Source organism: Lichenihabitans psoromatis, from assembly GCF_004323635.1.
GTDB lineage: Bacteria > Pseudomonadota > Alphaproteobacteria > Rhizobiales > Beijerinckiaceae > Lichenihabitans > Lichenihabitans psoromatis.
Window position 1 is genome coordinate 3873976 of sequence record NZ_CP036515.1, and the last position, 57671, is coordinate 3931646.

The window sequence follows — 57671 nt, forward strand, 5'->3', positions numbered from 1 at the left end:
CGCGTTCCCGATCGTTTATCGCGACCTTGCGGTCTATGGTGTGCTGGTCGCCACCCTGATCTGGCGCCCTGGTGGATTTCTCGGTTTCCCGACCCTCGTGCCGCGTCGCGTGTAGCGCCCATGTTGCGCGCTCGATGCCCGCTTCCGCCGATCCTCATCAAAGGCGGCCCTTGTTGCGAGACGGACGACCCTCCACATCTGCATCGCCACGAGACATGAGCGACCCGCGACCTTGTGGCACGCGTGATGTGCCGTACCAGGAGCCGATCGATGAACTCGACCCAATGGACACCGTTTCAGCCCGTCAGCGCCTCGATCACGCGCGGTGGCTTGCCGGTCGGCGCCCTGAATGGCGTTCGCTCGCGTCGCATCGTTGCGGTTTGCCTCGACCTGATCCTGGTCTCGATTCTGTCGCTTGTTCTTTGGACGGGGCTACTCGTGCTGACGTTCGGCTTGTCGCTCCTGCTGCTGCCGCCCCTCTTTCCGTTCGTGGCCTTCTTCTACAATGGCTTGTCAGTGTCGGGGCCGCGCATGGCGACGTTCGGCATGCGTGCGGCCGACCTTGAGATGCGGTTGGAGGGCAGCGGCGGACGAGTCCCGTTCATCAACGCCGCCGTTCATGCGGTCTTGTTCTACGTGAGTTGGATGTTTCCGCCTGTCTTCCTCCTGTCGCTCGTCACTGCCGACAAAAGATGCTTGCACGACATCCTTTCAGGCGTGATCTTCGTCCGACGGATCTAGCCGCACCGCGCGGCCAGTCGAACGGGCGTGAGGGTGAACGATCTTGACGCGTGAGCCGCGCGACGCGCCGCAGTTCTACCTGACCGCACCCTCGCCATGCCCTTATTTACCGGGGCGCGAGGAACGGAAGGTTTTTACCCATCTGATCGGGCGTCGAGCCGGCGCGCTCAACGACACCTTGAGCCAATCCGGCTTCCGCCGCTCTCAAACCATCGCCTATCGACCCGCTTGCGAGATGTGCCGAGCTTGCGTCTCGGTTCGCGTCAAGGTCGACGAATTTGCACCGAGTCAGAGCTTCAGGCGCGTTCTCGCGGCCAATACGGATCTGATCGGCACACTCATCCCAAACCGGCCCACCTCCGAGCAATATTCTCTGTTTCGCGCTTATCTCGACGCGCGACACGGTGAAGGCGGAATGGCCGACATGAGCATTCTCGACTACGCCACCATGATCGAGGACAGCCATGTTGACACGAGGCTGATCGAATATCGCAGACGCGGGCCCGATACGGCCATCACGGGTCAAGGCACCGGCGATCTCATCGCGGTCTGCCTCACCGACATCCTCGCCGACGGATTGTCGATGGTCTATTCCTTCTACGATCCGGAGATCATGAACCGGTCTCTCGGCACGTTCATGATCCTCGATCATATCGCCCAAGCGCGATCCCTCGCGCTCTCGCATCTCTATCTTGGCTACTGGGTCGCCGGGTCCCGCAAGATGGATTACAAGGCGCGCTATCTGCCCCAGGAGAGGCTTGGCCTCAACGGATGGGAGCGAGTGGAGCGATCCCGACCCGGATCAGCTTGAAGGCTCGACCATCACGGCCGTTTGGCGAGGCCGCCATTGAGCGCCCGCGCCATCATGTCCTGAAATTGCTCAGGTGTTTGCGGATAGAGCGATAGCCAGGTCTTAAGGATCGCGTCGGGCGAAAACCGCTCCATCTCGGCCAGCATCTTTTTTTCGATTTCGCTCATCATGCGCTCTTGCAGCGGCGTCACATCTGGCAGGCCAAAGAACTGCCGCGCCTCGAGCGGGGTGCATTCGATTTCGACCGTGCATTTCATTCGGACACCCGCTTTCGAACACGCTTCCGGCGCGCGATCGTTCAGCGTGCTGGAGCGGGCGCCGGGACGCAAGAGCCGCGGGGAGTGTTGTTCTAACTTCCGAACATGTTGTTCTTCGGGAAACCTTTCGGCGGCAATCGTCCGGCCTCGGCCCGATTAGCCGACCAATCCCGCAGCTCGGCGGCCGCCACGGTCCAGGTGCGGCCGGACGTATCGCGCCACGTTAATCCTTGCGCGAGATGAAACACCTTGGCGTCGGACAGGCCGCCATCTTTATAGCGCTGCAGCCGCATGCCCTTGCCGCGCGCCATATGGGCCATCTGGTCGATCGGGAAGACGAGCAGCTTGCGGTTTTGACCGATCACCGCGACATGGTCGCCATTCGCCGGAAGCACCAGCGCAAGACGCGCCTCGCCATCCAGCGTCATCAGCGCCTTGCCCTTGCGGGTGCCCCCGACGAGATCGTCCTGCGAGGCCGAGAAACCGCGCCCATCAGAGGCGATCACCAGCAGCCGCTCGCCAACCCGATACGGCAGCATGGCCGCAACGTCGCCGCCCTCGTCCATGTCGACCATGATGCGGAGCGGCTCGCCGACGCCACGTCCACCGGGAAGTTTGGAGGCTTCGATCGTGAAGACCTTGCCGGTCGTGGCAAAAATCAAAAGCTTGGCCGTGCTTTCGGTCAGGATCGACAGTCGCAGCTTATCGTCACCCTTGAACACGAGCGTTTCAAGCGCCGTGACATGGCCTTTTAGGGCGCGGATCCAGCCCTTATCGGACAGCACGACCGTCACCGGCTCGCGCTCCACCATCGCCTCGGTCAGCGCCGATTCGTGAATCTCCGGCATGCTTTCGAAACTGGTGCGGCGACGGCCGATGACCGTATCGGCCCCATATTTGCGTTTGACGTCGCGGATCTGCGCCGTAATGGCTTTCCACTGCGCGCCTTCGTCATCGAGCAGCTTCTGCAGCGCATCGCGCTCTTTCGACAGCGCGTCGTAATCGCTGCGGAGCTGCATTTCCTCCAAACGCCGCAAGCTGCGGAGGCGGGTGTCGAGGATGTAATTAGCCTGAACGTCGGTGAGCTCGAACTTGGCTTTCAGTTCATCCTTCGGCTCGTCTTCCTCGCGGATGATGCGGATCACCTCGTCGAGATTGAGGAAGGCGATCAACATGCCGCTCAGCACCTCGAGCCGATGCTCGATCTCGGCCCGGCGATGCAGCGAGCGGCGCTGCAGCACCACGCGGCGGTGGTCGAGCCACTGGCGCAAAGCCTCCGGCAGCCCGATCACGCGCGGCACGACGCCATCGACCAGCACGTTCATGTTGAGCGGAACGCGCGCCTCGAATTCGGTCAGCCGAAACAAGCTTTCCATCATCAAAGCGGGCTGGACGGCTTTCGAGCGCGGCTCGATCACGACCCGAACATCCTCGGTCGATTCGTCGCGCACGTCGCCGACGAGCGGAAGCTTCTTCTCGTTGATGAGTTCGGCGAGCTTTTCGATGAGACGCGACTTCTGCACGCCATACGGGATCTCGGTGATGACGACGGCCCAGCTGCGACCGATATCCTCTTGCGACCAACGCGCCCGCACCCGGAAGCTGCCCCGCCCGGTGCGGTAGGCTTCGACGATCGAGGATTGCGAGTCGACGATGATGCCGCCGGTCGGAAAATCCGGCCCCGGCACGAAGGTGATGAGTTGCGCGGCCCCTGCCTCGGGATGGGCGATCAGATACAGCGCGGCGTCGCAGAGTTCGGCGAGATTATGCGGCGGGATCGAGGTCGCCATGCCGACCGCGATTCCCTGCGAGCCGTTGGCTAAGAGGTTCGGATAGGCGGCCGGCAGAACGATGGGCTCTTGCTTGTCGCCCGAGTAATTGTCGCGGAAGTCGACACAATCCTCGTCGATCCCTTCCAGCAGCAGCTTGGCGATCGGCGTCAGCCGCGCCTCCGTATAGCGGTAGGCTGCGGCGGGATCGCCATCGATATTGCCGAAATTGCCTTGCCCGTCGACCAGCGGATAGCGCGACGAGAAATCCTGCGCCAAGCGGACCAGAGCGTCATAGATCGCTTGATCGCCATGCGGATGGAAATCACCCATGACGTCGCCGACAATTTTCGCGCATTTCTTGAACGCGGTCGCCGGGTCCAGCCGCAGCACCTGCATGCCATAGAGAATACGCCGATGCACCGGCTTCAACCCGTCGCGGGCATCCGGCAAGGCGCGACCCATGATGGTCGATAGCGCGTAAGCGAGATAGCGCTCCTCCAACGCATCGCGCAGATTGACCACGATGGGCTCTGACGGTGCGGAGGGTGGAGCGAGAGCTTTTGCCATGGGCGAGACTTACCGGACGTCGCGAAGCTGCACTAGGCTTAAACGCAATCAGGCGCCCTCGCCAAAGCTGCCGCAGACAGTCGCTCGGCCTGAACGAGGTCGACGAAGGCGCGCAGCGGGGACGGCATGAAGCGGTCGGAAAAATAAAGGTGCGGCCCCTCGAATCGGGTCCACCAATCGACCAGGACAGGTCGCAGTGCCCCGGAGTCCAGCGAGGGTCTAAGCCAGTTCTCGAAGGTCGCGATGACGCCAAGTCCGCGACAGGCCAGCCCGATCGCGGCGTCCGCCGCATCGACGCCGATGATGAGCCGGCCCGGTGGGTCGACCGTGACGGTCTCCTCACCCCGCTCGAATGTCCAAGGCACCAGCGCCCCACTCGAAAACCGCAAGCGGATGCTCTCATGGTCCAACAAATCGCGCGGGTGGCCCGGCACGCCGCGTGTGTCGAGATAGGACGGGGCGGCCGCAACCGCGAGATATTGGAACGGCGGTCCGATCGGCACGGCGATCATATCTTGCGCGAGATGCTCGCCATATCGGATGCCGGCATCGCAGCCGGCCGCCGCGATATCAACGAGCCGATCCTCGACCACGAGTTCGACCCGAATGCCGGGATGGTCATGAAGAAATCGGTCGAGCAGCGGTGGCAGAATATCGACCATCACGGCGCCGGTCACGTTCAGGCGTAGCAGCCCCCTCACGTCCCGGTGTGAACTCGCGGCGTCCTGCAGGGCCGCTCGAGTTTCGGCAAAGACTGGCAGCAGACGATTCGCCAGAACGTGACCCGCTTCTGTCGGCACCACGCTGCGCGTCGTTCGGATGAGAAGCGGCACGCCGAGCCGCTTTTCCAACTGCACGATCCTGTCGCTCGCCGTCGACGGCGAGAGGCCGAGCCGCTTTGCCGCCGCCCGAAACCCCCGCATCTCACAGACGCTGAGGAACACGGCCAGATCGTCGAGAGATCCCACGTCATCATTGTTTGCCATAGCGATCAGACTGTCTGCTTTTCAATGGATTATAAGATTAGGCCGAACGGCCATACCTCTTCAACTCGCCGACTGCATCGAAGCAGGTCTGCGTATGGAGATGCAAATGACCATCAAGACCGCTCTGATAACGGGTGCCAACAAGAGCATCGGCTTCGAGACCGCCCGCCAGCTTGGCCGGCTGGACTATCGAATCTGGCTCGGATGCCGCGACGAAGCGCGGGGCGCAGCGGCCGCGCAGCTGCTGAGCCAAGATGGCATCGAGGTCACGCCTCTTTCGATCGACGTGACGAGCGAGGTCAGCATTCGTGCGGCGGCGGCTGTCGTACAAGAGCAGGATGGAAAGCTCGACGTCCTCATCAACAACGCCGGAATCTCGAACGTCTCGTTCGTGCCGCCGTCACAGCAGACGATTGATGACGTCCGGACCGTCTATGACACGAACGTCTTCGGTCCGATTCGCGTGACACAGGCTTTCCTGCCGTTGCTGAAAGCAGCCGGCAGCGCCACCGTCGTGATGGTCAGCAGCGGGTTGGGATCGCTCGCCTGGCTGTCAGACCCGACGCATCCGTTCTATGGCGTCAATCTACTCGGCTACAACAGTTCCAAGACAGCGCTGAATGCCGTTACCCTGGCGTTCGCCAAAGAGCTGTCGTCTTTCAACATCAGGGTCGATGCGGCGGACCCAGGCTATACGGCCACCGATTTCAACAATCATTCCGGCTACCGAACGGTGGAGCAAGCGGCCGCCGGCATCGTCTGGTTGGTCGAACGCGACGGCGGGGGACCGACTGGGCGGTTCTACTTCGAGACGGAACAAGCCCCGTGGTGAGCCTGTCGAGACCACCGATTTCCTGAAGGCCACGCGTTCGGTAAGGGGACGCTTAACCAAGGGTGTGTCTACTCAGCACTAGTGACGACGGATCGAGGCGCTTACTGATCCCGACAGAACTCGGGTTTGGCGGTTGGCCAGCTCGGCCCATCGGCTTGTGTGACGCTCTCTTGCGATGTTCCCGGCCATCAATCATCTAGGATCACGATGCAAAATAAAGCGCTTTTCGGCTTGTTCTCCGGCGTTCTCCTTGTCGTCGTGACCTTGATCGGGGTCGCGGCTCTCAACATGCCATCCGCCGAAAGCGCTGTCGCGTCTTGCGCTTCAGCCCATGTCCCGGCCGAAGGCGGCTACGGCCTCACCACGCACAAAGACTGCGCCGCCAAGTAAGTCTCGGCAGGTTTAGGCCGCCCCGCCCTCGTCTGTGGCGTCGAGGCTTCGGAGATAGGCGTGCCGCGCCGTTTGCATGGCGAGGCCACGCGGCACGAAGACGTCTCGCATGAGAAAATATTCCGCGAGACGAAACGCGGCGACAAGATCGCCCGGCGAGATTTCGGCCGTCTCGTCGATGAGAAAAGCCGGCAGCACCAACATCCGATCGGCATAGGGCTCTCCCGCACTGCGAGACACGGCTGTGCCCGATTTTGGCGACACGAAGGCCAGATCGTCGTTGCGGCCCGTCGCGACACAAGCGCTGAGATCGAGTCCAAAGCCGAGTTCGGTCAATAAATCGAGTTCGAAAAATACGATCGCGAGCGGCGTCACGGCCCTATCGTCAACGGCTTCGAGGATCATTTCGAGCCGGTCGTGCAGCCGTGGATGCGGTTCCCGCTCCGGCAGAAGGCGCGCCAAGCCGCATAGATGGTTGAGTGCGTGAAGTCCGTGCGCGGTTTCCATCGCGCGTGAGGCGCGCATGCGGCGCGGCTCGATCGTGTAGGTGCCGAGGTCATGCTCGACGCGCGATCGCCAGACCGCCTCGACGCCGTTGCCGGGCTGGAGGCTGGGACGCAGACGGCGGGAGCGCCCGCCATGCACAAAGCCGAGGTGCCGCCCATGCTGGCGCGTCACGAGATCGAGGATGACACTTGTCTCGCCGTGGCGGCGGATACCCACGACGATCCCGTCGTCACGCCACTCCATCGCGGCGACCTTCGCGCTTTGTCGACCCCGCCAGAATGGGCCGAACAATCGGACGCCCTATCGCTTGGTCTGCCATCAGGACCTGCCGGCCAGGATCGAGAAACTCAGTTGCGAGGGTAGTCGAGACCCATCTCGCGGTATCGTTCGGGATCGTCTCCCCAATTTTCCCGCACCTTCACGAAAAGGAACAGATGAACCTTCTTTTCGGCCGCCTCGGTGATTTCGAGACGGGCCGCCGTTCCAATGGACTTGATGGTTTTGCCACCATCGCCGATCACGATCTTCTTGTGACCATCGCGCGTGACATAAATGGTCTGCTCGATGCGGGCCGATCCGTCCGGCATGTCTTTCCACAGATCGGTTTCGACCGTGGTCTGGTACGGCAACTCGTCGTGCAGCCGTTCGAACATCTTCTCCCGCGTGATCTCGGCAGCGAAAGAGCGCATGGGCGCATCCGAAATCTGGTCCTCCGGATAAAGCCACGGGCCGGCGGGCATGAAGCCAGCGAGCTTTTCGCGCAGCTTCGGCAGGCCGTGTTTCCGCAGCGCCGAAATCATGAACGTCTCGTCGAAGGCGAGCTTGGCATTCACGTCCGCCGTCAAAGCCAATAATTCCGTCGTCTCGATCGTATCGATCTTGTTGAGCACCAGGATCTTGCGGCGCCCGACGTCGGCGAGCCTTTCGAGGATCGACAGATTCTCGTCGTCGAGGCCTTTCTTGGCGTCGATCAGCAGCGCAATCGCATCCGCATCCCCTGCACCGCCCCAGGCGGCCGTCACCATCGCGCGATCAAGACGACGCTTCGGCGCGAAGATCCCCGGCGTATCGACGAAGATGATCTGCGCCGCTCCCTCGAGCACGATGCCGCGCACGAGGTTGCGAGTCGTCTGCACCTTGCGGGACACGATCGACACCTTGGTGCCAACCAACGCATTGATGAGCGTCGATTTGCCGGCATTGGGTGCCCCGATCAGCGCCACAAAGCCGCATCGGGTCTGTTGTTCGTCGGTCAAATCCGTCTCAATCCTGGTTGCCAGCCGTCAATATACCCTCTCGCGTCAAAAAGTCTTGGGCCGCGGTTTGTTCGGCCGCACGCTTCGACGTGCCGACGCCGGTCGCGGCAACAAATCCCTCGAGTTCGACCGAAACCGTGAAGTTGGGCGCATGGGCCGGCCCTTGTCGCTTGACCTCCCGATAGACCGGAGCGGGTCGACCCAAGCCTTGCGCCCATTCCTGAAGCGCCGTTTTTGGATCGCGGAGCGGCCGGGTCGGCGTCAACATGCGGGGACGCCAGACCGCCGTGATAGCGGCTTCGGCGACCGCATAGCCACCATCGAGATAAAGCGCCCCGATGATGGCTTCGCACACGTCGCCCATGATGGCCGGCTTGGCATGGCCGCCGCTCTGCGCCTCGTTATCGCCGAGCCGGATATGCGGCGACACATCCCATTCGGCCGCGACGTCGGCGCAGGTTTCCTTCCGCACCAGACCGGCGAGCCGCCGCGACAGTTCGCCTTCCTCAGCCTCCGGAAAGGCCTCGAACAGCATCGCCGAAACCGCCATCCCGAGCACTCGATCGCCGAGAAATTCGAGACGTTGATAAGAGGACCCCTTCCGGTCGGTCGGAGCGTGGCTGATGTGGGTCAGAGCGCGATGCAGAAACTCGGGCGATGCAAAGGTGTGGCCGATCCGGGTTTCGAGCGCGGTCGTGGACAGGCTTGGCTTCGGCGCCTTCATCGGACCGGCTTGAGCAGGCGATCCCAGCGAATGCTGGTCGGCCAACGCCAGAACTCCCAGACCGGCGCGGTATCGTCGATCGAGAAGAAGATCAGTTCCGCACGGCCGACGAAATTCTCGAACGGCACGTAGCCCACACCATCCTGATCCGGCGACACGCGCGAATCGGTGGAATTATCGCGGTTATCCCCCATCATGAAGTAATTGCCGGGCGGCACCGTGTAGACGGGCGTGTTCGAGTAAAAACCGTTGTCGCCGTTGATCTGGATGATCTGATGCGTCACGCCGCCAGGGAGCGTCTCGAGATAGGTCGGCACTTCGACATCATGCCCAAACTGATCGCGCGTCATCACTTTCGTGGTCGGTTCGCGAGCCACCATCTGACCATTGATGATCAAGCGGCTCTCGACGAGTTGGATCTTGTCGCCAGGCAGGCCGATCACGCGCTTGATGTAATCCTTCGACGTATCCTTCGGGAACTTGAACACGGCGACATCGCCACGCTTCGGCGTCGAGGCCAGAATACGACCGGAAAACACGTCTGGGCTGAACGGAAAGGAATACCGCGAATAGCCGTAGGAATATTTGGAGACGAAAAGGTAATCGCCGATATCCAAGGTCGGGATCAGAGATCCTGAGGGGATGTTGAAGGGTTGGAACAGGAAGGTTCGCACCACCAGCGCGATCAACAACGCCTGAACCACAACCTTCAGAACCTCGCCGAAACCGCCCTCTTGCGATTTCTTGGAGGTCGTAACCACCTTTCCGTCTTTCAGGCTCATCGGCTCCGTCATCGCTTCTCTCAAATGTCTTCGGCCGTCGGCTGACGGTGGCGTTGTCGATCGGTCGACGTCGGGCGCCTTGATGGGTCGATATAACTGTCGGTGTTCATAACGCCAAGAGCATGGCAAGCGGGAGGCAGCAGCCGCAGGCTCACGGCTTTGGCGCGGGGCGACCCTCGATCAGCACATGGGCTTGAGCCAGCGGATATTCATCGGTCAATGTCAGGTGAATGACCGCCTCATACCCACTCGGTGTCAGATCGGCGAGGCGCTCAGCGGCTCCACCGGTCAAACGCAACGTGGGTTGGCCTGAACTCAGGTTCACCACGCCCATGTCACGCCAGAACACGCCCTGGCTCAAGCCGGTTCCGAGCGCTTTGGCGCAGGCCTCTTTGGCGGCAAAACGCTTGGCATAGGACGAGGCGCGATTGGCCCGGCGCTCGCTCTTGGCGCGCTCCACGGGCGTGAAGCATCGTTCGACGAACCGCTCGCCAAAATTCTCCAAGGTCTTTTCAACACGACGAATGTCGCAAAGATCGGTCCCCATGCCGATGATCATGCGCTCGCCTCACGGCTTGAACCACGACCCTGGCGCATCGCCGCCAACATGGTCTGCACGGCCGCCGTCAACCCGACCGAGATCGCATCCCCAATGATAAAGTGGCCGATGTTCAATTCGACGATCTGCGGGATGGCCGCGATGATCCGCGCGGTCTCGTAATTTAAACCATGTCCAGCGTGGCATTCGATCCCGAGCGCCTGGGCCCGTTCGGCAGCGCGCCACAGCCGTTCGTATTCTTCATCCGCGATCGCCGACGCGCCGTGATCGATCGCCTCACACCAGCGGCCCGTATGGAGTTCGACGACCGGCGCGCGCAAGGCCGATGCCGCCTCGATCGCCGCGATCGACGGTTCGATGAACAAGGACACGCGGATGCCGGCCTCACTCAGTTCCGCAACGATCGGGCGTAAATCCGAGATAGCGTCGACGACGTTCAAGCCGCCCTCGGTCGTCCGTTCCTCCCGCTTTTCCGGAACGAGGCAGGCCGCATGCGGCAGTGTCGCGAGGGCGATCTGCATCATGGCCGGCGTTGCGGCCATTTCGAAATTGAGCGGTTTTGTCAGGCCGCGCTTGAGACGTGCAATATCCTCGTCGCGGATATGGCGTCGATCCTCCCGCAGATGCGCCGTGATGCCGTCGCAACCGGCCGCCACACCGAGGAGCGCCGCCGCGACGGGATCGGGGTCACGGCCACCACGCGCATTTCGGACAGTCGCGACATGGTCGATGTTGAGGCCGAGGCGAAGAGGCGGAGGCGACATCGGTTATCCAAGGTTCAAAGAGTGAGATTACGGCTGCCGGGCTTGACGGGCGGGATCGCGGCGAGCTCCGGCGGAAGCGCATCGGCCGCATAGGATGGAACGTCGAGGGTCGCGAGCGCGACCCGATCGATGCCGATTTCGGCGCGTCCGCCCGAGCGATCGATGAGGCAGGCGGCACCGACGAGCGTGCCTGGATGATCGGCGATGGCGGCGAGACATTCGCGCGACGACAGGCCGGTCGTGATGATGTCCTCGACCATCAGAACGCGGGCGCCCTTTGGAATCGAGAAACCCCGGCGCAGTTTGAACATGCCGTCCTCGCGCTCGACATAGATGGCCAGAGCGCCGAGATGGCGTGCCACTTCGTAGCCTGGGATGATGCCGCCGACGGCGGGCGACACCACGATATCGACTTCGCCAAAGTGCGCCCTGACCTTCTCGGCCAGCGCCGCACAGAGCCGCGCCGTGCGTGCCGGGTCTTGAAAGATGAACACCTTCTGCAGGAAAACCGGGCTCCGCAGACCGGACGACAGAATGAAATGCCCTTCCAGCAAGGCCCCTGCGGCACGAAATTCGTCGAGCACATCGTCTTCGGTCATTTGTATCAAACTCGGTCGAGGCGCGAAGGCCCTTGTGGTGCCACACGACAGGGCCGCGCGTCTGCACTCACCCGTTCACCCGTTGTACGTTTGACACTACGGGCTGGGCGCGCAGATGCGACATGATCGCGTTCAACTGCTTCAGATCCCAAACTTCGACATCGATCAACATTTTCCGGAAGTCAGGCGAACGAACCACGAAGCGTAGGTCTTCGATATTGGCCCCATTGTCGCCGATCGTGGCCGTGATCGTGGCCAGACAACCGGGTTCGTTGATGGCCGTGACCTCGATCTGCGCCGGAAACAACTCCTTGCGCGCCATGTCGATATCCCACCGCACGTCGAGCCAATAGTCTGGGTTGTCGTCGAACGCCATGAGGGCGGGCGACTGGATCGGGTAGATCGTAATGCCCTCACCCGGCGTCAGGATGCCGACGATGCGATCGCCCGGCACGGCGCCGCCATTCGGCGCGAAACGCACCGGAAGATCACCCCCGAGGCCACGAATCGGAATGGAACCCGAGGGCTCTGGAAATTTGAAGCGTAGATTCTCGGCCTTGCTCAACCCGAACCAGCCGGCATCTCCCTTATCGGGCCCTGCCCCGGCCTTCCGCTCCTCCTTGAAGTCGGGATGGACCGCCTTCACGATATCGCCCGAATACATCTCGCCTCGTCCGACGGCGGCGAACACATCGTCGACCGACAAGCGAGCGAGGCGCGGCAGCGCGCTTTTCAGTTTCTCATCGACCAAGGTGTGGCCTGCCCGCTCAAAGGCACGCAGCACGATCTGCCGACCGAGCCCCGCATATTGCGTTCGCACGGCACTGCGGGTCGCGCGGCGGATGGCAGCCCGCGCCTTGCCGGTCACGACGACACTTTCCCACGCGGCGGGTGGGACCTGCCCATCGGCGCAGGCAATCTCGACCTCGTCGCCATTCTTCAGCTCGGACAAAAGCGGCGCCACGCGGCCGTCGATTTTGGCGCCAACCGCCGAATTGCCCACGTCCGTATGAACCGCATAAGCGAAATCGATCGCGGTCGCGCCACGCGGGAGCGCAATCAAACGGCCCTTCGGGGTGAAGCAGAAGACCTGATCGTGGAAGAGTTCGAGTTTGGTATGTTCGAGAAATTCTTCCGAACTATCGCCCTCTGCCAGCAATTCGATGGTGCGACGCAGCCAATCATAGGCCCGGCTTTCGTTGGCCAGCACCTGCAAATCGAGCGCCACGCCGTCCTTATAGAGCGCGTGTCCCGCGATGCCGTTTTCGGCGACGTTGTTCATCTCGCGTGTGCGCACCTGCAATTCGACGCGCTGCCGACCCGGACCCACAACCGTCGTATGAAGCGATCGATAATCGTTCTGCTTCGGGGTCGAGATATAATCCTTGAAGCGGCCTGGAACGCTCGGCCATGTCGTGTGAATGACGCCGATGGCGCGATAGCAATCCTCGACATTGTCGACGATGACCCGAAAGCCGAAGATGTCGGAGAGTTGCTCGAAGGCGAGCGACTTCTGCTCCATCTTCCGCCAAATTGAGTAAGGCTCCTTCTGGCGTCCCTTCACGTCGACCCGAATGCCCCGGGCGCTCAGGCGCTCGGACAATTCATGTTCGATCGTGCCGATCAACTTGCCGCTGCTGGCGCGCATCTCATCCAGCCGCGCCGTGATGGTCGCATAGGCATCGGGCATCAGTTGCGCGAAAGCCAAGTCCTCGAACTCGCTCCGCATGCTCTGCATGCCCATGCGACCCGCGAGCGGCGCGTAGATATCGAGCGTTTCCTCCGCCACGCGGGTGCGCTTCTCGGGCGGGACGAAATGCAGCGTCCGCATGTTGTGAAGGCGGTCCGCGAGCTTGACCAAGAGGACCCGAACATCATCCGCAACCGCGAGCAGCAGCTTGCGGAAATTCTCCGCCTGTTGAGCACGCTTCGACACCAGATCCAGCTTTTTGATCTTGGTGAGACCCTCGACCAGCGCCCCGATTTCCGGGCCGAACAGCGTGTCGATCTCTTCTCGCGTGGAGGCTGTATCCTCGATCGTATCGTGCAGCACGGCCGCCACGATGGTGGCGTCGTCGAGCTTGAGATCCGTCAAGATGGCGGCGACTTCAAGCGGATGCGTGAAATAGGGGTCGCCGGAAGCGCGCTTCTGCGCGCCATGAGCCTTCATGGCATAGACATAAGCCCGGTTGAGAAGCTCCTCATCCGCGTCCGGATTGTAGCTCCGCACACGGTCGACGAGCTCGTACTGCCGCATCATCTTGGCGGCGCCCGGACGCTTCGGCGCGGTCACAGCAATGGTCATGCTGTATTATTGGCGTCGCGACCCCGGGAAGCAAGGCGCGAGGCGCAAGCGTCGCCGATTGTCCGACGCTGCTCTCGTCCGCTCGGCGCGTAAATTACTCGCCTTCTTCCTCGGTTTCAGCCGGGGGCACCAGGCCTTCGAGACCACGGAGCAGGTCTTCCTCGGTCATGCGGTCGAACTGAACCTCGCTGGCCGTATCGCTCATCACACGCGAAGGTGCGGACAAGCTCGGCACAACTTCCGCTTCCGGCTCGTCGACCTCGACGTGCTTTTGAAGCGAGTGAATGAGGTCTTCCTTCATATCCTCGGGAGTGAGACGCGAGTCGGCGATCTCTCGCAGCGCGACGACAGGATTTTTATCATTGTCACGGTCGATCGTGATTGCTGCACCGGCCGAAATCATGCGCGCACGATGGCTGGCTAGAAGAACGAGGTCGAAGCGGTTTTCGACCTTGTCGACGCAGTCTTCAACGGTTACACGCGCCATGAAGACGGTTCCTTATATTCGGCGGATCAAGATTAGCCGCATCGTCTAGCACCGATCGCTACGAATCCGCAAGGCGGGGCTGTACCGCAAGGGTCCGCCATACTGGCGCCATTGTAAGCGATAGACTCAGGCGTTCGTTAAACTCATTCTAATGTTATGTTATCACGCTTGTGGTGTAACCCCGAAGATGCGAAATGAAAACACTGGCATTCACGTCGCCTCGCTGGGACATCGCTTACGACCTGTGACCATGAGCTATAAATAAAATGAATGAGTCGGAACGAATTGCGCTATTTATCGACGGTGCCAACTTGTACGCAACCGCCAAATCGGTGGGTTTTGACATCGACTACCGTCGGTTGTTGCGGGAGTACCAGACGCACGGACGCCTTGTCCGAGCTTTTTACTATACCGCCATGGTGGATGATCAGGAATATTCGTCGATCCGTCCTCTGATCGACTGGCTGGATTACAATGGCTATGCCGTGGTGACCAAGCCGGCCAAGGAGTTTGTGGACTCGACGGGTCGTCGCAAGATCAAGGGCAACATGGACATCGAGCTCGCGGTCGACGCGATGGAGATGGCCGAACATGTCGACCACATTGTCTTATTCTCTGGCGACGGTGATTTTCGCTCTCTCGTCGAAGCGGTGCAACGCAAGGGTGTCCGCGTTTCGGTTGTTTCGACCGTCATGACGCAGCCGCCGATGATCGCGGACGAATTACGCCGGCAGGCCGATGACTTTATTGATCTGGCCCATATGGCCGGCAAGATCGGGCGCGATGTCGGAGAGCGATCGGATCGTCCGATCCGCCATGTCGACCGGCGGACCAGCACTCATACGAATGCGCCCTCGCACGAGCCCGAAGAGATCGACGACTGACGGCGTTGCGCGATCCCGCTCCGGATTGTCCGCTCTGTCCTCGTCTCGTCGCCTTTCGGCGCGACGCTGCGAACAAGCATCCGGACTGGCACAATGCGCCAGTCCCATCGTTTGGGCCGGATGACGCGCGTCTGTTGATCGTTGGGCTGGCGCCGGGCCTCCAGGGCGCCAATCGGACGGGACGGCCGTTCACGGGCGATTGGGCCGGCGATCTCCTCTACGAAACGCTCGATCGTTTCGGCTTTTCGGTCGGCGCCTACGACGAGCGCCCCAACGACGGTCTGCGGCTCATCGATTGTGTGATCGTCAATGCGGTGCGGTGTGTCCCTCCGGCCAATAAGCCGCTGCCGATCGAGATTAAAACCTGCAACGGCTTTCTGGCCGCAACCCAGGCGGCCCTCCCTCGCTTGGCCGCCATCGTGGCTTTGGGTCGCATCGGACATGAGAGCCTGCTGCGCTCACGCAATCTCCGGCTCTCGGCTCATCCGTTCGGCCACGGGCGCCACCACGATCTCGGAGACGCGACGCTCTTCGACAGCTATCACTGCTCTCGCTACAACACGAACACGGGCGTGCTGACGACCGAGATGTTCCATGCGGTCTTCGCGCAAGTGCGCCGGTGGCTCGACGCCGCGCCGCCTCCAGACCGCGCCGTTTAGTTTCTGTCGCGCAACAGCCGCGACTTCTCCCGGTTCCAATCCCGCAGCTTCTCGGTCTCGCGCTTGTCGTGCAGCTTTTTGCCCTTGGCGATCGCGATCTCGATCTTGGCCATGCCGCGCTCGTTGAAATAGACTTTCAGCGGAACGATCGACATGCCCTCGCGCTCGACCCCGATCGCGAGTTTAGCGATCTGCCGTGCCTTCATCAGCAGTTTGCGCGGGCGACGTGGCTCGTGATTGAAGCGATTGGCCTGCAGGTATTCTGGAATATTCGCATTGATGAGGAACAGTTCGCCCTTTTCGGCGGATGCATAACTCTCCGCAATCGTGGCCTTCCCAAGCCTTAGCGATTTGACTTCCGTTCCGGTCAGCACCAATCCGGCCTCGAACACTTCGCCGATCTCATAATTGTAGCGAGCGCGTCGATTATCGGCCACCACCTTGAAGTTCTTTGCCTTGATGTTCTCCGCCACGTCAGGTCACCACCACCAAACTCGTGTCAATCATGCAAAATACCAGCATGACGCATCGCGGCACGGATCTGCCCGCGCGCCGCTTCGGACACCGTCACCATCGGGAGACGCACGTCTTCGGTCCCGAGGCCGAGCAGCGACAGCGCATATTTGGGGCCGGCCGGGTTTGGCTCGATGAACAAGGCCGTATGCAGCGGCACCAAACGATCCTGAATCGCCAAGGCTGTCGCGAAGTCGCCGCGCAAACAGGCGCTCATCATGTCGGCACAGAGCTTCGGCGCAACATTGGACGTTACCGAAATCACGCCGGATGAGCCCGCCGCCATACAGGCCAGCGCTGTCATGTCCTCGCCCGAGAGCTGGACGAAATCCGGCCCCAGCGCCTGACGCTGCAGCGACACGCGCGCCACATTGCCGGTCGCGTCCTTCACGCCGACGATGTTCGGAAGCTCGAACAACCGCTTCATCGTGTCGACCGACATATCGACCACGGAGCGCGGCGGGATGTTGTAGATCACGATCGGGATGCCGATCGCGTCGTTGACAGCCTTGAAGTGGCGATAGAGCCCCTCTTGGCTCGGCTTATTGTAATAGGGCGTGACGACCAAGACGCCGTTGGCGCCGGCCTGCTCGGCGTGGCGCGCGAGATCGATGGCCTCGACCGTGTTGTTCGATCCGGCACCCGCGATGACCGGGACACGGCCCCTCGTCTCGTTGACGCAGATGTCGACGACCCGCTTATGTTCCTCGTGGCTCAGCGTCGGTCCTTCGCCGGTCGTGCCGACCGGCACGAGACCATGCGTACCACTCTCGATTTGAACATCAATCTGAGCCCGCAGCGCGGCTTCGTCGACCGCCCCATTCCTGAACGGGGTCACCAAAGCGGTCAGCGAGCCCTTCAAACGTGTTGTGGACATGTCCCATCCCGTTATTTGACCGCAAGGACCCAGAGTCGTCACACGCCCTACAGGCGCCGCAATTTCCAGGCTCCGTCAAAGGGTCGTGATGTAGACCTTGCAAGACCGTAAGGGAAGGGGCGTGACGCCGGCCCGCGGTCGATCGCGGGAATATCGCACGGCGGCGACCGATCGAGCCGGGTAGTTAACGATCCGTTATAGGAAACGAGCACAGCATGGCATCGGCGGCTTCGGGCGCGAGCGCGCCTCTGTCGACCTTTGTTACGTCGCGAGATCCAGAGGACACGCATGTCGAAGTCGCGCACCATTGCTTATGGGTCTGTCGGGGCCATCGTGGTCGCCGGCGCGATCCTGGCGGTGCCGGCCAGCCGTCATGCGATCCGCCATGAGATTGCCAAGCACCGCCACTTCAACTTCAGCAACACAACCGCGACCTCCGTCGTGCCGGTCGCACAGGCACCCGCCACGATCCTGGCGAGCGAGGCAGACCCTCGGTTTCTCGCCCGTTCCTCGGCCGAGGTCCCTGCCCCGCATCTCGGAACGGTGACGCTCGACGCCAGCGCCTTCGCGCCGCCGACCGTCACGTCGCTGGCCAAGAGCGCAACCGGAACGGACGTTCAGCCGCTTGACAAGGGTGCCGCCTCACCCGTGATCCGATCATCGAGCGATCAGGACGGCGGCGTGGGGATTGATCTCGCAGGAGCCCGCCAGGCGCTGCGGCTCTATCGGCAAGGCGATCTGGCGGCAGCCGACGATTTCGCTCGTCTCACCAGCGGCCCGCTGCGGACACTGCTCGATTGGACCGCGATTCGTCTCGCCTCCCGACAGGCGGGCCTGCCCCGTCTCGAAGCCTTCAAAGCCGCGCATCCCGACTGGCCGACGATGACGTGGATCAACCGGCGCATCGAAGAAGCCAAAGTCGCGACACGCGATCCTGCCGCGACACTGGCGCTGTTTGCCAGTTCGGCGCCGGAGACCCTGTTTGGGCGACTGGCACTCGCGCGTGCCAGAATTGCGACCGGCGACCTCGACGGAGGCGCGGGAATCATTCGATCGGCTTGGCGGAACGATGATCTGACGGCTGGGGAAGAAGCCCTGATCCTGAAGGATTTCGGCACGCTACTCAGGCGCGAGGATCATAAATTTCGGGCCGACCGCTTACTCTACAAGGAAAACCTGCCGGCCGCGATGCGAGCGACCGCTCTCGCGGGCCCGGATGTCGCGCTGCTCGAGAAGGCGCGCATCGCGGTGATCGGGTCCATGCCGTCGGATGCCGCGATCGCGGCGGTTCCGAAAGCCTTGCAAAGCGACCCCGGCCTGCTCTTCGCCAAAATCCAGAAGGCGCGCCGCGCCAATAAGATCGCCGACGCCGCCACGATGATGTTGTCGGCCCCCTCCGACCCCACCCTGCTGGTGGATGGCGACGAATGGTGGACCGAGCGTCGCCTTGTCGCCCGCAAACTGCTCGACGCGGGCGACGCCAAGACAGCGTTCCGCATCTGCGCCACACATGGCGCATCGTCCAACGCGTCGCGCATCGAAGCCGAGTTTCATGCCGGCTGGATCGCATTGCGTTTTTTGAACGATCCTGTTCTGGCAGCGCCGCATTTCGCCAATGCCGCGACTCTGGCCGAAAGCCCCATCTCGACGTCTCGGGCGGCTTATTGGCAGGGCCGGGCCGCTGCAGCGGCTGGTGATGCGCCGGCCGCAGCCCGGTTTTACGACACGGCCGCGCAGCAACCCACGACATTCTATGGCCAAATCGCCAACGCTGCTCTCGGGCGCCCGCCCGCCGTGCTGCGGCAACCGATCGCTGTCGCGTCCGGTCCCGATCGCCGGGAGGCGATCCAGGGCGTTGGCCTTTTGTTCGATCTCGGTGAACGGGATCTGGCGCTCGGGCTGGCCCTGACGATTGCCAAGACCGAGCCGGATCCGAGCCAGGTCGCAGCGCTCGCCAGCGTCGTCGCCGCCACCAAGGATGCGCGAGCCACCCTGTCGGTCGGCAAGGCCGCCGGCCAACGCGGCATCGCGCTCGACGATGCCGCCTTCCCGACATTCGGGATCCCGGCCTACCAACCGCTCACCAATTCGGCCGACCGCTCGACCGTCTATGCGATCGCGCGACAAGAGAGCGAGTTCGACCCCCGGTCGGTATCCTCCGCTGGCGCAAAAGGCTTGATGCAGTTGATCGGCTCGACGGCACGTCAAACCGCCGTAAAGGCCGGGATCGATTTCGATGAAACGCGGCTCTTGCTCGACGCCGGTTTTAACGCGCAGATCGGTGCCGCGCATCTCGGCAAGCTTCTGGCTGACGAGAACGGTTCTTACATCCTGACTTTCGCGGCCTATAACGCCGGCGCCCGCAAGGTGCAGGACTGGATCGGGATCTATGGCGACCCGCGCAAGCCGGGCGTCGATCCGATCGACTGGATCGAGCGAATTCCCTATTCGGAGACGCGAAACTACGTCCAGCGGGTGTTCGAGAACATGCAGATGTATCGCGCTCGTTTCGGCGTGCCGACCGCGTCCCTGTCAGACCCTCAGCCGACCGTGACCGGCAAGGGAACCTGATCCCAGGGCCGTGAGCCACGCCCCCGCTCCTCCGCCAGATCATCACGAAAGGTCGCCCGTGCCTGGTTTCATCAGTCGGTTCGTCTCGGCCCCAGACGCTCTTCGCCTCCACGCCCGAGACTATCAGCAGGCGGATGGCGGCACGACAGGTGGGCTCACCGTCGTCTGCCTGCCAGGACTGGCTCGGACCTCGGCCGATTTCCATGTCTTGGCCACGGCTCTGCTGGAGAGCGGCGTCGCGGCGCGCGTGCTCGTGATCGACTATCGCGGGCGGGGCCTGTCGGCGCGCGACCCGAACCCCGATCGCTACGATCTGCCAATCGAGTCAGCGGATCTGCTGGCCGTTCTTGCGGCGCTCGAGATCGGTGCCGCCGTTTTCGTCGGAACCTCGCGCGGCGGTCTTCATACCTTGATGCTGGGCGCCGTGCGCCCGACGATCCTCCAAGGCGTCGTTTTGAACGATATTGGTCCGGTCATCGAACCGCGCGGCCTTGCGCGCATTCGCGGCTATATCGGTAAATTGCCCGAACCGAAATCGTGGCCGGACGCGATCGACCTGCTTAAGCACCTCGCCAGCGCGCATTTCACCGCACTCGAGGAGCAAGACTGGGAGACCTTTGCCCGCACCACGTTCGAGGAACGCGACGGCCGGTTTGTCCCGCTCTACGATCCTGCCCTGATGCACAATCTCGCGAAGCTCGACCTCGATGCGGTACCGGTGCTCTGGCCGCAATTTGAGGGCCTGCGACATGTCCCGGTTCTGGTCGTGCGCGGCGAAAACTCCGATCTGCTCTCCGCCGCGACTGTCACCGAGATGACCAAACGACATCCCGACTGCGCGGCCGTCACGGTGCCGGGCCAAGGTCATGCACCGTTGCTGATCGACACCCCGACGACGCGTCGCATCTGCCAATTTGTCGAACGATGCGGATTCAATCTACACTCAACAGCGGCGGCCCAACGCGGCTTATCCTTGCTGTTGTAAGACAATGAGGCGGACGACGGCTGCTTCGTCGCAGCATTACACACTATAAAATAGATGACGTTACGTCATTTTTATAATCTCGACTGTTGCCGGTTGGCCGCCGAGAAAAACTTGTGCCCTCGAGTCAATTGCGACTTGATCAATAGCCGTCACCTGTCATGTTGAACGAGCTTGATAACAAACTGAATTTTCGCTGCCGACTTATATTATCGTCTCGGTCGATTGCCCTCTATGGCCATGCGTTCAGCTATGGCGAGACCCGAATGCGAATGGATCAAACGATACAGGACAACAGGCGTGCCCGACAGAAGTCGAGCCCAATCGCGTGGTGGCATGCAGGGCGTTCACGCGCCCGATCGGACGCCGCCGATATGCTGTTGGACTATGGAAGTCATGCCTATGAGGTGGCGACCCGCTTGGCGCGAGCAGAACGTCGTTACCGCATCATCGACATTTCTCTGCCACCCGGCCACTGGGAACGGGTGAGGCGCAACATCAAGCGGCGGCTCGTCTTGAAAGACTAGGCCGACTCGCTGCAACAGTCAGCGACGACACAGCCTTCGGCTGAAGCCAGCAGCGATGGAGAACGGCTGCCCCGAGCACGACCATCGCAAAAGCCTGATGTGCGAGGGCCGCATCGAGCGGGACCGCCCACACGAGTGTGGTGATGCCGATCACCGCCTGACACGCGATCAGGAGCGCCAGTGCAAGTGCGGTGCGCGATGCGGGTTGACCCGGCAATGTGCGCGCGCAATCGACGGCGTGACCCACGGCCGCGATCAAGAGAAGGTAGGCCATGAGGCGATGATCGAATTGTGCCGTGGTCGCGTTCTCGAAGATGTTCCGCCAGAGCGGCGACTGAAACCATAATTCGCTCGAGGGCGGAACGAGGTGGTCGCCCATTAATGGCCAGCTATTATAGATTTTCCCAGCCCGCAGGCCCGCAACGAGGGCGCCGAGACCAATCTGCACGAAAACGAGCCCGATCAGGACAGTCGCGCTGCGACGAATCCGATCCGGCACGAGGCTCGACGAGGACGACGTCCGCAAGCTTTCCGCGAACCAGACCGAGAGCGCCAAAGTGACGGACGCGACGAGAAGGTGCAGCGCCAAGAGATATTGAGAGACCTCGGTTCGATCGACGAGGCCGGATTTGACCATCAACCAGCCAATGACGCCTTGCATGCCACCAAGCGCCAACAAGCCGACGAGCTTGATCTTGAGGTTGCGGGTCAGAGCGCCCGTGAGCCAGAAATAAGCCAGCGGCAAAGCCACGGCAAAGCCAATGATCCGGCCGAGCAACCGATGCGACCATTCCCAATAGAAGATCGACTTGAAGCCCTCGACATCCATGTCGGGAAACACGCGGGCATATTGCGGGATCGTCTTGTAGCGCTCGAACTCCGCTTGCCACGCGTCGGCCGTGAGCGGCGGAATGATGCCGCTGATCGGCTTCCACTCGGTGATCGAAAGCCCAGATTCGGTCAGCCGGGTGGCTCCTCCGACCACGACCATCAGCAAGATCAAAAGCGCGACGAACCACAGCCAGGCGCGCACCTGACCGAGGCGGCCGGATTGCGAGACGGACCTGATGGCCTGATGTCCGTCTGCCGGACGACCAAGCGAGGCACCATCAAGAGTCGTACGTGTAGACATTCGGCCAAACACCTGTTTTGTCACGCTGCGCGAGAACAAGAAACGTCTAGGCTGACGTGCATCGCCGGTCCAGACGCGACCCTGTCGCATCGAGCAAAGCACAAACAACCGCCGAGGACTGGATATGAGGAGACGCACTCGAAAATTCATCGGCGCCGGCGTCATGCTCGCATTTGTCGCGATCTATGCGGTCGTCGCGATGCTGGTTGCGCAGTCCGAGCCAGTCCATCGAGCCCCTGGGTGGGCGCAGGGGATCTTCTATGCCATTGTCGGGCTTGCATGGATCCTGCCGTTGATGCCGTTGATCCGCTGGATGGAACGCCCGGATCCCGACGAGGTCGTTTCCGCCTTGTGACGCTAAGTCACGTGACGTCGATTCGTCGGCCACGGTTCCAAACCGCAAATGCGACACCCGACAGCAGAATGTCGAGGCACGCACCGCTCTGGTATCGACCATCGATCGAGACCCGAGGGAGCGCCATCGGATGCTTGGCATGGCCGGAATAGAGCAGCCCGGGCCGCGTCGTGACGCCACTGACATAGCCTGCTTGCGCCGCGAGTGCGAAGTCGCGCGGCCCGGCTGAGGTGGGATCGCCGACCGGATAGGCGACATGCCGAACCGGCCGTCCCGTGTGCTCCTCGAGCATCTGCTTGGCTTGTCGCAATTCCTCGAGAACCTTGGCTTCGGCATGTTTAGCCAACATCGGATGCGTGACCGTATGGGACCCGATGGTGATCAGCGGATGCCGGGACAGTGCTTCGATTGCGGGCCAATCGAGGCATTCCCGCTCCACAAGCGTTCGCCCGTCCACGCCCGCGCGTCCGCATAGCTCGGCGATCGTCGATAATAATTGGTCCTCCGGCCCGCGCCGAAGCCGCCGAGAGATTGCCGCGAAGGCCTCCCGCTTCTCTGCCGTTCCGACGGCTGGTAGCTCGACGCGATCCCCCCCGATGTCGACCTCGACACGATCGAGATGGCGGATCGCTTCTTCAAGTTCGAGCCACCAGAGCCGCGCGGTTCGGTCGGCAAAGCCGGTCGTCACATAAACGGTGGCGGGCGCCTGATGACGGTCCAGGACCGGCAGAGCCCACTCGACATTGTCACGATAACCGTCGTCGAAAGTCAGAACCGCGACGGGTGGGCCGTCGCTCCGCTCGCGCAGAACCGCGATGGCCTCATCCATGGTGACGATGCGATAACCGGACTGCCGAAGCCGCAGGATCGTCGCCTCGAGAAAGGCGGGCGTGATCTCGAGCGCCTCGTTGGGCGCGAAGGTCTCCGGCCCGGTCGGTCGCACATGATGGAACATCACAATCGCGCCGACGCCGCGCGCCAGCGGCGCGGCGATGCGATGCAGGCCCAGCGCCGCGATCACATCGAAACCGCTACTGATCAAACGATGGCGCAGGCTCATCCGACTTTCCGGCGCGAGAGGATGCCGCGACACACGGGACCATAGGCGTGAGCTCACGCCATCCGCACTCTACGCAAGAGGATATTGAGGTTTGATTGCTAAGGATGCGAGAGGGCTTCCGGAGCACCGATGCAAAGCGAGCGCGACGACGACGCAGAACGGCTCGCCGCGCATGTGGCACGGGTCACCGTCTTCGATGACCCCACGGCGGCCGCGGCCGAATGGGACGCGCTACAGGCCATCTCGACCATCTCGCCCTATCAGACCAGAGCCTTTCTCACGGCTTGGTGCGAGACAGAGGGACGCGCCAATGCCACGACGCCCATGATCGTGGTCGCCTATGACGACCGGGACCGCGCTATAGCGCTACTGCCACTCGGGCGAAGTCGCGTGAAGCTGCTCTGGGTCGCACGCTTTCTCGGCGGCAAACACGCGAACTACAATCTTGGCCTGTTCGACCCCTCCCTTGTGTGGAGACGCGAGCAGATCGGCGCCCTGCTCCGGCAGGCCGCAGCCTCGATCGAACCATCGCTCGACGTCTACGGCTTTATCAATCAGCCGCTGACGTGGGACGGCACCCCCAATCCGCTGACGCTTCTGCCGTCGCAACCGAGCCCGAGTTTCAGCCATAGAGCCACTTTGAACGCCGACCCGGATCGGTTTTTCAACGACCAGCTTTCGGCGCGCTCTCGCAAAACGCTGCGGAGCAAGCGCACGGCCCTCGAACGTCAAGGACCCGTCTCGACCTTAAGGGCACGCACGCCCGCCGAAATCGATGCGGTCCTGGCCGCCTATCTCGATCAGAAAAGCCGCAAATTCGCTGCGCTCGGGATTCGGGACGATGCGGGAAAGGCCGAGGCCCAAGCCTTTCTGCACCATGCCGCAGGACGCTCGAACAACCATCCCGCCAGTCTCGAATTGCACGCTCTGCTCTGCGGTGACCGGATTGTGGCCACCTTTGGCGGCCTCGGCCATGCCGGCCGTTTTTCGGGGCTGATCATGTCCTATGACGACGATCCGGCGACCGCGAAGACAAGCCCGGGCGACTTGCTACTCGTGCACGTTTTGGCCGAAAAATGCCGTGAGGGTTTCGCCAGCGTCGATCTCGGAATCGGAGAAGCCCGCTATAAGGCAACCTATTGCCCGATCACCGACCCGTTGGTCGACGGCTTTGTGCCAGTCTCGATCCGTGGGCGGGTGTTCGTCTGGATCGACGCGTTCAGGCTCCATATCAAGCGCCGCATCAAACAATCCCCGCGCGTCTGGGCGCTGGCCCTCCGGCTTCGCAAGATCGCGCGTCGCGGCTCTTAAGGACTGTTCAGGCGGCGCTGCGAGCCGCCTGCCCGTCCAGCCCTGGCGCGGCGTCGAAGCCGATCACCTCGGCGACCCCGGCGGCGTAAAGGGCGGCACGGCTTGCATCGACATCCGACCGCGGCGCTTCGGGGGAAAAGAGCAGCACCGCGAGATCTGTTGGATCGGCGCGTCGGAGCATCTCGGTCGACACGCGCGGCACGGGAACCGCGAGCACCACATGATCGTAGGTCTCCGCGAGAGCATCGACGACCATGTCGAAGCCCTCGGCATTGCCTTCCAGTTGCCCCCGCCCAAGCGGAACGATGTGCAATCGCGACAGGGGATCACGATGGATCACTTCAGCGAAAGTCGTGGCGCCAACGAGCAGATCCTTGAGCCCAAGAACCGGGCCCCGCGCGGCGAGATCGTCCGCGCTTCGCATCAAGGCACGGTCCAGCCCACCGGGGACGGCACCACAATCGACCAGGATCACGCGATCCTGCCGAGCAAGCGCGCGCGCGAACGACAGGGCGACAGGCAGAACTGCGATCTCCGGATCGGCGCCGGCGATCACGACCCGCACCGCGCCATGCAGTTTGCGGCGCTGATGAATATCCTCGACCACGGCCTCGAATTGCCCGTCACCCCTGCGATCCCCCGTGGGGGTGCGCGCGAACGGGGCACCGGGCTCGACCGCCTGTGCCGACAAACCGCGGGGACGCCTCGATCGAGGATCGACGAAGGCATCGTCGCTAAACTCCGGATTGCCGCTGACCGGCACCGGCATTGATCCTGGCGACGTGTCACGCAGGAACGCACGACCCGAGAGCAATTCCCGAGCAATGATCAGACCGATCGACAGCAGCAAGCCCGCAAGCGTGAAAATCGCGATCATAGGACCTTTCTTCGGGAACGACGGGACTTCGGGCGCCACCGCGCGCGAGATGATCCGCGCATCCGCCGGCGTCGAGGCGGCACTCTCGCGGGCCAGAGCCTCCTGATATTTCTGCGTGTTAAACTCGAGCTGATCTTTCAGGAGACGCGCTTGCGATTCGAGATCGCGCAAAGCCACTTCGTCGCTCCCGGCCACGCTGGCGGTCTTTTTCTGCGTGTCGAGAGCGGTTTGAAGATTGACGACCCGGCTCGCCGCGATGCGAGCCTCGTTCTCCAGCGTCCGAACGGTTCTCTCGCCTTCAAGGCGCAGTTGCTGGTCGAGATCCGCCAGTTGGGCGCTCATTTCCTGCATCCGCGGATGGCCGGGCAACAAAGTGCGGCCTTGCTGGGCGATCTGCGCCTTGAGGGTAATGCGTTGATCGGAGATCCGGCGGATCAGGTCATTATTGGCGACATCCGGTACATCGCCGACGCGGTTGGCACGGATCATGTCCCGCAACAGCTTTGCCTTGGCTTGCGCGTCCGCCTCGGCGCTCCGCGCCTGCGCCAGTTGCGTGTTGATGTCAGTCAACTGCTGGGCCGTGATCGTCGTATTATTCGATCCGATCAGCAGGCCGTTGCCGGCGCGATAGGTCTGGGCCTTCGTTTCTGCCGCAGCCGCCCGCACCCGCAAATCGGCGATCAACGACGCCAGAGACGCGGCCGCCGTCCGGGCCGCGTCACGCTTCGTGCTCGACTGGAGGTTGATGTAGAGATCGGAAATCGTGTTCGCGGCCTTGGCGGCCAGATCGGGATTTTGCGACGTAAACTGGACGCTCAGCACCCGAGACTTGATCACCGGATAGACATTCAGCTTGTCGTAATACGAGGTCAGGATGCGCTCATCGGAGCTGACCCGCATCGGGTCCCGCTCGAGCCCGAGAAAAACCGCCGCGCGGGACAGCACGCCGAGACCGTTGGCCAGCGGATCGAATTCAGGATTGCCCTTGAGGTCGAGAGCCGTGATGGCGTCCCGCGCGATATCTCGCGACGAGATGAGTTGCACCTGGCTCTGCACCGCCTCGTCGTCCGGCAATTGTGCCGTTTCCCGCTCGCCGCGGTCAGGCCGCGTGAAGAAGTTCTCGCCATTCTCGATGAGAATTTTCGACTCGGCGGTGTAGCGCGGCTTCACCAGATTGACGCCGATGATCGAGGCGATGAAACAGAACGCGACGGGGCCGATGACCCATAATTTGCGGCGCGCGATCGTGCGACCGATCGACGACAGGTCGAGTTCGCGTCGGAACTCGGCGTCTCGCTGAAGGTCGTCCTCGCTCTCAATCCGCATGACCACTCCGACGCGACCGACCTCTCGAGGCCTTGCGGTCGGCGGCATCGACATTCTGTCGAATCCAGACGGACCACTCAGCTTATGGATCGATTAGACGGGATGGAGATTGAGGCTCCATTAACCGTAAGCGGATTTTTTCGCGATTTTGAGAGTCTTTTTCGAAGCTTGCGGCGTGAAAGCGTCAGAGCGCGCCAATGTGGCGCAGAATGACCGAGGCGGCGCACTCGCTCGGGACTTCGCCGGACTCAAGGCTCATCAGCGCGTCCAGGCGCCGCATCGCATCCGTTTGAGCTTGCCGCGTAGGCGTCTCGCGGAGCAAAGGCAGCAGCGCCGCCGCGAGACGCTCCGGCGTGCAGGCATCCCCAATGAATTCTGGGATATCGAGGCTGCCGGTCACGAGATTGGGCAGCACGATCGACGGCACCTTGATGAGAAACCGCAGCCGCATCTCGACCGGCGTGACCCGATAGGCAACGACAGTTGGTACGCCCGCCAAGGCGAGTTCGAGCGTCACCGTGCCGGACGCAGCAAGCGCCACTCTTGCGCGCCGGAATGCCGCGAGCTTCTCGGCCTCACCCCGAAGGATGCGGACCTGAACCGGCCAAGCAGCCGCGCGGGCCTCGATCTCGGCAGCCAGATGGTCGACGGCCGGCAGCACCACCTCGAGCGGTCCGTAAGACGCTTGCAAACGTTCCAGCGCCCCGCCGAAATCATCCATCAGGCGGCGGATTTCGGAATGACGCGACCCCGGCAGAACCACGACGACGGGAGGCTCCTCGCGGCGGCGATCCACATCCTGCGGCAAGGGACGAAACTCGTCGATCCGCTCGATCAGCGGGTGGCCCACATAGGTGCAGGTCGGCCCGCCGAGACGGGCATGAGCGGCCGGTTCGAACGGTAGAAGTGCGAGCACGTGATCGACATAGGCCCGCATGGCCTTTGCACGCCCCGTTCGCCAGGCCCAAACCGTGGGGCTGACATAGTCGATCACGGGAATGCCCGGCAGGCGCCGGCGCACGCGGCGGGCGACACGATGCGTGAAATCCGGGCTGTCGATGATGATCAACGCGTCGGGTTTGAACGCCACCGCGGCGGCGGCGGTCTCGGATATGCGGCGTAGCACGGTCGGCAGACGTTTAATGACCGGCAGAATGCCCATAACCGCGATATCGGTTAGGGGAAACAGCGACCGAAGCCCTTCGGCCTCCATGCGATCGCCGCCGACCCCCGCAAATGCGAGAGGCCGGGGCGAGAGACGACGCAAAGCCCGCATCAGCTTAAAGCCGAGTTGATCTCCGGAATGCTCCCCCGCCACGATAAAGAGCCGCAGCGGTGTTTCACGCCGGTCTGACGCACCGCCGACGGCGCGCGGGGGCTTCAACCCGCCACGTCCTTGACCTCGCGCGGGACGCAGATCGCGCGATCGGCTCCATTGCGGATGAAATCGAGAATTTCATGCACTTCGACGTGGGTCGAAAACTCGCCCGCCACATCTTCGACCCGCTCTTTTAGGGTTCCTTCCGCCGCAAAAAGAAGACGGTAGGCCCGCCGAAGATCGTGGATCTGCTCGCGCGTGAAGCCGCGACGCTTCAGCCCGATGAGATTGAGACCGGCCAGATGCGCGCGATTACCGAGCGCCATGCCATAGGGAATCACATCATTTTCGACCCCTGCGAGACCGCCGACGAAAGCATGCGGGCCTATGCGGACGAATTGGTGGACGGCTGCGCCGCCGCCTAGGATGACGAAATCACCAACGCGGCAATGGCCGGCCAACATCACATTGTTGGAGAAGATGACATCGCTGCCGACCCGGCAATCATGGGCCACATGGGCATTGGCCAGGAATGTGCTGCGATCACCGACTGAGGTTAGCATACCGCCCGACCCCGTGCCGGGGTTCATGGTGACGCCTTCGCGGATCAGACAATCCGACCCAATGTCGAGTCGCGACAATTCTCCCCGATATTTGAGATCCTGCGGCTCGTGACCGATCGAACTGAAGGGGAAGATGCGCGTCCGCGCTCCGATCGACGTGCGACCGGCAACGGCCACATGGGACACGAGTTGGACCTCGTCCCCGAGTTCGACATCGGCGCCGATGGTGCAGAATGGCCCGATCGACACATTTCGGCCGATGACGGCACCTGGCTCGACGACCGCAAGGGGATGAACCCCGACCTCACGAGCCGCCACTGACCTCTCGAGGGCCGTCAATCCATCACCAGCATGGCGCTGACGAGAGCTTCGGCCACAAGCACGCCGTCGACCTTCGCCTCGCCCCTATACCACCACATATTGCGCCGATGCGCCGTTTTGGTGAGGTGATATTCGACGACGTCGCCCGGCACCACAGGCTTGCGAAACTTGGCTTTATCGATCGTCATGAAATAGACCAGCTTCGGTCGAGCAAGGCCCTTCGAATGAACGCAAAGCGCGCCGGCCGTCTGTGCCATACCCTCGATCAGCAAGATGCCAGGCATCACCGGCCGACCCGGAAAATGCCCCTGGAAATGCGGCTCGTTGATCGTGACGTTCTTGATCCCGACACAACTCTCGTCGCCCTTCATCTTGATGATCTTATCGACCAGCAAGAATGGATAACGATGGGGCAACGCTTCGAGCAATTGCTGAATATCAAGGGAATCAAGCGTTATCGGCAGCACCGTATCGTCCATTCGGAATCCATCGATTGTGGCCTCGTGGTCGGCATGGGATAGCCGGGGCCGGCAAGAAAAAGAGCGCCATCAGCGCACGAAGTGCCCGCGAGGGCAATGACATAGACCAGCGATCACCTGTCAGGACACCCCAGCGGGAGGTGGAGCATCAAGGCCGATCAGTTCTTCTCCTCGACCGGAGCGTTCGCGCCGGGCTTGTTCCATTCGCCGCGCGCCAAACGCTTGAGGATAGCGGTCTGTTTGAACAAATCCCGCACCGGCTGGGCCGGAGATCCAACCACGCGAGCGCCCGCTGGGACATCCGCCATGACCCCTGCCTGGGCACCGATTTGAGCACCCGTGCCGATCGTCAAATGGCCCGTCAGGCCCGCCTGCCCCCCGGTGACTGCAAAATCTCCGAGTGTCGTCGACCCGGAGATGCCACCTTGCGAGACGATCACGCAATGACGACCGATGACGACGTTGTGGGCGATCTGGACGAGATTATCGATCTTAGTGCCCTCTCCGATGATCGTATCGCGGTTCGATCCTCGATCGATCGCGGAATTTGCGCCGATCTCGACGTCATCCTGGATCACGACGCGGCCAATCTGCGGCACCTTCAGGTGTCCACGTGCGGACATCGCGAACCCAAACCCATCCTGCCCAATGCGAACGCCGGGATGAATAATGACCTGGTTGCCGATCAACGCATTCAAGATCGTCGATTGCGGGCCGATCGAGCAGGATCGCCCGATGCGCACATCCGGCCCGACGACGCTATTGGCGCCGATCGTCGTTCCCGATCCGATTTCCGCGCGCGGCCCGATGACCGCACCAGGGTCGATCGTGACACCCGCTTCGATCCGTGCTTCGGGATGGATGAAAGCACCTGGGGAGATACCCTCCGTTCCGAAAATGGAGCTCGGCCGAAGGGCATCCGGGTAGAGTTTGGCCAAAATCACGGCAATGCTGCGGTACGGCTCGGTCGCGATCAGAGCGACGGTCCCGGCCGGCACGATGGCGGCGAATTTCGCTGGAACGAGACAAGCAGAAGCGCGGGTCGCGGCCACCATCGGGGCATAACGCGGATTATCGAGAAACGTCAGGGCTCCTGCGCCGGCCAGATCGAGAGGCGCCACGCTGGTAATGACGGTCGAAAGCTCCGCCCCCGCGGGAGCGGTTGCGCCCGTCCATTCGACGATCTCCGCGAGCGTTGGTGTGCAAGCACGGCGGAAGAAGACCGGTGCGCTCATGTCGATGCCGTACCCATTCGTTGTGAGTTGCCCCGAGGGCATTCGTTTGAAGCCAAAAGGGGCTTCAGCCACCGCACCAAAGCAGCGGCTTGGTTGAACCACTTCGCTGCGTCAAGTCAAACATGCCCAGCCCTGAAGAGTGAAGTGGTCGACCCGAAGCCAAGGTTTTTCACGCGTCGTCTCGGTCCCAAGCACGCCGCTGAAGCAAGTCCTTTAAACGAGTGTGGGACCCCGGCCTTTCGGCCGAGGTCCCACGGGATAACAAGATCTCGTCTCGATCAGAAGCTGGTGCCACCCGAGAAGCGGAAGGCTTGCGTCTGGTCGTATTTGTCCTTGCTCAAAGCGTAGGCGTAATCGAACCGGATCGGGCCAAGCGGCGAGGCCCAAATCAAGCTGGCGCCGACGGAGGAGCGGATCGCGTCCGAATCGCGCAAGACCACGCAGGTGCCCTGCTGATAGTTGGTCGCAAACACGCCAGTCGCCTGGCCGCCCGCCACGCAGGCTCCACCACCCGGGGTGAAGTTCGTGCGGCCGGTGTAGCCGAAGAGCGTTCCCGCATCGGCGAAGAAGGCACCCTTCAGGCCAAGGTCACGCGGCAGACCATAAAGCGGGAACTGCGTCTCCAACGATCCACCGAAGTAGGTCGAGCCACCCAGCGGATTGTATTTGGCGTTGGTCGGGTCGCTGATGTCGCGTGCGCCGATACCCGACGGAGCGAAACCACGAACCAATGTCGGTCCAAGCTGGAACTGGTCGGTGATGCGAAGCTGACCACTCAGCGCTTCGACATGACCTCCCTGCAGGCGCACGAACCCGATGATGTCGTCGTAGATCGGGTGGTAGTAGCGCAGGTCGCCCGTGCTCCGAACGAAGGTGTTGTCGCGCTGACCGCCCGCATTGCCGAGGCCGGTGTCGAAGCCGACATCGGTCCGGATTTCGGCGAACAAGCCGCTGGTCGGGTTCTTCGGGTTATCCAGTGTGTTGTAGTTGAGGTTGAAGCCGACCAAATTGGTCAACGTCGACCCAAGCGCTTCCTTGATGGCGATCGACGCCTCACCGTTGGTCAAGCAGTTGTTCGTCGCTGTGGCCGGCACATTCACCAAGGTGCCGTAACCAGGCGTTGTCCCATCGATCGGAACACCACCGGTCGACACGCAATCGTTTGACGGCTGGCTCGACTTGTTCGGGATGCTGATCTTGGTGTTGTAGATCGAGTAATGCGGCGAGATGGAGAATTCGTCGGTGATCGGAATACCAAGCCGCAAGGTACCGCCCGTCACGAAGGTCTCGTAGAGCGCATATTGCGTGTTATCGTTCTGCTTGGCGAAGATGTCGAAACCAGCGGCGATGCGGGTGTCGAAGATATACGGCTCGGTGAAGGAGAAATCGACGCCGCGGGCATACTGGCCCTCTTGCACGCCGAGCTTCACATATTGACCACGGCCTAGGAAGTTGGTCTCGGTCACGGCTGCTTCCGCGATGAAGCCATCCGAGGTCGAGTAACCACCCGAGATCGAGAACGATCCCGTCGGCTGATCTTCGACGTCGACGTTGATGATGACACGGTCGGCGGATGAGCCCGGCAGATTGGTGATCCGGACCTTCTTGAAGAAGCCGAGGCTGTTCAAGCGGCGCTCGGCCCGATCGATCATGACCTTGTTGTAGGGGTCGCCTTCGCCGATATCGAACTCGCGACGAATGACGTAGTCGCGGGTGCGGGTATTTCCGTGGACGTCGATGCGCTCGATGTAGACGCGCGGGCCTTCATCGATCACGAAGCCAAGGTTGACCGTGTGCGTGGACGGATTGCGGTCACCGCGCGGCCGAACTTCCGAGAAGGCATAACCGCGACGCTGAACTTCGCGGGTCAACCCTTCGGTCGACTTCTCGACGAGGTCGCCATCATAGACGTCGCCTGCGGAAAGCCGAACGATCGGCGTCAGTTGCTCGCCAGAGACGTCCGACAGATGGGATTCAACCCGAACGGCGCCAACCGTATATTGCGCGCCTTCTTCGACCGTGATCGTGATGTGATAACCGCCGGCTTCCGGGTCGAATTTCACGTCCGAGCCGACGATGCGGAAGTCGGCATAACCGTTGCGAAGGTAGAAGCGGCGAATGGCTTCCTGATCGGCCGCGACCTTGTCGGCATCATAGACGTCGGATGTCTTGAAAAAAGACAGGTAATTTGATTCCGTGGTCTGCATCAGACCGCGAAGCTTGCCGGAGCCAAACGCCTTGTTGCCGACGAAGTCGATCGACTTCACGCCGGTCTTGTCGCCCTCGTCGATCGTGAACACGACGTCGAGGCGACCGTTCGGAAGATCGACCGTCCGGGCCGTGACCTTGGCGAGACCACGGCCGTTATGCTGATAGATTTCCTTGATGCGCTCGATGTCGGCCTGAACCGTGGCGGGCGAATAAGGCCCTCGCGATTTCGACTGAATGGCACTGGCCATCTGGTCGCCCTTGATCTTGCTGTTGCCCTCGAAAGCAACCCGGTTGATGACGCCATTCTCGACGACGGTCACGACCAGACCCGCACCGCGGTGGCTGACGCGAACATCGGAAAACAGCCCGGTCGCATAAAGGTCTTTAATGGATTGGTTGACATTGCCCTGATCGGCACCGGTGAAATAGGACCGGACCGTTTCAGCGTCGACGCGACGATTGCCCTCGACAACAATGGATGCCGCCGATGCGGGCAAGGTGATCCCGGCAATCATGACGGATAAGACCGTTATGAACGCGAGTCGGTTCAAGAAGCCGCGTAGAAACTGCATGTACTCTCGGTCCCCGTCTACCGCGAGCGTGGGTCACGCTCTCGATCCCTCAACCTGAACACTAAAGTTTGATGATTTCCGAAACCGAAGTGACGGGAACCAGATTTTCTTGTCTCAGGTTTTCGCTTCTACAAGGTTTACGGGGGGGAGCAAACCAACATTCGGCGCGGTGCGCACCAAAGCCCACAGGCGTGTCTCTACCGACACGCAAGCCGCTGAAACGCCACAATTAACTGACGAAAAACCGCGAAATATCGTTGTATGTGGCGCAAAGCATCAGAGTCGCGACAAGCGCGATGCCGAGACGAAAGCCGTATTCCTGCACGCGTTCGCTCACCGGACGCCCTTGAACGGCCTCGATGCAGCAAAACAACAATCGTCCGCCATCAAGCGGGGGAATCGGAAGAAGGTTAAAAAATCCGATAGAAACTGAGAAGAACGCGGCCAGGTTAAGCAGGGCGCCGAAGCCGAGCTGAACGACCTTATCGGTCACCTCGACCATACGGACCGGGCCGGACAATTGCGCCACCGTTTCGCGGCCGGTCAGCAGGCCGCCGAGGTAGCTCACGGTGCGGCTTACCACATACCAACATTCGGATGTCGCAGCGGTCACGGATTCGATCGGCCCGAGGCGCTTCACTGAATAATCGGCGCGATCGGTCGAGGCGCCGAGACCCAACACCCCGATTCTCGCCGTTCCGAACGGCCCCGTCACATCCTTGCGCTGGGGAGTCGCTGTCAGATGAACCAGAGTTCCGCTCCGATCGACGTCGATCGCCAAGGGCGTATCGCTCGACTCGCTGACGATGCGCTGCATGTCCATGAAGCTGTCGATCGGACGTCCGTCGATCGACGTGATCCGGTCACCCGGCTGAAAGCCGGCCTGGGAGGCGGCGCTATCGGCCACCACGGATGCGACACGCGGCGCCAGCACGCCGATCCCTTCGACGTAAAACAAGCCGGCGAAAAGCACGATGGCGAGAAGGAAACTCGCGATTGGCCCCGCCGCGACGACGAAGCCACGCTGCAGGGCGGATTTGCCGGCGAATGTGTCGCCACGAGCCACCGTATCGGCGATTGCGGTCGGCTTCGCACTCACGTCGCTATCGCCGTGAAATTTGACGTAGCCACCGAGCGGGATGGCGGCGAGCCGCCAACGTGTTCCCTTACGATCCGTATAGGCTGCGATTTCGGGACCGAACCCCACCGAAAACGCGTCGATCCGCGCGCCGCAGAGCCGGCCCGCTAGAAAATGCCCGAGTTCATGGAAGAACACGACGAGCACCAGAATGAAAATATAACCGAGGACGGTTTGGAAATGACTGAACAGGGCCATCAGAAACTCCGGAGGGCCCCGTCGGGCCGACATGCGGAACGCAACATCGATACGGGTGTGCCTGGCGTCGAGCGCGAGCCAACGCCAGGATTGTTGGCTTACGCCTTCATAATGTCCCTCGGGACGCCTTAATCCAAGAGCGCCGCGGCGGTTTCTCGCGCTTGCCGATCGATCGCGAGCGCATCGGCAACACTCGCCGGGAGGTAAGACCACCCTTCGGCAATGGATCGATCGCAGACCCGTTCGACCAAACCCGCCATCGCGCCGAAATTGAGCTGCCCCTCGAGAAAAGCCGCCACGACGATTTCGTTCGCGGCATTGAGCACGGTCGGCAATCCGCCCCCTGCCTTCAGAGCATCCATGGCGAGGCGAAGCGCCGGGAACCGATCGAGATCCGGCTTTTCGAACGTCATCGAGCCCAATGCCGCAAGATCGAGCTTGCGAGCGCCACTTTCGGAGCGGTGCGGAAAACCGAGACAATGCGCGATCGGCACACGCATGTCGGGCAATGCCATCCCGGCATTGACCGAGCCATCCGCGAACGACACCAAGCCGTGAACGACCGATTGCGGATGTACGACGACATCGAGCCGCTCGGCCTCGATCCCGAACAGGTGAAAGGCCTCGATCAATTCGAGCCCCTTGTTCATCAGGCTCGCCGAGTCGATCGTGACCTTGGGTCCCATCGCCCAATTCGGGTGAGCCAACGCCTCCTTGACGGTCGCGGCCGCGATCCGCGCGGCATCCCAGGTCCGGAAGGGTCCGCCCGAAGCCGTCAGGGTCATGGTCTCGACGCTGGAGATCGGCGCGCCGCCAAGAGCCTGGAAAATCGCATTATGCTCGCTGTCGAGCGGCAGCACCGTCGCGCCGGAGGCCGCAACGGTTTGCATGACGGGATAGCCCGCGCAAACCAGCGTCTCCTTGTTGGCTAGCGCGACAGTCCGGCCGGCCGCGAGGGCCGCATAGGTCGGCATCACGCCGACCGTGCCTGCAATGGCCGCGATCACAAGGTCGCTTGGCCGCAACGCCGCTTCGACGACCGCATCCGGGCCAGCCGCCGCTTCGATTCCACTCGAGCCGAGCGCATCTTTCAGGGCGCCATAGGCGGATGGATCGGCGATCGCAACAAACGAAGTTTTGAGTTCGATCGCCATCCGGGCGAGCGCATCGGCGTCCCGTCCGCCAGCGATTGCCGCGACGTGGAAACGGGACGGGTCGAGTGCCAGCACCTGGGCCGTGGAGCGGCCGATTGATCCTGTCGCGCCAAGAATGACGAGCGAACGCGGCGACGAATGAGACCGCGTTTGATGACGAGCTTGGCTCAAGGCCGTCTCCTCCGAAAATTTTCTACCACGTGAACAATCCTGCACCCGCCGCATCGATCCCGAGCCGCGCGATTCCGAGACAGGCAGCAAACACCGCAGCAGCCACAAACCCGTCGAGTCGATCCATGACGCCGCCATGACCGGGGATGAGGTGGCTGGCATCCTTGACGCCGTAGCGCCGCTTCATCGCGGATTCGAAAAGGTCACCGGCCTGCGCGACGCCCGCAGCCGCGAGGCCGATGAGCAGAAGAGGCACAATCTGCCTCGGCGAGGGCGCGACCGCGAGGCCCGCCACCGTCCCACATAGGATGCCGATGAAAAACCCCGACCAGGTTTTCGATGGAGACAAACGCGGCCAGAGCTTTGGGCCGCCAAACCGCCGGCCGCCGAAATAGGCCATGATGTCGGTTCCCCAGACGACGGCGAACAACCAGATGATGGCAACAAACCCATCGGGTTCCGACGTTCGCAGAACGATCACCGAAGCCAGCAACGCAGACGCATAGACAAGGCCCGTCGCCGCTGCGAGCCGCAGCCCCGCGGGCGCAACCGCAGAAACGCCGAGAAGGCCTGCCACGACAAGGCAGACCGCAACCCCGTCATGACCAGCCGAGGCGGCAGCGAGGGCGGCCGTCAAAGCGATGACACCGACGATGAGCCGGCGGATCGCCGAGGTCTCGTCGATCATGTGCTGCCATTCCCATAGAATCGCACAGGAAGCGGCGAGCCAGAAAAGCGAAAACCAGGCTCCGCCGGCAATCGCGGTTCCAAGCGCCAGGATCGCCATCACCAGCGCCGACAAAACCCGCGGCATCAGGTCGGTCCAACGCCGGGACAGGCCCGACCCCGTTGACGTCTCGACCAGTCCCCGTTTCGACGGCCCAATGGGCTCGATCATAGGGCCGACTTCAACTTTTCGGCCGCATGCTCGGCCACCGTGACGCCGCCGAAACGGCGTTCGCGCATCTGATAAGTTGTCAAAGCCTGATCGAAAGCACCCCGGTCAAAATCAGGCCAATGGATCGGCAAAAAGACGAATTCGGCGTAAGCCGCCTGCCACAAGAGGAAATTGGAGAGGCGCTGTTCACCCGACGTGCGGATGATGAGATCGGGGTCAGGAATGCCGGCCGTATCGAGGTGAGCCTCGATCAACTCATCCGTTACGGCATCGGCCGCGACCTCACCCGAGGCAACCTGAACGGCGATGCGGCGCACCGCGGCGGCAATCTCCTGGCGGCTCCCGTAATTGAACGCCACGACGAGGGTCATCCGGTTATTATCACGGGTGAGGTCTTCGGCTTCATTCAGAAGAGCGTGGATGTCGGGCTGCAACGTATCGCGAATGCCGATGACGCGAACCTTGACGCCGCTTTTGTGAAGATCGGCCAAGTCGTTGCGAATGAACCGCTTCAACAAACCCATGAGGTCCGAGACTTCTTCGACCGGACGCGCCCAGTTCTCGGACGAAAAACTATAGACGGTCAGATAGGCGATGCCGAGATCGATGGCGGAGCGGACTGTGCGGCGAAGGGCTTCGACCCCGCGCCGGTGCCCTTCGAGACGCGGCAGACCGCGCGCAACGGCCCACCGGCCATTGCCATCCATGATGATCCCGACATGGACCGGCACGAGCGAGCGCGAGCCTGAGCCCTCGACAAACCCCTGCCCCTCGTTCCGACCCTCCTTGGTGTTGCCGCGTTCTTCCATGATGGTTCCGGCCGACCTCTTTGCCGAGGGTGGCGCTTCCCGCTAGAGCATGTTGACCTTGTACCCGAGCCGCTTTCGATGCCTAAAAAGCGGGCGAGGCACGCGCTTTTCGAGACAAGAGCCGGTCGGTCAGAAACCCGACATTCTAGATTTGCATGATCTCTTTTTCTTTGGCGGCCAAAGCTTGGTCGACCTCGACGATCGATTGATCAGTCACCTTCTGGACCTCCGTCTCCAGACGCTTCTCATCGTCCTCGGTGATGGCCTTGTCCTTCAGAAGCTTCTTGATCTGATCGATCCCGTCGCGACGAACGTGACGAACAGAGACACGCGCATCTTCGCTATATTTATGCGCGACCTTCACCATCTCGCGTCGACGCTGCTCGTTCAGCTCGGGAATGCGGATGCGAAGCACCTGCCCCTCGATGACCGGGCTGAGACCGAGATTGGCGTCTCGGATCGCCTTGTCGACGGCATTGACCATCCCCTTGTCCCACACCTGCACCGAAATGCTGCGTGCCTCGGGAATGCTGATGGTCGCCACTTGGTTCAGCGGCATGGATTGACCATAAGCCTGAACCTGAACCGGCTCGACCAAGCTGGCGCTCGCGCGCCCGGTCCGCAATCCACTGAGTTCGTGTTTGAACCCCTGGACCGTGCTTTGCATGCGGCGCTTGAGATCGCCCACATCGAATTCTGCACTCACGCTCGACACCTATCGTCTGATCTTGGCCGCGTCATCGGATGCCTGTTCCGGCGGTCCGGCTGTGACACGACCTTCTTCATCCATCGCATTCATCTTTGGCATGTCCAACCCTGCCATCGCAACAGGCGGATAGACCTTCGCTCGACTCAGGGCGAGACGAGCGTGAACCGCCCCTTGCCCTGCAGGGCTGATCGGATCGCGCCGTGATCGACGATCGAAAACACCACGATCGGAATCCGGTTTTCTCGCGCCAGCGCGAAAGCCGCCGTATCCATGACGGCGAGATTTTGTGAAATCGCCTGATCGTGCGTCAGATGTTCGTACCGGGTCGCAGACGGATCGATTTTTGGATCCGCCGAATAGACGCCATCGACCAACGTCGCCTTCATGACGGCATCGCTCGACAATTCTGCGGCCCGAAGCACCGCACCCGTATCGGTCGTGAAAAAGGGATTGCCGGTCCCCCCTGCCAAGACGCAGATGCGGCGCTTGGCCAGGTGATGCAGCGTGGCCTGCCGGGAATAGGGTTGACAAACGGAGGGCATCGGCACGGCCGATAGCGCTCGCGCGGCATGGCCTTCGGCTTCGATCGCGGCCTCGATCGCCAGCGCATTCATGACGGTCGCGAGCATACCAATAGAATCCGCTCGGGCCCGCTCGATGCCCTTGTCGGCCCCTTGCATACCGCGAAAGAAGTTTCCGCCACCGACCACTACGGCGATCTCGACGCCGAGCGACACGGCACTCACGAGGTCGGCCGCGATACGCGCAACAGTCGGAGCATTGAGCCCGAATGGGTCGGGGCCGGTCAGCGCTTCCCCAGAAAGCTTGATGACGACACGTCGATACAAGGCGGGGTGTTCGTCGCTCATCATCGCCTCATAAGATGCCTCGGCCGCGACGGTCGAGACCGAAGCAACCTGAATTATAGAACCAAACGATTGCGATCTTGCGAACAAAGCTGCTCGCAATGGATGCTCGCGTTCAAGGCAACCAGCGAGGCGGAGGCGCCGCTGTGTCGGATTATGATTTTACGACGAGCTGTAAGGCCGTCCGGGAAAACCGGCACGACCCCACGCCGCGGCGTAACATTGTCTTAGACCATGCTGGCGACTTCGGACGCGAAGTCCGGAGCGTTCGGCTTGTCAATGCCTTCGCCAAGGGCGAAGCGCAGGAACCCCTTCACGACGATGGGCGCGCCGACTTGCTTCTCGGCATCCTTGGCGGCCTGTGCAACCGTCTTGGTGTTGTCGTGCACGAAAGGCTGATCGAGCAGGCTCACTTCCTTATAGTAGCTCTTGAGGCCACTCTCGACGATCTTTTCCAGAACGTTGGCCGGCTTACCCGCATTCTTGTCCATCAAGAGTGCTTTTTCGCGCGTCACGATCGCAGGATCGAGGCTCGATCCATCGAGCGCGAGCGGGCTGGATGCGGCGACATGCATGGCGATCTGACGGCCGAGCGTGCCGAGTGCGGCAGCGTCACCGGTCGACTCCAGCGCGACGAGAACGCCGATCTTGCCGAGACCTTCGGTAATCACGTTATGGACGTAATGTGCGATCACGCCGTGCGAGACCTCTAGGCCAGCGACCCGACGGAGCGTCATGTTCTCGCCGATCGTCGCGATCGCATTCGAGATGGCCTCCGACACAGTGCCGCCGCTCGGATAAGCCGCAGACTGAAGCGCCTCGGCGTCAGAGCCCTGATGAGCGAGAGCCACGTCGGCGATGCCGCGCACGAGCCTCTGGAAGTCCTCGTTGCGCGCGACGAAATCGGTCTCGGAATTGACTTCGACCAGCACGCCTTTGGTGCCCTGAATCGCGATGGCGACCAAACCTTCGGCGGCAATGCGGCCGGACTTTTTGGCGGCTTTCGACAAGCCCTTCTTACGCAGCCAATCGACGGCCCCTTCGATGTCGCCCTGAACCTCGTTCAACGCGTTCTTGCAATCCATCATGCCGGCGCCGGTCTTCTCGCGAAGTTCCTTCACCATCGCGGCGGTGATATTGGCCATGGTCGTTATCCCCAGATGATCGGCCGATGCGCTTGAGGACGTCGTCAGATCGACGCCTACGCACCCCTGTCCAAAAAAGTGCAAGGCCCAAAGGGCCTTGCTGTCGTCTCGCCTTCAAGCTCGCGTCGTGGAAGCGTCAGGCGCTCGCCATCAGTTCCCGCGCCTGCTGAACCCAACCGTCACGCTCGATACGGCCGGCAAGCTTCAGATCGTGATCGAGCTTGGTGATGTCTTCCGGCTTCATGGCAGCAAGCTGCCAATAGTGGAACACGCCAGCATCGTTCAGCTTCTGAACGACTTGCGGCCCAACGCCGTGCAGCTTGGACATATCGTCCGGAGCACCACGCGGCGCGGTCAGCAACTCGAACGGCTGCATCAGCTGGTCGTCTTCGATCGGAGAGGCCTCAGCCGCGACCTCGGATGTTTCGGCGACCGGAAGCTCCTCTTCGGCCGGCGCTTCCATCTCGCCGATATCGACGCCCAGCGAACCCTGGCTGCGCGAAATGCCGTCAATCGCAGCACGCGAGATCAGGTCGCAATACAGCGAGATCGCGCGGGCCGCATCGTCGTTACCCGGGATCGGGAACGTGATGCCGTCGGGATCGCAATTGGTATCGACGATCGCGGCCACCGGAATACCAAGTCGATTGGCTTCCTTAATGGCGAGCTGCTCCTTGTTGGTATCGATCACGAAGATCAGATCCGGAACGCCGCCCATGTCCTTGATGCCGCCAAGAGCCTTCTCGAGCTTGTCGCGCTCACGCGACATCATCAGCCGCTCCTTCTTGGTCAAGCCGCTTGCGCCGGCCTGGAGCAGCTCTTCGACCTTGCGGAGACGCTGGATCGATGCCGAGATTGTCTTCCAGTTGGTCAGCATACCGCCGAGCCAACGAGCGTTAATGTAATATTGTGCCGAACGCTTCGCCGCATCGGCGATCGGCTCTGCGGCCTGGCGCTTGGTACCGACAAACAGCACGCGACCACCGCGCGAGACCGTATCGGACACGGCCTGCAGGGCGCGATGGAACAGCGGCACTGTCTGGGCGAGATCGATAATGTGAATGTTGTTGCGGGTGCCGAAGATATACTGCTGCATCTTCGGGTTCCAGCGATGCGACTGGTGACCGAAATGCGCTCCAGCTTCAAGAAGCGAACGCATGGTATAATCGGGAAGTGCCATGTTGACCTAGATCTCCGGTTGAACCTCCGCGGGCATGCAGGCTACCCTATGAGAGGGAAGCCACCGGAACGGTCCTTGAAACAGGATCGTTTTTCGCCCGCGTGTGGGATGGGGCGGTGTATAGACATGCAAAAGCGCCGGCGCAAGAGCATAACGCTATACGCCGGCTTGCTCGTTGAAGGTCTCGACTAGAACTTGGAGGCAGACGGGTCGGCACCATCAGGATAATCGGCGCCGAGCGTTACCGACTCCCATGTGTCAAAGTCAGCCTTCAAGGTCTCAAGCTTCTTCCGGGCGAGGTCCAGCGCCGGCTTGCCGAGCAGAAGATGGCGCGGCGGCTTATCGGCCATGACGGCCGTGATCATTGCCTCGGCGGCCCGGAGCGGATCGCCGACCTGCTTGCCGTCGCGCGCGAACGTCTGCTTGCGTCGCTCGCCCGCCGTGCCGGCATAATCGTCGATGACGGTCTTCGATTGACCGATCGAACGCCCGGCGAAATCGGTCCGAAAAGGACCGGGCTCGACCAGGATCACATGGATGCCAAGCGGCTCGACTTCGACCGCGAGCGACTCGGACAGACCTTCGACCGCATATTTGGTCGCGTGATAATAGCCGGTCGCCGCAAAGCTCACGAGGCCGCCGATCGACGACAGATTGACGATCGCGCCACTGCGGCGTGCTCGCATGCCGGGCAGCACCGCTTTCGTCATCTCGACCAGCCCGAACACGTTCGTGTCGAACATCTCACGAACCGGCGCGTCCTCGCCTTCCTCGATCGCAGCGAGGTAGCCGTAGCCCGCATTATTGACGAGGACGTCGATCGTGCCGAACCGATCCTCGGCTTGTTTCACCGCAGCCTTGATCTGGTCGGGCTTGGTCACATCCAGCGCTAAGGCGAGCGCGCGATCGCTGTGCCCCTCGATAATATCGGCGACCTTGGCCGGATCACGCGCCGTCACGACGGCATTCCAACCGCGTTCGAGCACCTTGGCGGCGAGATCCCGGCCGAAGCCGGTCGAACAGCCGGTGATGAACCAAACTGGCGTCTTTGTATCTGACATGGGTTATCCGATCGTCTTAGCGGTTGATCAAGGCCATATGGGTCGCGCCATAACGCGGCCCGGAAACCTTTTCGGGCGCGAGCGCGCGGTCGATTTCTGCCATCTCCGCTTCGGTCAGCACGATCTCGGCGGCGGCGACATTTTCTTCGAGATAGGCCCGGCGCTTGGTTCCTGGAATCGGCACGATGTCCGATCCTTTCCCGAGTAACCAGGCGAGGCCCACCTGCCCCGGCTTGGCGCCAAGTCGTGACGCGATCGTCCGCACGATATCCGCAGCCCGCATGTTGGCGTCGAAATTGTCACCTTGAAAACGCGGATCCATCCGGCGGTAGTCACCCTCCGGGTAATCGTCAGCGCGCTTCGCGGTGCCGGTCAGGAACCCGCGACCGAGAGGCGAGAAGGGAACGAGGCCGATGTCGAGCCGACGCAAAAGCGGAATGATCTCCGGCTCGAGGTTACGCTCCCAGAGTGAATATTCGCTCTGCAGGGCCGAGACCGGATGCACCTTATGGGCGCGCTCGATGGTGTCGACACCCGCTTCGGAGAGGCCGAAAAACCTGACCTTACCGGCCTGAACGAGATCGGCGACAGCGCCGGCCACGTCCTCGATCGGCACGGCTGGATCGACGCGGTGCTGGTAGAACAGATCAATATGGTCGGTCCGCAGCCGCTTTAGCGAGGCGTCGGCGACTTCGCGGATATGCTCTGGCCGGCTATTCGCGCCCGCCACACCGCCGCCATCGATCGCGAAGCCGAATTTTGTCGCGATGGTGACGTGATCGCGTTTTCCTTCAAGAGCGCGACCAAGCAGATCCTCGTTGGTGAAAGGACCGTAGACCTCCGCCGTATCGAGGAACGTGCAGCCGAGGTCGATGGCGCGGTGGAGCGTGGCGATCGATTCGGTTTCGTCGGCCGGGCCATAGGATTGGCTCATCCCCATGCAACCTAGGCCGAGTTCGGAAACCGTCAGCCCCTGCGAGCCGAGTTTTCGTGTCTTGAGCATTTGGTGCCTATCTATTCAGTGCCACCGACCAGCCGTGCAGGGGGTCGTTGGGAGCCAGACGATCGACCGCACATGTGCATCAGCAGTTGCGAGACGACGTTCGGCGGCGTCGGGCCATACCTTTAAACGCAACTCCGGCCCTTTTGTCTCAGGCGCGGTTTCAAATCGAAGCCACGCCAACGGAGCATCGGCCGTCGCTACTGCTCCGACCCGATCGAGATGATCGGCGATGCGGCGTCGATCGGCATCGCCGAAATACTGAAATGCGATCGAATGCAGCAAGACGCGCGTCACGCCTGATTGCAGTGCGCCGAGCGGAAGCACGGTCTCGATCCACTCGGCTGCACTCGCGCGATCAACGCGGGGCACGCTCCCGGTCGCGATCATCAGCGCCTTGCCGATACGATCGAGCCGTTCGTGCTGATCCGGCCAGACGAAGGTCAGCAATCGCTCTCGCGCCGCCGGATCGCCGAGATCGACCGGAGCGAGATCGCAACCTTGCCGCGCCACGATCCTGACGTCCGCATCCGGCGGAGGATCGCCCGACCAACGCGGCTCAAGTTTGAGGCTCGAGCTGGGATCGCCGGTCTCGAGCGTCCCAAGCCGATGCGCGTAACGATCGAGATTGAGGTTCAGGCCGGCGCTCGCACCAAGCTCGAACAGCGCCATGGGCTGCGGCCAGCGCGCCGCGATCGTCAGCAAGCCCGCCATCAAGATTGAAGAGCGAGCCACCTCATTGGTTTGCGGCGGATGGCTCAACCAAGCCGACAGATCATCACCCTTCCGCTGCAACGCGTCGTCAACCGCTGCCCATAGTCGATCGGGTGTCGGGAGCGGATTGGGCGGGTAAAGGCTCGCCAAGGCGGGCATCTCTCCCGCCCGCACAAGCGCATTGAGCCCCGCCGCGAGACGCAGCGGCAGCACGTCGTGGCGCGAATCAGGGTTACCGTCCCAATCGAGAATGCGGTCGGCGAGGCGCAAACCCGACCGGAGCCTCTCAGCCAGGACATCGCACAGAAGCGCCGTGAAGGGAGAGCCAAGCGCGCCGCAATGGCGGGCTTGGTCTCGAAAAGCCTCGCGGACGATCTCGGCTCGATCCATCTGATTGTTCCTTGTGGACATGTGTGGACAGTGGGGACAACCAATGAGTTTACGCCGCGTGCCACAGGCGGCGGACGAGAGGTCGCATCGGCGCGGCATCGCTGTGCATCGCGCCGCGAAAACGGTAATCCTCTTTCGACGTGGAATCACGCTTGAGGCGAACGATCCCGAAGGGACACAATCATTTCCATGGCGATCGTCGAATCATTTCAGCGCCGCGGCGACTATGGCGCCGGGCCTTCAGCATCCACCGACACCTACCGCATTCCGCCCCATAACGTTGAGGCGGAACAGGCCTTGCTGGGCGCGATCTTGGTCAACAACGACGCCTTCGATCGCGTCTCGGACTTTCTGCAGGCGGTGCATTTTTCCGAGGAGATCCACCGCCGCATCTTCGAGGTTATGGCGGCCCTGATCCGGGCCGGTAAGATCGCGACGCCGGTGACGCTGAAGACCTTCCTGGGTGAGCATGATCTCGGCGGCATCACGGTGCCGCAATATCTTGCGCGGCTTGCGGCTGAAGCCACCACCATCATCAATGCGGCGGATTACGGCCGCACGATCCACGATCTCGCGACGCGGCGGAACCTCATCACGATCGGCGAGGAGGTCGTCAACGTCGCTTACGACGCCCCGGTCGACCTATCGCCCCGGGCACAAATCGAGGAAGCCGAGCGCCGCCTTTACGAAATCGCCGAAACCGGTCGCTACGACGGCGGCTTTCAGAGCTTCTCCACCGCCCTGACGCATGCGATCGACGTCGCGGCCAAGGCCTACGAGCGGGACGGAAAGCTCTCCGGCATTTCGACCGGCATGCACGATCTCGACCGACAACTCGGTGGGCTGCAGCAATCGGATCTCGTGATCGTGGCGGGTCGGCCCGGCATGGGCAAGACGGCGCTCGCGACCAATATCGCGTTCAATATCGCCAAGGCCTACCAGTTCGAGGTGAAGCCCGACGGCACCCATGCGGCCACCAATGGCGGCGTGATTGGCTTCTTCAGCCTCGAAATGTCGTCGGAACAGCTGGCGACCCGCATCATCGCCGAACAATCTGGCGTCGCATCCTACAAGATCCGACGCGGCGACATTACAGACGAGGACTTCCACAACATCACGGATGCGGCTCGGCAGATCCAGACCATCCCGTTCTACATCGATCACACGGGTGGCATCTCGATCGCGCAATTGACCGCTCGGGCGCGTCGCCTGAAACGGCAGCGGGGTCTCGACGTCCTCGTGGTCGACTACCTGCAATTGCTGTCGGGCTCGAAAAACGCCAATGCCAATCGGGTGCAGGAACTGACCGAGATCACGACGGGTCTCAAAGCGCTCGCCAAGGAACTTGCCGTGCCGGTCGTTGCGCTCTCGCAGCTGTCGCGTCAGGTCGAATCGCGCGACGACAAGCGGCCGCAACTCTCCGACTTGCGCGAATCCGGGTCGATCGAGCAGGACGCCGACGTCGTCATGTTCGTCTATCGCGAGGAATATTACCTCAAGAACAAGCAGCCGCGCGAAGATACGGTGGAGTTCACGACCTGGCTCACCGACATGGAGCAGGCCCATGGAATAGCCGAGGTCATCATCGGTAAACAACGCCACGGGCCGACCGGAACGGTCGTATTGCAATTCGACGCGGAAGTGACGCGGTTTTCCGATCGCGTGCGCGACGACCATCTTCCGGTGCAGATGTGAGCGTCCCGCCCGACGGCCAAGCCGTTCTGACGATCGATCTCGATGCGCTCGCCGGCAATTGGCGCATTCTCGCGGGCCGCGCTGCGCCGGCCGAATGCGGCGCCGTCGTGAAGGCCGATGCCTACGGGATCGGCATCGAGCGAGCTGTCGCGGCCCTCGCTCGCGCCGGCTGCCGCACCTTCTTCACGGCGCATGTGTCGGAAGGCGCCAGGGCGCGGGCAAGCCTGCGTCAGGCCGGCTTCGGCGATGCGACCGCACGCGTCTTCATTCTCAACGGGTTCCATCCCACCGCCGTCGCGACCGACTTGTTCCACGGCGCGAGCCTCAGCCCGGTGATCGGTTCGGCCGCCGAACTCGACGCCTTCGTGGCCGCACGGCGGCAGGGTCGGCCGCTTCGGTGCGCCCTTCATGTCGATACGGGGATGAACCGCCTCGGGTTTGATCCGGACGAGGCCCTGGGGCTCGATCAGGACCGACTGGCTGCTGCGGGGATCGACGTTGTGATGAGCCACTTCGTCAGCGCGGAAGAGCCCGACAATCCGGTCAATGCCAAGCAGATCGAGCGCTTCGACCAGCTCCGCCAGGGCCTTCTGCAATCCTATCCAGCCTCGCTGGCCAACTCATCCGGCCTCTTTCTCGAGTCGCGGCCGATCTATGCCCTCGCTCGGCCAGGGTATGCGCTCTATGGCGGCAACCCGACACCAGGGCGACCCAATCCGATGCAGCCGGTCGTGTCGCTTTCGGCGAAGATTTTGCAAACACGCTGGATCGAGGCGGGCGAACCGGTCGGATATAATGGCCGCTGGATCGCGCCGCGCCGCACGCGGGCCGCCACGATCGGGCTCGGCTATGCGGACGGTTTCCCGCGCAACGCCATGACGATCGGGCATGGGGACGGCCCTACGGCCCTGGTCGGCGGCAGGCCCTGCCGTCTCATCGGCCGCGTGTCGATGGATCTCAGCATCGTCGACGTCACCGACGCTCCCGAGGGCAACGCCGAAGCCGGGTGCATGATCGAGCTGCTTGGGCAGACCATCACGGTCGACGACCTCGGTACGCAGACGGGAACGATCGGCTACGAGATACTGACCAATCTCGGGCGACGCTATCAGCGCGTCTATCGGGAAGCCGGGATCGACGCCATATCCTGAGGCCACAGCCTCTTTGGACCGCCTCCCCTCAAGAAAGCGTCTCGCCAGCGATGACAAAGCCGCGCGCCTCCTTTGTTTGCCAGAATTGCGGCGCCGTCAGCAACCGATGGCAGGGCCGATGCGACGCCTGCGGCGAGTGGAACACCATCGTCGAGGAAAGCGCCGTCTCAGGCATTGGCGGACAGATTGCGCGGAAGGCTCGCAAAGGCCGCCTCTTCGCGCTCGAAGGATTGTCGGCCGAGACTGCCGAACCGCCGCGCACCCCCGTCGGCATGGGTGAACTCGATCGTGTGACCGGCGGCGGATTCGTGCCGGGGTCGGTTCTGCTGATCGGCGGCGAACCGGGCATCGGCAAATCCACGCTGCTGATCCAGGCCTGCGCCAAGCTCGCCCGGACCGGCGTCCGTGTCGCCTATATCTCAGGCGAGGAAGCCTCGGCCCAGGTGCGGTTGCGCGCCGAGCGACTCGGCTTATCCGGCGCGCCCGTGGAACTCGCCGCCGCCACCAGCGTCGAAGACATCGTCGCGACGCTCAGCGAAGGCCGCAAATTCGGCCTTGTGGTGATCGATTCGATCCAGACCATGTGGAGCGAGGCCGTCGAGGCCGCCCCCGGCACGGTCACACAGGTCCGGAGCGCGTCGCAGAGCCTCATTCGATACGCCAAGACGACGGGAGCCTGCGTGATCCTGGTCGGCCACGTAACAAAGGACGGGCAGATCGCCGGGCCTCGCGTGGTCGAACATATGGTCGATGCCGTGCTGTCGTTCGAAGGCGATGGAGCGCATCATTTCCGCATCCTTCGCTCGCTGAAAAATCGCTTTGGGCCGACCGACGAGATCGGCGTCTTCGAGATGACGGGCGAAGGCCTCAGTGAAGTCACCAATCCGTCGGCCTTCTTTCTCTCGGGCCGCGACGCCAATGCGGCCGGGACAGCCGTCTTCGCCGGCATGGAAGGCACGCGGCCGCTCTTGGTCGAATTTCAGGCCCTCGTGGCGCCCACCGCACTCGGGACGCCGCGCCGCGCGGTCGTGGGTTGGGATTCGAACCGCCTCGCGATGGTAATCGCCGTGCTGGAATCCCATGCCGGGGTCAGGCTTGGCCAACACGACGTCTACCTCAATGTGGCGGGAGGCTTGAAGATCAGCGAGCCGGCGGCCGATCTCGCGGCAGCGGCGGCACTGCTGTCGTCCTTGACCGGCGCGCACCTGCCCTCCGATTCGGTATATTTCGGCGAACTCGGCTTGTCCGGGGCGGTGCGCCCGGTCGTGCATAGCAATGCCCGACTGAAGGAAGCCGCGAAACTCGGCTTCTCTCATGCGATCGCGCCGAGCGCACCGGCCGCGGCGACCCCGACGACCAAAAGAGCCGGCAAGGAGGCCGATACGGCCCTTCCGGTCCGCACGCTCAACCACATCAGCGCGCTCGTGGCCGATATCGCGGCAAACGGAAGCGAGCAACAGCGTTCGAAAACCGCAGCCGCGGCGGCAAGAAAGCGCGGCCGCGATGATGACGCCTTCTGATCGCTTCGCTATACCGCGAAGTGGTGAATCACAGGGTCGCCTGAGACTTCAACAGTCGTTTGTCCAGCAAGAGGTCTCATCATGCCGTCCTATCTCGATCTTGCCTTGCTGGCGATCGTCCTCATATCGGCGCTTCTGTCGATGGTGCGTGGCTTTACGCGAGAAGTCTTGGCCATCGCCTCATGGGCCGCAGCTGCCGTCTCGGCCTATTATTTCTATCCGCTGCTGCTGCCGTTTGTGAAACCTTACATTCAGAAGGATACGATCGCCGAGGTTGTGGCGGTCGCGATCGTGTTTTTTGCGACCCTCATCGTGGTGTCGATCATCACCGTGAAGCTTTCGGATGCGATTTTGGACAGCAAGGTTGGTGCGCTTGACCGCACGCTCGGCTTCGTGTTCGGGGCGGCGCGCGGTTTTCTGCTCGGCGTCGTTGCGTTTCTCTTCTTCAACTGGCTGGTTCCGGCCAAGTCGCAACCCGAATGGGTCGCCAATGCCAAAAGCCGGCCGCTGCTGCAGATGACCGGCGACGACATGATGGCCATGCTGCCGAACGATGCGGAAAACTCGATTCTGAAGCGGCTGAAGCGCGATAAGACAAACCCGTCCGAGGAAGTGCCGGCTGATGAGAACGACGGCAAGGCGGTCTCGCCCAATCCGTCGGTGCCGGGCAAGAAAACCGATGCGGCGCCCACCACCGGCCCCGCCAGTTTGACGACTGCCGACAAGCAGCGGCTCGATACGATCCTCGGCAAACCCGCCGCTACACCGGCGGCGAAGAAACCGTAATAACCGCGCATGACTGCTCCTCGCGGCCACTTTCATAATGTTGTGATCTTACGCGAACCCCGGTTCCCGGCTATATAGACGCGACAAGCCAAGCCGGCACCGAAGGATCAGCTTGATGAACCCCTCCGAAACGTCGTCCCCCTCCAGCGCGTTGACGGAAACCTACGGGGCGGACGGGTTCGACCTCGACGCCGACAAACTCCGCGAGGAATGCGGCGTCTTCGGCATCTTCGACCACGACGATGCGGCTGCCATCACGGCGCTCGGCTTGCACGCTCTGCAGCATCGTGGACAGGAGGCGGCCGGCATCGTCGCTTTCGATGGCAATCGCTTTCATTCGGAGCGCCGCCTCGGGCTCGTCGGCGATCACTTCTCGAGCACCGATACCATCGCGCGTCTTCCGGGCCGGGCCGCAATCGGCCATGTGCGCTATGCGACGACAGGCGCCACCATCTTTCGTAACGTTCAGCCGCTGTTCGCCGAACTCGATGCCGGCGGGTTTGCGATCGCCCATAACGGCAATCTGACCAATGGTTTGACGGTCCGCAAGGCGTTGATCCGCGACGGCGCGATCTGCCAGTCGACATCCGACACCGAAGTCATCCTTCATCTCGTCGCCCGATCCCGCAAACCGCGCTTCGTCGATAAATTCATCGATGCGCTGCGCCAGGTCGAGGGCGCTTATGCCTTCGTGGGGCTCACCAATAATATGATGGTCGGCGCGCGCGATCCGCTCGGCATCCGGCCGCTCGTCCTCGGCGAACTCGATGGTCACTACATTCTCGCCTCCGAGACCTGCGCGCTCGACATCATCGGGGCACGTTTCGTGCGCGACATCGAAAACGGCGAAGTGGTGCTGATCACCAACGAAGGCTTGCAGAGCTTAAAGCCCTTCCCGGCGCAGAAAATGCGACCCTGCATCTTCGAATATATCTATTTCGCCCGACCCGATTCGATCGTCCATGGTCGCTCCGTCTATGCGGTCCGCAAGAACATGGGCGCAGAGCTCGCGCGCGAAAGCCCCGCAGACGCCGATGTGGTCGTGCCAGTTCCCGACAGCGGCGTGCCGGCGGCGCTCGGCTTCGCCCAGGCATCGGGCATCCCCTTCGAACTCGGGATCGTCCGGAACCATTACGTCGGCCGCACCTTCATTCAGCCCAGCCAGTCGGTCCGCGAGATCGGCGTCCGCCTCAAGCACAGTGCCAATCGCGGCGCTGTCGAAGGCAAGCGCATCGTGCTGCTCGACGATTCGATCGTGCGCGGCACGACCTCGATCAAGATCGTTCAGATGATGCGCGACGCCGGCGCCCGCGAGGTGCATTTCCGCATTTCGTCGCCGCCGATCAAATATCCCGATTATTACGGCATCGACACGCCCGACCGGGACAAGCTGCTGGCAGCCCATATGGATCTTGATGCCATGCGGGATTATATCGGCGCGGATTCGCTGGCTTTTCTATCGGTCGAAGGAATTTATCGGGCGACCGGTTATGCGGGTCGCGACCCCGTTAACCCGCAATTCTCCGATCATTATTTCACCGGCGACTACCCGACGCGGTTGGTCGACATGAACGGCGGCGATTCCAACGTCCGTCAATTGTCGATGCTGGCGGAAGCCAGCTAGAGCGCATCGCGCTTTCTCTCCGGACCGACAGCATCATCGATCATCGTTGCGCGGCCGGACGGTCGTGGCTCGACAAGGACCAGACATCATGGACAAGCCACTCGATCAGCGTGTTGCTCTCGTCACGGGCGCGACACGGGGCATCGGGCGCGCGGTCTGTCTCGATCTGGCGCGCGCCGGCGCTCATGTGATCGCGCTCGGTCGCACGCAGGGTGCTCTCGAGGAGCTCGACGATGCGATTCGGGAGATCGGCTCCGAAGCGACATTGGTGCCGTGTGACATCAAGGATTTCGACGCTCTGGATCGCCTCGGCGCCGCCATCCACGAGCGGTGGGGGAAGCTCGACGTTCTGGTCGCCAATGCGGGTATTCTGGGTCCGATCACGCCGCTCGGCCATGTCGAACCGAAGCAATGGGCCGACGTCATGGCCGTCAATGTCACGGCGAATTGGCGATTGATCCGCTCGCTCGACCCGGTCCTGCGCGCCTCGGATGCGGGCCGCGCCGTCTTCATCACCTCGGGCGCCGGCCATCGCGCCGAGTTGCGCCCCTACTGGGGCCCTTATGCGATTTCGAAGGCTGCGGTCGACGCGCTAATGCGAACCTATGCGGCCGAGACCGCCACGACGTCGGCCGTCAAAGTCATGGCGGTCAATCCAGGACCGCTGCGGACTCGCATGCGCGCCAGCGCGATGCCGGGCGAAGATCCGGAGACACTGAAGGCGCCCGAAGACCTCAGCCCGCGGATCGTCGAACTCTGTGTTCCGACCTGGACTGAGACCGGCAAGCTTTTCGACTTCCCGGCCAACAAGATCATGAGCTTTTCGGCTCCGGCCTGATCCTCAGTATTTCTTGCGCTTGTCGTAGGGATTATCACCCTGCCGGAGCGAAAGGCGAATCGGAACACCCGGCAAATCAAAGGCTTGCCTCAGTCCGTTCATCAAAAATCGCTGATAGGACGTCGGCAGATCCTTCAACTGATTGCCAAACAAAACGAAGCTCGGTGGGCGGGCCTTCGGCTGCGTCATATAACGAAGCTTAATCCGTCGACCGCTGACAGCAGGCGGCGGTGTCGTGTCGATCGTGGCCGTCAGCCAACGGTTGAGCTTCCCGGTCGAGATCCGCTTGTTCCAAACCTCGTGGACCTTCACGACGGCTTCGAGCAGTTTGTCGATCCCTTGCCCGTTCAAGCCTGAAACCGGAATGACCGGCGTTCCCCGAACCTGCGGCAGCAGCCGGTCGGCTTCCTCACGCAACTCGGACAGCTTGGCACCGCGCGACTCGATGAGATCCCACTTGTTGAGGCCGATCACGAGGCCCCGCCCCTCGCGTTCGATCAGATCGACGATCGTCAGATCCTGCTTCTCGAACGGGATCGTTGCGTCGAGCAGCACGATGACGACTTCGGCAAATCGAGCGGCCCGCAGCGCATCCGCGACCGCGAGCTTCTCGAGTTTGTCGTCGATGCGCGCCCGCTTCCGCAAGCCTGCCGTATCGAAGATCTTGATCTTGCGACCACGCCACTCGTAATCGAGGCCGATCGCGTCTCGCGTGATGCCCGGCTCCGGGCCGGTCAGCAGACGGTCCTCACCAAGGATCCGATTGAGCAGCGTCGACTTTCCGGCATTGGGTCGTCCGAGGACCGCGATGTTGAGCGGCTTCGACAGGTCGAGTTCAGTCCCATCCTCTTCGTCATCAAATTCGGGACGTTGCGTCGCGTCTTCGATTTTCTCCGGCTCGATGGCGGTCGCCTCCGGCAGGGCCTGCAGGAGACGGTCATAGAGTTCGGCGAACCCATCGCCATGTTCGGCCGACAAGGCCACAGGGTCGCCGAGGCCGAGATCGAACGCCTCATAGGCGCCGGCCGTCCCGGCTTTGCCCTCGGCCTTGTTGGCGATGAGGATCAGCGGCTTGTCGGCGCGGCGCACCAGGGCGGCAAAGTGCCGATCGACCGGAGTCAGGCCGACACGCGCGTCGATCATGAAGAAGATCGCGTCGGCATCGATGACAGCCGCTTCGGTCTGCGCGCGCATCCGGCCCGTCAAGCTGGTCACCTCGCTCTCTTCAAGCCCCGCCGTGTCGATGATGGTGAAACGAAGATCGCCGAGCCGTGCCTCACCCTCGCGCCGGTCGCGCGTCACGCCGGGCTGATCGTCGACGAGCGCGAGCTTCTTGCCCACGAGCCTGTTGAACAGGGTCGACTTGCCGACGTTCGGACGCCCAATAATGGCGATCGAAAAGTTCATCATTTGGCGGTGCCGTCAGTTGGCGGCGTGGCTGGAGCAACAGCGTCGGGCGCAGGAGGGGTGATCGGAGAAACAGATGCGGCCGGGGCTGCGACCGGCGCATCGGGGGTGGCCGGCGCTTCGACGGCTGGCGTCGTCGCGGTTGGTGGAGCGACCACGGGCGTGGCAGGAACCACTGGGGCGGTCTCAGCCGTCTTGTCGGCTCCGCCCGCCCGAACCAGACCCAGCATCGCCTCGGCGCGCTGACGCAAAGCGGCCGTCGTGGTCGGATCTGTCTCGATCGCGTCGAGCGCGCGGCCGGCGTCATCCGACTGGCCCGCCTTCAAGGCCGCGATGGCCAGCAGTTCACGCGCGCTGTTGCGATAGCCGTTATTCGCATCGGCGAGCGGGTCGAGCCGCTTCTTGATGTCGGCGTAGCCTTCTTGATCGAGCAACAGCAAGGCGGCGCGGAGGCGCGCGAGATCCCGCAGCGACGCATCGACGGATCCATCGGCCGCGATCGCATCGAAGGCCTGCGCTCCCGCCGTCGCATCGGTCTGGCCGGTTTCCGCCGCGAGCCGAAACCGAGCCAGCAGCTTGTAGCCCGGGGTACCATCCTTGACGACGGCGTCGAGCGCTGCTTTCGCCTCCACCGCCTTACCGGCGCGTGTCAGATCGAGCGCATCGAGATATTGCCCCCCGGACACCTGCGCTTGGCGTGTCGTGAAGTAGAGATTCGCGCGCCACGCGCCGACGACCCCGAGCACGAGCACCACAATCGCGAGGATGACGATCCAGTAGCGTTCCAGAAAGCGCCGGAACTGGTCCTGACGGACCTCCTCGTTAACCTCACGAATGAATTCGGACATAGGGAACTCTGGGCCGGTCACTGAAACGACGATGTCCGGGCGGCAGGCCCCCGCACCGGACAATCTCGCCGCATAACACGTCGCGGCATGGGAAGCGAGCGCATGGAAGGCGAGCCGCCCCACTCGCCTCCGGTCTATCAAAAGACCAGCTTAGTAGAGGCCGCCCGTTCCGCTCCCGACTGCGCGATCCGCGTCAGGTTCCGCGACAGCGGCACCCTTCGGCGAATTGTCGCCAATGACCGAATAGCTGTCGGGCGGAGCGGTCCCTGGTTTAAAGGCTTCGAGAATCGAGCCCTGCCCGCTGCCGCGCATGCCGCTTTTATAATCGACCGAGATCAGCTTGATGCCGGGCGGGACGCGGAATGGCACGTCGGGCTTGCCCTGCAAAGCCATCCGCATGAAGTCGCGGAAGACCGGGGCCGCATATTGCGCCGCGTAAGCGGTTGCGCCCAGCGACTTCGGCTGATCGTAACCGAGGTAAAGCCCAACCGCGAGGTCGGTCGAATAACCCACGAACCACACGTCTTTCGCGTCGTTGGTGGTCCCGGTCTTGCCCGCGAGATGGCGGCCGAGTTCCTTCACGGCCTGACCAGTGCCGCGCGTGATGACGCCTTCGAGGATCGAGGTGATCTGATAGGCCGTCAGCGGATCGAGAACCTGCTCGCGCTTGTCGACGAGACGCGGCTCGGGCTGATCGGACCATTTCTCGGCATCACACCCTTCGCAAACCCGCTCGTCGTGCCGATAGATCGTATGGCCCCAGCGATCCTGGATGCGGTCGATCAGCGTCGGCTTGATGCGCTTGCCGCCGTTGGCCAGCATCGAATAGCCGGTCACCATCCGCAGCACCGTCGTCTCGCCCGCGCCGAGCGACATCGACAGAACCGGAAGCATCTCGTCGTAGATACCAAAGCGCTTGGCATATTCGACGATCAGCGGCATGCCGATGTCCTTGGCAAGCCGAACCGTCATCAGGTTGCGCGAGTGTTCGACGCCATACCGCAGCGTATGCGGACCAGAGCCCATATCGTCGTCGTTGGCAGGACGCCACATGCCGAGGCCGGGACCCTGATCGATTTCGATCGGACCGTCCATGACAACGGAGGACGGCGTATACCCGTTATCGAGCGCGGTCGCGTAAACGAACGGTTTGAAGGACGAGCCCGGCTGGCGAAGCCCCTGCGTAGCGCGATTGAACTCCGATTGATCGAACGAGAAGCCGCCCACCATGGCGAAGACACGGCCGGTATAGGGGTCCATCGCGACGATCGCGCCGGAAATCTCCGGCACCTGCCGCAACCGATACTGGCCGGGTTTGCCGTCGACCGGCTCGACATAGACGATATCGCCCGTCGACAGCAGTGACTTGACGGTTTTGCGGCCCGTCCAGCGGATCCCGTCCAGCGGCACCTGTCCCGTATCGCGGTCGGCCGCGACATCGCCGGCCTTGTCGCGTGGCGGTTGGAGGCCGATGCGAGCCGAGGCGTCGTTGCTGTCCAGCACGATGGCGAGACGCCACGGTTGCACGTCGCCGAGAGGCGGCACCTCCGAGACCGTCAAGCCCCAGTCGCTCCCGAGATCGACATGCCGGATCGCCCCGCGCCATCCGCGCGATTCGTCGTAGCGGACGAGCCCATCGACCAGCGCCTTGCGGGCCATGACCTGCATCTTGGGATCGAGCGTGGTGCGGACCGACAAACCGCCGTCATACAGCTTCTTCTCGCCGTAGCGCTCGCTCAATTCGCGGCGCACCTCTTCGGCGAAATAGCCAGCCGCATAGGTATTGGGCGACAACACGCGTGGGTTGACGCCGAGTGGATCCAACTTGGCCTTGTCGCCATCGGCACGCGTGACGTAGCCATTCTCGACCATGCGGTCGATGACCCAGTTGCGGCGCGCCAAAGCGGCATCACGGTGCAGGAACGGCTGGTAATTGTTCGGGCCCTTGGGCAACGCGGCCATATAGGCGGCCTCCGAAATCGACAGCTCGTGCACCGATTTGTCGAAATAGTTCAGGGCTGCGGCCGCGATGCCGTAGTTGCCGAGGCCGAGATAGATCTCATTGAGATAAAGCTCGAGGATCTTCTCCTTCGGGTAGGCGGACTCGATTCGGAACGCCAGCAAGGCCTCCTTGATCTTGCGATCAAAGCTGCGTTCGTTCGTCAGGAGGAAGTTCTTGGCCACCTGCTGCGTGATGGTGGAGGCACCCTGCACGCGCTTGTTGCCTTCGAGCAGCACCATCAAGGCGCGGCCAATG

The 57671-nt window shown here is 62.3% G+C and carries 53 protein-coding genes (2 of these 53 only partly in view); 17 read left to right on the forward strand and 36 right to left on the reverse strand.

The genetic code is table 11. The features are described 5' to 3' along the window. The 3 genes from EY713_RS18085 to EY713_RS18095 all read left to right on the forward strand — a co-directional run. Positions 1 to 115, forward strand: partial view of a branched-chain amino acid ABC transporter permease gene (locus EY713_RS18085; RefSeq protein ID WP_131117621.1) — the final stretch only. 1226 nt of this gene lie to the left of the window's left edge; the window shows 115 of its 1341 coding nt (coding positions 1227-1341); its start codon lies off the left edge, out of view; it ends in the stop codon at positions 113 to 115. A 155-nt stretch (positions 116 to 270) separates the two neighbouring features. Further along, positions 271 to 741 carry an RDD family protein gene (locus EY713_RS18090; protein WP_131117624.1) on the forward strand — a complete coding sequence of 157 codons (471 nt, stop codon included), beginning with the start codon at positions 271 to 273 and terminating at the stop codon, positions 739 to 741. 43 nt (positions 742 to 784) lie between these two features. Then, positions 785 to 1552 (forward strand): arginyltransferase, encoded by a 768-nt coding sequence (locus tag EY713_RS18095; protein ID WP_131117628.1) that lies wholly within the window; start codon positions 785 to 787, stop codon positions 1550 to 1552. A gap of 11 nt (positions 1553 to 1563) precedes the next feature. Here the strand turns inward: EY713_RS18095 and EY713_RS18100 are convergent, their stop codons facing one another. The 3 genes from EY713_RS18100 to EY713_RS18110 all read right to left on the reverse strand — a co-directional run bounded on the left by EY713_RS18100 (position 1564) and on the right by EY713_RS18110 (position 5116). Continuing rightward, positions 1564 to 1809 (reverse strand): DUF6489 family protein, encoded by a 246-nt coding sequence (locus tag EY713_RS18100; RefSeq protein WP_131117631.1) that lies wholly within the window; start codon positions 1807 to 1809, stop codon positions 1564 to 1566. Positions 1810 to 1901: 92 nt separating this feature from the next. Beyond that, a complete protein-coding gene (gene parC, locus EY713_RS18105) occupies positions 1902 to 4148 on the reverse strand; it encodes a DNA topoisomerase IV subunit A (protein ID WP_131117634.1) in 2247 nt (748 codons plus the stop codon). A 38-nt stretch (positions 4149 to 4186) separates the two neighbouring features. After that, positions 4187 to 5116 carry a LysR family transcriptional regulator gene (locus EY713_RS18110; RefSeq protein WP_342635957.1) on the reverse strand — a complete coding sequence of 310 codons (930 nt, stop codon included), beginning with the start codon at positions 5114 to 5116 and terminating at the stop codon, positions 4187 to 4189. A 124-nt stretch (positions 5117 to 5240) separates the two neighbouring features. On the opposite strand from EY713_RS18110, the gene EY713_RS18115 reads away from it, so the two are divergent. Together EY713_RS18115 and EY713_RS18120 are read left to right on the forward strand one after the other, a co-directional pair. Then, positions 5241 to 5966, forward strand: a complete 726-nt coding sequence (locus tag EY713_RS18115; protein WP_131117640.1) for an SDR family oxidoreductase — start codon at positions 5241 to 5243, stop codon at positions 5964 to 5966. Between the two features lie 207 nt (positions 5967 to 6173). Then, positions 6174 to 6356 (forward strand): hypothetical protein, encoded by a 183-nt coding sequence (locus EY713_RS18120; RefSeq protein ID WP_131117643.1) that lies wholly within the window; start codon positions 6174 to 6176, stop codon positions 6354 to 6356. 12 nt (positions 6357 to 6368) lie between these two features. On the opposite strand, the gene recO is transcribed toward EY713_RS18120, so the two are convergent. The 9 genes from recO to rpoZ form a co-directional block, all read right to left on the reverse strand. Then, a complete protein-coding gene (recO, locus tag EY713_RS18125; protein WP_131117646.1) occupies positions 6369 to 7106 on the reverse strand; it encodes a DNA repair protein RecO in 738 nt (245 codons plus the stop codon). A gap of 104 nt (positions 7107 to 7210) precedes the next feature. Further along, positions 7211 to 8119, reverse strand: a complete 909-nt coding sequence (gene era / locus EY713_RS18130) for a GTPase Era (RefSeq protein ID WP_245572776.1) — start codon at positions 8117 to 8119, stop codon at positions 7211 to 7213. Positions 8120 to 8126: 7 nt separating this feature from the next. Beyond that, positions 8127 to 8843: a ribonuclease III gene (gene rnc, locus EY713_RS18135; RefSeq protein ID WP_131119916.1), complete on the reverse strand. Its 717-nt coding sequence runs from the start codon at positions 8841 to 8843 to the stop codon at positions 8127 to 8129. Beyond that, on the reverse strand, positions 8840 to 9625 hold the full coding sequence (gene lepB, locus EY713_RS18140; protein WP_245572777.1) for a signal peptidase I: 786 nt from the start codon (positions 9623 to 9625) through the stop codon (positions 8840 to 8842). Before lepB ends, rnc begins: the two co-directional genes overlap by 4 nt. Positions 9626 to 9776: 151 nt before the next feature. Then, positions 9777 to 10184, reverse strand: a complete 408-nt coding sequence (gene acpS / locus EY713_RS18145) for a holo-ACP synthase (RefSeq protein ID WP_131117655.1) — start codon at positions 10182 to 10184, stop codon at positions 9777 to 9779. Continuing rightward, on the reverse strand, positions 10181 to 10948 hold the full coding sequence (locus EY713_RS18150) for a pyridoxine 5'-phosphate synthase (protein ID WP_131117657.1): 768 nt from the start codon (positions 10946 to 10948) through the stop codon (positions 10181 to 10183). Before EY713_RS18150 ends, acpS begins: the two co-directional genes overlap by 4 nt. A gap of 14 nt (positions 10949 to 10962) precedes the next feature. Beyond that, complete coding sequence (gene pyrE / locus EY713_RS18155; RefSeq protein WP_131117660.1) at positions 10963 to 11547, reverse strand: orotate phosphoribosyltransferase; 585 nt, start codon at positions 11545 to 11547, stop codon at positions 10963 to 10965. Between the two features lie 67 nt (positions 11548 to 11614). Then, entirely contained in the window at positions 11615 to 13807 is a 2193-nt protein-coding gene (locus EY713_RS18160; RefSeq protein WP_131119919.1) for a RelA/SpoT family protein, read from the reverse strand. Between the two features lie 139 nt (positions 13808 to 13946). Further along, entirely contained in the window at positions 13947 to 14339 is a 393-nt protein-coding gene (gene rpoZ, locus EY713_RS18165; RefSeq protein WP_131117662.1) for a DNA-directed RNA polymerase subunit omega, read from the reverse strand. A gap of 266 nt (positions 14340 to 14605) precedes the next feature. Between rpoZ and EY713_RS18170 the strand changes: the two genes are divergently transcribed. After that, positions 14606 to 15223 carry a LabA-like NYN domain-containing protein gene (locus tag EY713_RS18170; RefSeq protein ID WP_131117665.1) on the forward strand — a complete coding sequence of 206 codons (618 nt, stop codon included), beginning with the start codon at positions 14606 to 14608 and terminating at the stop codon, positions 15221 to 15223. After that, positions 15220 to 15882: a uracil-DNA glycosylase gene (locus tag EY713_RS18175; protein ID WP_131117668.1), complete on the forward strand. Its 663-nt coding sequence runs from the start codon at positions 15220 to 15222 to the stop codon at positions 15880 to 15882. Before EY713_RS18170 ends, EY713_RS18175 begins: the two co-directional genes overlap by 4 nt. On the opposite strand, the gene smpB is transcribed toward EY713_RS18175, so the two are convergent. Then, positions 15879 to 16355: an SsrA-binding protein SmpB gene (gene smpB, locus EY713_RS18180; protein ID WP_131117671.1), complete on the reverse strand. Its 477-nt coding sequence runs from the start codon at positions 16353 to 16355 to the stop codon at positions 15879 to 15881. The two genes, EY713_RS18175 and smpB, sit on opposite strands and share 4 nt — an antisense overlap. A gap of 26 nt (positions 16356 to 16381) precedes the next feature. Then, positions 16382 to 17272 carry a 4-hydroxy-tetrahydrodipicolinate synthase gene (gene dapA, locus EY713_RS18185; RefSeq protein ID WP_131117674.1) on the reverse strand — a complete coding sequence of 297 codons (891 nt, stop codon included), beginning with the start codon at positions 17270 to 17272 and terminating at the stop codon, positions 16382 to 16384. A 288-nt stretch (positions 17273 to 17560) separates the two neighbouring features. Between dapA and EY713_RS18190 the strand changes: the two genes are divergently transcribed. Continuing rightward, positions 17561 to 19843, forward strand: a complete 2283-nt coding sequence (locus EY713_RS18190) for a lytic transglycosylase domain-containing protein (RefSeq protein WP_131117677.1) — start codon at positions 17561 to 17563, stop codon at positions 19841 to 19843. Positions 19844 to 19901: 58 nt separating this feature from the next. Further along, on the forward strand, positions 19902 to 20828 hold the full coding sequence (locus tag EY713_RS18195; RefSeq protein WP_131117680.1) for an alpha/beta fold hydrolase: 927 nt from the start codon (positions 19902 to 19904) through the stop codon (positions 20826 to 20828). 495 nt (positions 20829 to 21323) lie between these two features. On the opposite strand, the gene EY713_RS18200 is transcribed toward EY713_RS18195, so the two are convergent. Beyond that, on the reverse strand, positions 21324 to 22484 hold the full coding sequence (locus EY713_RS18200; RefSeq protein ID WP_131117683.1) for a COX15/CtaA family protein: 1161 nt from the start codon (positions 22482 to 22484) through the stop codon (positions 21324 to 21326). A 124-nt stretch (positions 22485 to 22608) separates the two neighbouring features. Between EY713_RS18200 and EY713_RS18205 the strand changes: the two genes are divergently transcribed. Beyond that, positions 22609 to 22839: a DUF2842 domain-containing protein gene (locus tag EY713_RS18205; RefSeq protein WP_131117686.1), complete on the forward strand. Its 231-nt coding sequence runs from the start codon at positions 22609 to 22611 to the stop codon at positions 22837 to 22839. Positions 22840 to 22846: 7 nt separating this feature from the next. Here the strand turns inward: EY713_RS18205 and EY713_RS18210 are convergent, their stop codons facing one another. Further along, positions 22847 to 23899 (reverse strand): polysaccharide deacetylase family protein, encoded by a 1053-nt coding sequence (locus tag EY713_RS18210; protein WP_131117689.1) that lies wholly within the window; start codon positions 23897 to 23899, stop codon positions 22847 to 22849. Positions 23900 to 24028: 129 nt separating this feature from the next. Here EY713_RS18210 and EY713_RS18215 point away from each other — a divergent pair, with 129 nt between their 5' ends. Further along, positions 24029 to 25210, forward strand: coding sequence for a GNAT family N-acetyltransferase (locus EY713_RS18215; protein WP_131117692.1), 1182 nt, complete (start codon positions 24029 to 24031; stop codon positions 25208 to 25210). Between the two features lie 7 nt (positions 25211 to 25217). On the opposite strand, the gene EY713_RS18220 is transcribed toward EY713_RS18215, so the two are convergent. From EY713_RS18220 to EY713_RS18300, 17 genes are all read right to left on the reverse strand, one after another. Further along, complete coding sequence (locus tag EY713_RS18220; RefSeq protein ID WP_165491183.1) at positions 25218 to 27413, reverse strand: GumC family protein; 2196 nt, start codon at positions 27411 to 27413, stop codon at positions 25218 to 25220. 184 nt (positions 27414 to 27597) lie between these two features. Next, positions 27598 to 28797 (reverse strand): lipid-A-disaccharide synthase, encoded by a 1200-nt coding sequence (lpxB, locus tag EY713_RS18225; protein WP_245572778.1) that lies wholly within the window; start codon positions 28795 to 28797, stop codon positions 27598 to 27600. Then, positions 28794 to 29612, reverse strand: coding sequence for an acyl-ACP--UDP-N-acetylglucosamine O-acyltransferase (lpxA, locus tag EY713_RS18230; RefSeq protein WP_131117698.1), 819 nt, complete (start codon positions 29610 to 29612; stop codon positions 28794 to 28796). Before lpxA ends, lpxB begins: the two co-directional genes overlap by 4 nt. Positions 29613 to 29629: 17 nt before the next feature. Further along, complete coding sequence (fabZ, locus tag EY713_RS18235) at positions 29630 to 30094, reverse strand: 3-hydroxyacyl-ACP dehydratase FabZ (RefSeq protein WP_131117701.1); 465 nt, start codon at positions 30092 to 30094, stop codon at positions 29630 to 29632. 158 nt (positions 30095 to 30252) lie between these two features. Then, complete coding sequence (gene lpxD / locus EY713_RS18240) at positions 30253 to 31329, reverse strand: UDP-3-O-(3-hydroxymyristoyl)glucosamine N-acyltransferase (RefSeq protein ID WP_131117704.1); 1077 nt, start codon at positions 31327 to 31329, stop codon at positions 30253 to 30255. Positions 31330 to 31607: 278 nt separating this feature from the next. Next, positions 31608 to 34112, reverse strand: a complete 2505-nt coding sequence (gene bamA, locus EY713_RS18245) for an outer membrane protein assembly factor BamA (RefSeq protein WP_131117706.1) — start codon at positions 34110 to 34112, stop codon at positions 31608 to 31610. A gap of 229 nt (positions 34113 to 34341) precedes the next feature. After that, positions 34342 to 35448, reverse strand: coding sequence for an RIP metalloprotease RseP (gene rseP / locus EY713_RS18250; protein WP_131117709.1), 1107 nt, complete (start codon positions 35446 to 35448; stop codon positions 34342 to 34344). Between the two features lie 128 nt (positions 35449 to 35576). Further along, complete coding sequence (gene dxr, locus EY713_RS18255) at positions 35577 to 36773, reverse strand: 1-deoxy-D-xylulose-5-phosphate reductoisomerase (protein WP_245572779.1); 1197 nt, start codon at positions 36771 to 36773, stop codon at positions 35577 to 35579. 22 nt (positions 36774 to 36795) lie between these two features. After that, positions 36796 to 37587, reverse strand: coding sequence for a phosphatidate cytidylyltransferase (locus EY713_RS18260; protein ID WP_245572780.1), 792 nt, complete (start codon positions 37585 to 37587; stop codon positions 36796 to 36798). Between the two features lie 80 nt (positions 37588 to 37667). After that, entirely contained in the window at positions 37668 to 38480 is an 813-nt protein-coding gene (locus EY713_RS18265; protein WP_131117717.1) for an isoprenyl transferase, read from the reverse strand. 145 nt (positions 38481 to 38625) lie between these two features. After that, positions 38626 to 39186 (reverse strand): ribosome recycling factor, encoded by a 561-nt coding sequence (gene frr / locus EY713_RS18270; protein ID WP_131117720.1) that lies wholly within the window; start codon positions 39184 to 39186, stop codon positions 38626 to 38628. A 146-nt stretch (positions 39187 to 39332) separates the two neighbouring features. Beyond that, complete coding sequence (gene pyrH / locus EY713_RS18275) at positions 39333 to 40061, reverse strand: UMP kinase (protein ID WP_131193807.1); 729 nt, start codon at positions 40059 to 40061, stop codon at positions 39333 to 39335. Positions 40062 to 40282: 221 nt separating this feature from the next. Beyond that, positions 40283 to 41200 carry a translation elongation factor Ts gene (tsf, locus tag EY713_RS18280; RefSeq protein WP_131117727.1) on the reverse strand — a complete coding sequence of 306 codons (918 nt, stop codon included), beginning with the start codon at positions 41198 to 41200 and terminating at the stop codon, positions 40283 to 40285. 136 nt (positions 41201 to 41336) lie between these two features. Beyond that, entirely contained in the window at positions 41337 to 42380 is a 1044-nt protein-coding gene (locus EY713_RS18285) for a 30S ribosomal protein S2 (RefSeq protein WP_131117730.1), read from the reverse strand. A 188-nt stretch (positions 42381 to 42568) separates the two neighbouring features. Beyond that, positions 42569 to 43441 carry an oxidoreductase gene (locus EY713_RS18290; RefSeq protein WP_131117734.1) on the reverse strand — a complete coding sequence of 291 codons (873 nt, stop codon included), beginning with the start codon at positions 43439 to 43441 and terminating at the stop codon, positions 42569 to 42571. 16 nt (positions 43442 to 43457) lie between these two features. Further along, entirely contained in the window at positions 43458 to 44444 is a 987-nt protein-coding gene (locus EY713_RS18295; RefSeq protein WP_131117737.1) for an aldo/keto reductase, read from the reverse strand. Between the two features lie 15 nt (positions 44445 to 44459). Next, a complete protein-coding gene (locus tag EY713_RS18300) occupies positions 44460 to 45545 on the reverse strand; it encodes a DUF2332 domain-containing protein (RefSeq protein WP_165491184.1) in 1086 nt (361 codons plus the stop codon). Between the two features lie 189 nt (positions 45546 to 45734). On the opposite strand from EY713_RS18300, the gene EY713_RS18305 reads away from it, so the two are divergent. The 6 genes from EY713_RS18305 (at position 45735) to EY713_RS18330 (ending at position 53159) form a co-directional block, all read left to right on the forward strand. After that, complete coding sequence (locus EY713_RS18305; RefSeq protein WP_131117743.1) at positions 45735 to 47240, forward strand: replicative DNA helicase; 1506 nt, start codon at positions 45735 to 45737, stop codon at positions 47238 to 47240. Beyond that, positions 47237 to 48391: an alanine racemase gene (gene alr / locus EY713_RS18310; protein WP_131117746.1), complete on the forward strand. Its 1155-nt coding sequence runs from the start codon at positions 47237 to 47239 to the stop codon at positions 48389 to 48391. Before EY713_RS18305 ends, alr begins: the two co-directional genes overlap by 4 nt. Positions 48392 to 48441: 50 nt before the next feature. After that, positions 48442 to 49911, forward strand: a complete 1470-nt coding sequence (gene radA / locus EY713_RS18315) for a DNA repair protein RadA (RefSeq protein WP_131117749.1) — start codon at positions 48442 to 48444, stop codon at positions 49909 to 49911. An 81-nt stretch (positions 49912 to 49992) separates the two neighbouring features. Further along, on the forward strand, positions 49993 to 50697 hold the full coding sequence (locus EY713_RS18320; RefSeq protein ID WP_131117752.1) for a CvpA family protein: 705 nt from the start codon (positions 49993 to 49995) through the stop codon (positions 50695 to 50697). A gap of 115 nt (positions 50698 to 50812) precedes the next feature. Continuing rightward, the gene (gene purF / locus EY713_RS18325; protein ID WP_131117755.1) at positions 50813 to 52321 is read left to right on the forward strand and encodes an amidophosphoribosyltransferase; all 1509 of its coding nucleotides are present in this window, start codon (positions 50813 to 50815) and stop codon (positions 52319 to 52321) included. Positions 52322 to 52409: 88 nt separating this feature from the next. Then, positions 52410 to 53159 carry an SDR family NAD(P)-dependent oxidoreductase gene (locus tag EY713_RS18330; protein ID WP_131117758.1) on the forward strand — a complete coding sequence of 250 codons (750 nt, stop codon included), beginning with the start codon at positions 52410 to 52412 and terminating at the stop codon, positions 53157 to 53159. A gap of 3 nt (positions 53160 to 53162) precedes the next feature. Here the strand turns inward: EY713_RS18330 and der are convergent, their stop codons facing one another. The 3 genes from der to EY713_RS18345 form a co-directional block, all read right to left on the reverse strand. Then, on the reverse strand, positions 53163 to 54566 hold the full coding sequence (gene der, locus EY713_RS18335) for a ribosome biogenesis GTPase Der (RefSeq protein ID WP_131119922.1): 1404 nt from the start codon (positions 54564 to 54566) through the stop codon (positions 53163 to 53165). Next, positions 54566 to 55414, reverse strand: a complete 849-nt coding sequence (locus EY713_RS22960; protein ID WP_131117760.1) for a tetratricopeptide repeat protein — start codon at positions 55412 to 55414, stop codon at positions 54566 to 54568. Before EY713_RS22960 ends, der begins: the two co-directional genes overlap by 1 nt. A 150-nt stretch (positions 55415 to 55564) precedes the next feature. Continuing rightward, positions 55565 to 57671, reverse strand: partial view of a penicillin-binding protein 1A gene (locus tag EY713_RS18345; protein WP_131117763.1) — the 3' portion only. Its footprint extends 311 nt past the window's final position; 2107 of the gene's 2418 nt are visible here — the last part of the coding sequence; the start codon falls outside the window, past its right edge; its stop codon occupies positions 55565 to 55567.

Excerpts from the sequence above, each read along its gene's own strand:
- EY713_RS18190 (WP_131117677.1), top strand. The coding sequence starts at position 17,561 with ATGTCGAAGTCGCGCACCATTGCTTATGGGTCTGTCGGGGCCATCGTG.
- EY713_RS18285 (WP_131117730.1), bottom strand. The coding sequence starts at position 42,380 with ATGGCACTTCCCGATTATACCATGCGTTCGCTTCTTGAAGCTGGAGCG.
- EY713_RS18120 (WP_131117643.1), top strand. The coding sequence starts at position 6,174 with ATGCAAAATAAAGCGCTTTTCGGCTTGTTCTCCGGCGTTCTCCTTGTC.
- bamA (WP_131117706.1), bottom strand. The coding sequence starts at position 34,112 with ATGCAGTTTCTACGCGGCTTCTTGAACCGACTCGCGTTCATAACGGTC.
- EY713_RS18260 (WP_245572780.1), bottom strand. The coding sequence starts at position 37,587 with ATGCCGCGGGTTTTGTCGGCGCTGGTGATGGCGATCCTGGCGCTTGGA.
- lepB (WP_245572777.1), bottom strand. The coding sequence starts at position 9,625 with ATGAGCCTGAAAGACGGAAAGGTGGTTACGACCTCCAAGAAATCGCAA.
- EY713_RS18215 (WP_131117692.1), top strand. The coding sequence starts at position 24,029 with ATGCAAAGCGAGCGCGACGACGACGCAGAACGGCTCGCCGCGCATGTG.
- EY713_RS18115 (WP_131117640.1), top strand. The coding sequence starts at position 5,241 with ATGACCATCAAGACCGCTCTGATAACGGGTGCCAACAAGAGCATCGGC.
- pyrE (WP_131117660.1), bottom strand. The coding sequence starts at position 11,547 with ATGACCGAAGACGATGTGCTCGACGAATTTCGTGCCGCAGGGGCCTTG.
- EY713_RS18205 (WP_131117686.1), top strand. The coding sequence starts at position 22,609 with ATGAGGAGACGCACTCGAAAATTCATCGGCGCCGGCGTCATGCTCGCA.
- EY713_RS18170 (WP_131117665.1), top strand. The coding sequence starts at position 14,606 with ATGAATGAGTCGGAACGAATTGCGCTATTTATCGACGGTGCCAACTTG.
- EY713_RS18305 (WP_131117743.1), top strand. The coding sequence starts at position 45,735 with ATGGCGATCGTCGAATCATTTCAGCGCCGCGGCGACTATGGCGCCGGG.
- EY713_RS18200 (WP_131117683.1), bottom strand. The coding sequence starts at position 22,484 with ATGTCTACACGTACGACTCTTGATGGTGCCTCGCTTGGTCGTCCGGCA.
- EY713_RS22960 (WP_131117760.1), bottom strand. The coding sequence starts at position 55,414 with ATGTCCGAATTCATTCGTGAGGTTAACGAGGAGGTCCGTCAGGACCAG.
- EY713_RS18220 (WP_165491183.1), bottom strand. The coding sequence starts at position 27,413 with ATGCGGATTGAGAGCGAGGACGACCTTCAGCGAGACGCCGAGTTCCGA.
- pyrH (WP_131193807.1), bottom strand. The coding sequence starts at position 40,061 with ATGATGAGCGACGAACACCCCGCCTTGTATCGACGTGTCGTCATCAAG.
- EY713_RS18090 (WP_131117624.1), top strand. The coding sequence starts at position 271 with ATGAACTCGACCCAATGGACACCGTTTCAGCCCGTCAGCGCCTCGATC.
- rseP (WP_131117709.1), bottom strand. The coding sequence starts at position 35,448 with ATGGCCCTGTTCAGTCATTTCCAAACCGTCCTCGGTTATATTTTCATT.
- EY713_RS18160 (WP_131119919.1), bottom strand. The coding sequence starts at position 13,807 with ATGATGCGGCAGTACGAGCTCGTCGACCGTGTGCGGAGCTACAATCCG.
- recO (WP_131117646.1), bottom strand. The coding sequence starts at position 7,106 with ATGGAGTGGCGTGACGACGGGATCGTCGTGGGTATCCGCCGCCACGGC.
- EY713_RS18210 (WP_131117689.1), bottom strand. The coding sequence starts at position 23,899 with ATGAGCCTGCGCCATCGTTTGATCAGTAGCGGTTTCGATGTGATCGCG.
- radA (WP_131117749.1), top strand. The coding sequence starts at position 48,442 with ATGACAAAGCCGCGCGCCTCCTTTGTTTGCCAGAATTGCGGCGCCGTC.
- EY713_RS18295 (WP_131117737.1), bottom strand. The coding sequence starts at position 44,444 with ATGCTCAAGACACGAAAACTCGGCTCGCAGGGGCTGACGGTTTCCGAA.
- EY713_RS18265 (WP_131117717.1), bottom strand. The coding sequence starts at position 38,480 with ATGGAAGAACGCGGCAACACCAAGGAGGGTCGGAACGAGGGGCAGGGG.
- EY713_RS18330 (WP_131117758.1), top strand. The coding sequence starts at position 52,410 with ATGGACAAGCCACTCGATCAGCGTGTTGCTCTCGTCACGGGCGCGACA.
- dapA (WP_131117674.1), bottom strand. The coding sequence starts at position 17,272 with ATGTCCACAACACGTTTGAAGGGCTCGCTGACCGCTTTGGTGACCCCG.
- EY713_RS18290 (WP_131117734.1), bottom strand. The coding sequence starts at position 43,441 with ATGTCAGATACAAAGACGCCAGTTTGGTTCATCACCGGCTGTTCGACC.
- EY713_RS18100 (WP_131117631.1), bottom strand. The coding sequence starts at position 1,809 with ATGAAATGCACGGTCGAAATCGAATGCACCCCGCTCGAGGCGCGGCAG.
- rnc (WP_131119916.1), bottom strand. The coding sequence starts at position 8,843 with ATGAAGGCGCCGAAGCCAAGCCTGTCCACGACCGCGCTCGAAACCCGG.
- lpxD (WP_131117704.1), bottom strand. The coding sequence starts at position 31,329 with ATGAGCGCACCGGTCTTCTTCCGCCGTGCTTGCACACCAACGCTCGCG.
- fabZ (WP_131117701.1), bottom strand. The coding sequence starts at position 30,094 with ATGGACGATACGGTGCTGCCGATAACGCTTGATTCCCTTGATATTCAG.
- acpS (WP_131117655.1), bottom strand. The coding sequence starts at position 10,184 with ATGATCATCGGCATGGGGACCGATCTTTGCGACATTCGTCGTGTTGAA.
- EY713_RS18150 (WP_131117657.1), bottom strand. The coding sequence starts at position 10,948 with ATGTCGCCTCCGCCTCTTCGCCTCGGCCTCAACATCGACCATGTCGCG.
- rpoZ (WP_131117662.1), bottom strand. The coding sequence starts at position 14,339 with ATGGCGCGTGTAACCGTTGAAGACTGCGTCGACAAGGTCGAAAACCGC.
- purF (WP_131117755.1), top strand. The coding sequence starts at position 50,813 with ATGAACCCCTCCGAAACGTCGTCCCCCTCCAGCGCGTTGACGGAAACC.
- tsf (WP_131117727.1), bottom strand. The coding sequence starts at position 41,200 with ATGGCCAATATCACCGCCGCGATGGTGAAGGAACTTCGCGAGAAGACC.
- der (WP_131119922.1), bottom strand. The coding sequence starts at position 54,566 with ATGAACTTTTCGATCGCCATTATTGGGCGTCCGAACGTCGGCAAGTCG.
- parC (WP_131117634.1), bottom strand. The coding sequence starts at position 4,148 with ATGGCAAAAGCTCTCGCTCCACCCTCCGCACCGTCAGAGCCCATCGTG.
- EY713_RS18300 (WP_165491184.1), bottom strand. The coding sequence starts at position 45,545 with ATGGATCGAGCCGAGATCGTCCGCGAGGCTTTTCGAGACCAAGCCCGC.
- EY713_RS18320 (WP_131117752.1), top strand. The coding sequence starts at position 49,993 with ATGCCGTCCTATCTCGATCTTGCCTTGCTGGCGATCGTCCTCATATCG.